This is a genomic window from Streptacidiphilus cavernicola (genome assembly GCF_042510955.1).
In the GTDB taxonomy this organism is placed as follows: domain Bacteria; phylum Actinomycetota; class Actinomycetes; order Streptomycetales; family Streptomycetaceae; genus Streptacidiphilus; species Streptacidiphilus cavernicola.
This window is the reverse complement of the sequence record NZ_JBHFAB010000017.1, coordinates 115,344-169,324: the sequence shown is the minus strand read 5'-3', so window position 1 is coordinate 169,324 and position 53,981 is coordinate 115,344. Positions and strand designations below refer to the sequence as shown.

The window sequence follows — 53,981 nt, the reverse complement described above, 5'->3', positions numbered from 1 at the left end:
ACCGGGAGTAGACCGGCCCCTGCCGACGACCGGGATCCCCCTGGGGAACCGACCGCCGTCAGGGTGGGGAATTACGCCGACAGCAACCGCCCGAAGTAGGGGAAAAGCGCCGTCGCTGACACCTCCAGGCCGCCGTCGTAGACCACCCGGCCGTGGTCGATCACCATCACCCGCGAGCACAGCCGCTCGATGTCGGTGAGGTCGTGCGTGGTCAGCAGCACCGTCGTGCCGGACTCCGCGTTCACCTCGGCCAGGAACTCCCGCACCCGGTTCTTGCTGACCACGTCCAGGCCGATGGTCGGCTCGTCCAGGTACAGCACCTCCGGGTCGTGCAGCAGCGCCGCGGCGATGTCGCCGCGCATCCGCTGGCCCAACGACAGCTGCCGCACCGGGACGTCCAACAGCGGCCCCAGCTCCAGCAGTTCGACGCAGCGGTCGAGGTTGCGGCGGAACCGCGCGTCCTCGATCCGGTAGATCCGCCGGGCCAGCTCGTAGGAGTCGCGCAGCGGCAGGTCCCACCACAGCGTGGTGCGCTGTCCACAGCACTATTGCAAAAGATGTGATCATTGTTACAATAAGTAACAGGAGATCACGCAGTGCAACAACAACCGAACATCATTGAGCGCGTCCACCGTGGCGACTTGACCGGCCTTCACATCGCCGGATTGGTTCGGCTCTCCTTCGAGACACACCCCGACCGTGAAACGTCCGGTTCTCCGATGACCGGCGGGGACATCAACAACCGGGATGAGCAGGAAGCATTCTGCCGCAAGTATGTCGAGTCACGAGGTGGCACGTACGTCGGCACCTACGACGAACCCGACACCTCTGCTTGGAAGAAGAAGCGCATCAAGCAGGAGGACGGGAGCTACATCTACCGCGTCATCCGGCCCGTTTTTGAAGGGATGCTCAGCGACCTCAAGAAGGGGTCTACTGAGTCCGAGCACTTCAACCCGGCCGACGGCTTCGGCAAGGTGACGACTATTGACGGCTCGGTTGTCTATGACATCGACCGCCTCACCCGCGACCACCGCCACCTAGAAGACGCAATCGAGGTGGTGCAGTACTACCACCGTCCCATTCTCGACATTCGAGGTTCGCTCGATCTCTTGACCGACAACGGTCGGTCTGCGGCGCGCTACGTGTTGAATGCCCGCGCCAGTTCATCCACCGACACCGCACGCCGCTTGAGGGACAGTCATCTATCACGCGCCATTAGGGGTATTCCGGTTGGTGGCAACCGTGCCTTTGGATGGGCGGAGGACAAGCGCACCATCGTTCCACGCGAAGCCTGGCAGATCAAAGCGGCGGCTAGGTTGCTGCTTTCCGGAATGAAGGCGACCACCATCATTCGCAAGTGGAACCAGGCTGGAAGGCTCACAACCAAGGGCAACCCGTGGCGGCGAAGGACGTTCGTTCTCATGATGACGTCGCCGCGCATGGTCGGATACCGCGTCTATGGGCCGATGGACCAGCCGCACCACATGCGCTACCTCACCGATGACGCAGGCAACCCGATTAAGGGTCAGTACGAGGCCATCTTGGACGAACCCACCTGGCACGCAGTCGTGGCGCTTCTCACTGGAGCGGACCAGCAGCCGGAAGACCACGCGGAAACCGGGAAGCTTAAGTACCTGGACATCGGGAAGCTGAAATACCTACTTTCCGGCATCATGCGGTGCGGCAATTGCGGGGGCAAACCCACCGGCGGGGCACAGCCGAACGGCCGCTACACCTACCAGTGCAAGTACAACGACGGCGGTTGTGGCAACTGCGGATCGGGCAACGCGATTGATGCAATCGTAACTGGCCTCATCCTCGCACGCCTGGAAGAACAGAAAATCGACGTTGAGCTACAACCGTGGCCAAACGCCGAGGAGCTTGCCGCTCTCACCACGACCAAGGCGAGTCTACTGGCTCAGTTCAAGGAGAACCCCGATATGGGGCCTCACATATGGCCGGAAGTACGGAAGAAAGAAACGGCTATCGCTGCACTCGTCAAAGAACGAGCAGCCTACGCTAGAAAAAACGCCAAGTTCAAGACAAAGAACATGGTGGAAATATGGCCAACCCTAGAAATAGAGCAACAACGGGCCATTGCTGCCGAGATGTTCGAGGCCGTCGTCATGACGCCAGCCACCAAAAACAGTAACCGGTTTAATCCTGAACGTCTACAGGTGATTCACCGGCAACGATAGCGGTGATATTTTCGATCTGAGTGGGTTGAAGCGCAGGGGCATCACGCAACTGCAATTCAACCCACTTTTGCGTGTGCTCATCGGGTTCAGTTGGTTGAGCCTGCGAGTTTGATTTCATGCTTACAACTCCAATTATCCTGCAATTATAAGTCAGCCAAGGAGTGGGATCAATCGCCATTTATAAAGTCAAGCATTGAAATATATGCAGAATGATGTATAAATGTCGGCTGCCATGAAGTGGAATGGCAACTGGAGCCCCTAGAAAAGGAGCAAAAGAAATGGCGATTGTTCAGCGTAGGATCTCTGACCTGAACGGGCAGGAGGGCACCGACGCGGAGTTCGCGTTGGTGATCGTGCGCCAGCACCCCACCCTCGACCAGCCGAAGGCGCTGGACGTGCTCGTGTCGGAGACGGAGCAGTTCAAGGGGCTCGACGACCTCGTGGTCCTCGAAGTGCAGCTGCCGAACGGCAGCAAGCACGACGTGGCCATGAGGCTGTCCGAGTTCAACAAGCTCAACCCCAACATGACCCAGGTTCTGAAGGACGCACGCGGTACTCGCGGTCGCGTTCCGGGAACCCGGATCGGGAACAACACCACCGGCGAGTGATCGCCACCCCCGCCCGCTACCAACGGTGCTGACAGCAATTCTTGTCACCCCACGGTAGAGAGCGCCCAGCCTACATTTATGTAGGCTGGGTTTTACTATTTCGCCGCATATCAGCCGATTTGCCACATGCTAGAGAATGAAAACTCATTCTTGTCCACGTACATATGTAAGGGCTGTCCGCGACGAAAGAAAATGGGGACTACGTCGCACAATACCCATTTTGCGTCCTACTTTTCTTGTTGCCTTAAATGATCTTAAAGATCATAATGCAGTCAAGCCCGCAAAACCGAAAGCCCACAAAGAGGCATGCAGACAATCGGGCGATGCAAAGACTTTAATGGAGGCAACCATGTATGACCAACGTAGTTGGATATGGCCGGGTAAGCACCGGTAATCAGAAAACAGAAGGAACGATCGACGTACAACGGCATGAGGTGCATGCCTACTGCGCCGAACATGAACTCCACCTTCTAAAGTTCTTCGGGGACGAGGGTGTAAGCGGTGGCCTAGAGGACCGAGCCGGCCTGAGCCAGCTGTTTGAGTTCTTGGAAGACGTAAGCGGTATCAAGGCCGTTGTCATCTACAAGCTCGATCGCATCGCTCGTGATCTCCTCATTCAAGAGCACTTACTCAAGAAGTTATCCCTCCTCGGCGTTGAAATCGTCAGCATCAAAGAGCCTGACCTCGCCGGAGATGAACCTGTCCGCAAGTTCACCCGGCAAATCATGGGAGGCGTTGCCGAGCTTGAGAAGGCGTACATCACGATGCGCCTGACGGATGGCCGCAAGAATAAGGCTCGCAAGGGTGGCTATGCCGGTGGTGGTGTCCCCTTCGGCTATATGACAACTCAGGATGGCGACTTAGCCGTACACCCGGAACGAGCCGAGGTCGTGCGGCTCATCTTCAAACTACGCCGACGCCGAGTACCAATGAGCTATAACGCCATCGCAGACTACTTGAACGAAAACCTGATCCCCACGGCACAAGCTGCGCGCTGGTATGCCCGTACCGTCAAGAACGTGTGCGAAAACGCAATCTATCGCGGCAAGCTAACGTACGGCGGAAACATCAGCCTACGTCCGGACCTTGCCTTAACAGGGAGCCGCCAGAGGACGGCCTTGTAACCAATATCTATTCCTTACACACTATGACGAGAAAAATAGCCATCACACTGCGGAAAGGTGGAAGCGGAAAGACGACAACAGCCGTGAATCTCGCAGCAGGTCTCCGCCAGCTCGGCCAACGGGTATTGCTGGTGGACTTAGACCCCCAAGCTAACGCGACGCTCGCGGTCGGCATCAATCCCCTTGCCCTGCCCTATAACATCAATCACCTGTTCACCTCTATTGACGTACGTCCCAGGGACGCAATTCATCACCTACCCACGGACCTTGACCTCTTGCCCTCGCACCCTGACCTAGGCGTAACAGAGACCAGTATGAAAGCGTCTCAGGTAGGCGTCCTCCGGGGAATGCTTCAGGCAATCGAAGACGACTACGACTTCATCATCCTCGATACCCCACCCTCAGAGTCCTTCCTAGCAATCAATGCCCTCGCCTACGCAGACGAGGTAATCATTCCCCTACAAGCCCACTACTTGGCAGTGCATGGCCTGGAGCAAGCCATGGAGCAAATAGAGAACGTACGGCAGGGGTTGAACCCTTCCCTTCGTATCAGCGGCATTCTCCCTACCATGGTGAACCAACGCACCAACATCGCCCGCATGATTCTCGATGACGTGCGAGAGAAATATCCTACCCTGGTCTACCCCTTCCAAATTGACTTCAGTATCAAGCATGCCGAAGCCAGCTTGGCGGGTCTGCCTGTTGTGCTATTCGAGCCGAACAGCACAGGGGCGCAAGCATATAGAAAATTAGCGGAGACAGTCTTACATGACAAGCAAGCAAGAACTTAGAGATTTAATGAGCGACCGAAGCCCGCTTGCCCGCGAGACGGTTACGCCCGTAAGCCCGTATGCAGTTGAACCCGCAAGCGGCTTAGCCAGCAATACGGCTAGCCCGGAGCCCGGCAAACCCACAAGCCCGCAAGTGGTCAAGTACACCACTCGGCTTGAGCCAGCCCTGATTAAGTGGGTAAAGCGCGAAGCTTTGGAACGCGAGATCAGTGACTATGAGATCGTGCAGCAGGCATTAGAAGAGTTCAGAGACCGGCAAGCCAGCAAACCCACAAACCCGCAAGCGGCTTAGCCAGCTCGCCGCGACGAAATAGACTCAGGCCGAGAAATCAAGCCGCATCATCCTAGGTGCGGCTTCTTGCTAGCATAATATTGCTAATTCTACTGACACACTTTATACTCACAAACAACTAGTGCTTGGACTTGTGCAAAATTCCATGCGCTAGCCATCGGTATTGAGGGTAGCAACGTGCTCCGGTTGGCAGACCGCATGAATAGCATTGACTTTCATGTTGGCATTGTTTACTATGGAATTAGCACAAGTTCAAGCAACACATTCGGTTCGACTTGAAAAAGGCCCTCACTGCGGGGGCCTTTTTCTTTTGTCTCTCAGCCTCATGCAGCGCCGCCCAAGCGGATTGATACCGAGCCCCCAATCACCATTAACCAGAAGGGAACTCAAAACATGGGAGCGACAGCATTAAGTGAAGTAATCAGCGCAAGGCAGTTCTATAGAAACAAAGCAAGCGAAGCTCGCATTAGTTCTATAGAAAAACCGCTGACGCAAGAAGCGGAAAGGGAAGCTCGCATCGTCAGAGACTTACCCGCAGAGATCAATGAACTCAACGTCGGCATGGACTGGCTGCGAGAGGCCAAGGCCAACCGGTACCGCAAGCTCATCAGGGAAGGGCACCTAAACGACCTCCTGGAGCTGGTGGCGCTCGCACCGAAGATGGCCCAGACCACCACCCCTGCAAACTGGTTCGCTGCATGGGCGGGTAAGAAGCACTGGGAACGCACCTTGAAGACCCTGACCAAGCTCCGCCGAGTGGCACAAGTAGCTGAGGAAGTCGCTACCAGGGTCAAGGCTCTACCGAAGGACATGGGGGCCGTACTCAAGGCAGTGTGGCGTCACGGAGAACGAGCCGTTCAGATGGCAGTCACGGCGTCGGAAACAGCGGTGACCAAGAAGCGGCCGGAAGGGTCGGCGTACAGGCTGTTTTGCTTCCTCGCCTTCAAGCAGGCAGACACCCCGGCCGGGGCATAGCCCCTGTGACGCACGGAGAGCCCCTGTACGCCTCGGCGTCGATGAACTGCGGGTCTAGCCGCATCTGACCCCGTTTTTGACCATATAGGGCCTGTACGGCGGTCGGTCGACCATGGACAGTCGTTCAAGCTGCTGGACCTCGGTTGTTGGATCACCACCACCCAACCCACGCCGGCCACGACCCCTAGGTCGGGCTCATTCAGTGCGCCCCGCGGCCGTTGCTTGAGTCGAGCCACCTGGCCGGGCGCCGCCGCACCGTAGAACCGCCGCTTCCTGGAAGAGGCCGGCGGGCAGCGTAGGTGGTTTGGTTCAGTGCGCCCGAAGGCGGAGGCGATGACCAGTCGGGCCAGAGGTGCCCGGACTGGTGGATGGTTCCTGTTGATAAGAAGTAGTAGAAACGCAGGGACAAGAGGCGGGCTCACAGGCTGGATGCCTGGAGCCCTACCTTCTTGTCCCTGCGCGCAGGTCGAGCGTGTGTCGGTGATCGACCACTACCCAACCTTGTTGTGTACCTACTTAGAAGCCGCCGCCAGCGAGGCCCTTGTCGTTCCAGCCGTTCCAGGCCGTGGAGTAGACCTGCTGCTCGATGTGGCCGTCGCCAGTCACGCCGAAGACGTTGAGGCTGCCGTCAGGCATGACCAACGCGTCGGGTGTTCCCACGAAACCGTTGCGCGCGGCACCTCGACCAATCCACCCGGACCACCCGTACGCCGAGCTGTATGCCTGCTGGTAGAGCGTCCCGCTGTTGTTAGCGAAGACGTTCAAGCTGCCGTCAGGCATGTTGATTGCAACGGGTGAACCACTCGCGGCCGTGTTTCCACGTCCTCGGTTGATCCAACCGCTCCACCCAGGGCCGGGGTTGTACGCCTGTTGCCAGATGTACCCGGAGGCGTCGGACGCGAACAGGTCCATGCTCCCGTTGGGGTGGACCAGAACGGCCGGAGTCCCGACGAAGCCACTGCTTGCAGAGCCTCGGTCGTTCCAACCGTTCCACGTGCCACCGGAGTAGACCTGCTGCTCGAAGCGGCCAGGGGTGGTGATCTCGAAGACGTTCAAGCTGCCGTCAGGCATCACCAGAGCAGTCGGTGAACTGCTGAAGCCACCGGTGCCACTGCCTCGACCAATCCACCCGGACCACCCATACGCCGAAGACCACGCCTGTTGGTACAGGGTGCCCCCGTCGTTGGTGAATAGGTTGAGACTGCCATCAGGCATGGCCAAGGCGTCGACACCACCGGTCAGGCTAGGGCCACCGCGTCCACGGTTGTTCCAACCGTTCCACGTGCCACCGGAGTACACCTGTTGCCAGATGACGCTGTTGCCGTCGCTAGCGAAGACGTTCAAGCTGCCGTCAGGCATCACCAGAGCGTCAGGCAAACCGACGAGTCCACCGCCAGCGATACCCCGGTCGATCCAACCGGACCACCCGTAGGTTGAGTTCCAAGCGTCCTGGTACAGGTGACCATCCGCCGCGATGCCGAACACGTTCAGGCTGCCGTCAGGCATGTTGATCGCGTCGGTCTGGTGGATGCTGGTACCGGAAGGACTTCCGCTACCACCGCTAGTGTTGGTGTTGTCCGGGCTGTGCACGACGCCAACGATGTCGCTGCCACTGCCACCGGAGAGCGTTTGATTGCTCAAGGTGTAGCTAGTGTTAGGCGGCCCAGCGTTCTGTTGCACGGCGGATACCGTAGATCCGCTGACCGAGCTAACGATTGCTACGTGCCCGTAGGTCGGGGAGTATTTATCTTTCGCGCCGTGGACGATCATGTCGCCCGGAACGATTGACGTAATACTCCCGTTGGCCTGGGCCGTCATGGTCCCAAGGTTACCGTTTTTGGCCTGGCTGTAGATATCTGCCGCTCCCGCAACGCCCGGAAAGGTACTGGAGTACCAACCCTTTGTCTTGTAGAGCCTCTGGGCCAACTCGACGCACTGCCAGCCGTCGCCGTATTGGGGCGGGTCGGCGTTCAGGTTGTACACCTCAGCAGGCGAGGCGCAGTCGTTTCCGGTGTTTTCGTCACTGCCGTTGTAGTGAACGTCGACACCGCCGCCGCCCAACCAGTCCGATCCGGAGATCGAGACCGCACCGCAAGCGGGAGTGGTTGCCGAAGCGGGCGTCGCCACGCTGACGGTCAACCCGGTTGTTCCGGTCAGCAGCAACATAGCTGCTGCCACGATCGGCAAGAGCCGACCGAGTCCTTCTCTGGTCAGTCTTCGGAGAAACACTTCATCTCCCCTTCGGGGGATTGTAGGTACTTAAGGAACAAAGTGCCCGCTCAAATATTGAGCGACTATGAAATACCTCCTTTGGATATCCGCACTTGCGCATACTTATAACAGAAATAGGGAATTACGCAAAGGAAATTGTTGCGCCGCGCTTAGAATTGAAGACGCTCTAGCTGTACTGAACCGACTCGAATACCTTGAGCAGGTCTTGATAGTCAGGCTGAGTTTTATATTCACTCAACGAGTAGCACGGCGTATTCTGAGCACCCGCACTCGGCCGCATACTGGCCGAAAGTGCGAACACCACTCCCTGTTGCTTTTGGCTCGGTACCACGGAGCTAACAGAGGAGTCTTTGCCTATGGGATAATTCTGGGTAACCAAATTCAGATCGCAAACCCCGCCATTTGGGTTCCCGGCACTCTCAGCCGTGAGATACAGCGAAGACGTGCTGCCCTTAACTGTTAGCGGCTGCGTCTCGTAAACTTGGGAAGGACCAATATTGGTGCCGCTATTCCAGTAGTAACCAAGCTCAAAAACGTAAGGCGAGCCAGTCCTTACCGGGCTGTCAATCTTGATACATTCGCCAACAGCCTGCGTCGCCGGATTAACACACGGGTCTGCCCTGGTGATCCAGCCAGACGGGTACCTGAAGCTCAGTCCCTCTTTGGCTGAGGTGTAAGTTCCCCACCCCGCGTAAACATCAGCCACAGGTTTCGGCTTAGTCGAGCTAGAACCATCACTCTTGCTAGTGGTGCTCGTCTTTGTTGCAGGCTTGGTCTTGTGGTTCTGGTGATACACATATGCTCCACCGCCACCAATGACGCCCAGCACGACGACAACAGCCAATACGGCAATGAGGCCAAAGCCCTTGGTGTTCGGTAGTAACTTCTGCATAGTGAATTGATCCTGCTTACTAAATAATGCCCTTACAATAAATCAGGGGTAATTAATTAGCAAGCTGCATCTGTTAAAAGCGAACCTTCTATGACTCACCGCGGCCGACTTGGGTGCCGCGAACTCACTGTCGGCTCAGTGCTGGCGTAGGTCGAGGCTTTCCAGGTGTCACACCTCAGTTGGTAGGTGTTTGGAGCCTGGATTCCGGGCATACCGTCATACCGACCACTTGAGCAGACGGTGGCATTCATGGGGACTGAAGAGCAGGTCAGACAGGGTTTCATCAACCTGAGAGCTGGTGTCGGCCTGACGGCCGCCAAGCTCGAAGCGGAGCCGCTCCTCATGGAGCTGCTACACGCGGAAGACGGCGACCAGGCCGTGAAGCTCCTCACCATCCTGTGCGAAGCGCTTGGGGGTGAAGACCACGGCATTGCCCTCCGCAGCGCACTGGCCATCGGGTATCCGCCAGGCAAGGGGCTCAAGTGGCGTCGCCAGCAACTGATCCAGCCGCACCCCGGCAGGTCGCCCGAACTCCCTGTCAGCCACAGCACGTTGCTCCGCAGGGAAGACGACGCGATCAAGCGCCTCACGGACGAGCTGGTGAAGGTTCCCAGCTACGGACCGACGGCCACCGGGGTTGCACCGGCCGTTCAGGTCACCGCCGCTGCTGACCACGACAGGCTCATAGACAGGCTGGACATGCGGGGAGTGGACTTGCCGCGCCTTCTGTTCCTGCTACTTGGCCTGCTCCTCGGGGTGTCCCTGGCCGTACTCATGACGGCTCGATAGGGACAGTCCTGGAGTATCACGCACGCCCTGTAGGTCGGGCTCTTTTAATGCGTCCCGCGGGCTCCCCTGAGACGTCGCCGTCTTCAGGGGGCGCCACGTGCGGTAGGAGCGGGGCTTCCAAATCGAGGCCGGCGGCGACCCTAGTTCCGGTCAATCTAAGACCTCAGCAAGTGGGACAGGAGTCGCACAATCAGTTGGAGAACCCACGTGCGGTAGATCTTGCCCACCTACCCGACGCCGGCGGAGGGGCCTAGAAGGGAACCTCTTAGCGCGTCGCAGGTGCGGATTGACAGCACCGTTTTTAGCCGCCGCAGGGAGGCCGTTCTAGCGCCATCGCCCGCGATACCTGCGGCGTGGTGTCCTGCACCACAGGAATTGATTCACGATCGTAGCGAGAAGACACATCGCTAAATCCGCTGCCACCCTGAGTGTCGTAAGTCCAACCAACCGCACGAAGCGTCGCGGCTTAAGAAACGCTGTCCGCGACACACCCATGTGCCTGATAGACACCGAGGCATCATCCAATTGGTTCATCCTTGATGGCTCACACGTGCAGCCTTCTCGGTAGAACCAGAGATGTGGTCAAGCGCCTCTCTCCAGTAGGTCATGGCCTCCTTGGCATAGAATCCATCGGAATACCAGTGACACCTAACGCATTTGTAGTACCCGATATTTAATTCCGTACGAGTGGAGTACTCCTTCGGCTTCCCCTTGGCAGTCACGCTTCGCACGACATTGGTGCTGGTATGAGTCACGATCCTTAAGTCCTCGCACTTGCAGGCTGTATTGATTTCTTTCACTTAACCCTCCTTGCCCAATACGGCAGGACATGCTATAACTAGCATCGGTTTTGGCTACCTTTAATAGTCGAAACCTAGAGAGTCCTGCCGTAATCAGGGCTCTTATTTTTACCCTCTAAGTATAGATCATTTACCCCTGTTATTCAATGCATTCCACCCCTGTTTGGTAGGTAGAAAAGACAACACCATCAAAGCCGCGTAAGCTGCTGGATCAACTCGCCGAGCATGAAGACTCTGGTCATCTCCTGTTGCTCTGCCGGGGCATGACGAATGTAGCCCTTCAGCTGGTTGGCGAGGGCTTGATTTCGCGCCACAAACACCACCCACGGGAAGTACTCTTCCGTGGACTGGCTAGCCACCTGCCAATAGCCCGCAAGCTTCTCCAGGATGACCGCCCGGCTCTCGCTACCGAGGTCGATCTCCAGGAAGTATTTACTCTCGCGCTGCTGGACAGGGAAGTCGACCGCTACAAACAGGTCGGCCCGAACCGGTGGAACGGGCAGTTCAACATCCCATCGCCTGATCCGTAGAACCCCCGCCCCCTCTGCCACCCGCAGGGCAACGAAGGTGTCGGCAATCATGAGTGCATGGGTGCTGGGGTGGGTGGCCGGACGAGCTTGGATCTCGAATAGCGCCCGGCCGAACCGTCCGAGTTGGTAAACCCACGCCCCCGCGCCCCCCTGGTCCCCGCTGGCCCGCCTACCGACCCGCGCCAGATATTTGAGTTGGGTCAATCTATTCAACACTACATCTGCAACTGAATGGCTGCGATCAAAGAAAACAAGATTGCGAAGATGAGGGGTTGAGAGTTGGGAAAATTGGCCAACTAGCCTGAGTACATTAATGTCGCGTTCTGATAGTTCCATCGGGTTCCCTCCAGTCACCTCCTTTTACGCCCTATACGGGTGGGCGTCTCCCCTGGTCAGACCCTGTATGGGCCTAGGTGTACCCCTAGGGCTAACCTACGGCTGCCCTAGGGTGTTCACCTACCCACCGGTGGAATCCCCGGTTACTCGTTCCATGGCCGTCCACCGAACTTTCTTTTGCCCTTTGGAACGATAGGTTCAGCCTTGGTGTGTCGAGCCTTGATCTCGGCTTCCACCTCCGCAACGGGACGACTGTAGCGTGCACGAGACAGCTCCCGAATCTGTTCTGCAAAGCCGGTCGGTTCTACCGGCGGCAGCGTGATTCCGGTAACCGGAGAACTAATTCCCTCAGCCGTAGCAAGCCGCATAATAACTTCAAAGCGCCGTTGGTTCATGAAGTCGTCAGGCGTAACACGTCGCCCAAACTGACGGGCAAAGTAGCCTGCTTCATCGGCCGACGTTTGGAACACGACGGTGGAGCGCGCATTATTGCGCGTCGCCTCTTGCAGTTCCTTGTTCAACTGACCGATGAACTGGTGAAGAACTGTCACTGCCAAACCTAGACTCCGGGCCTGCGCAAACCAATCCTGCGGTGCAATCGGCAGGCCGGTGAAGTCCTGGAACTCATCCAGGAACAACATGGTCGGGTTATTTGGGTCGGCGGCTCCTCGCTGCACCGCGCTCCAGGTGGCATTCAGCACCAAGGAAGCGACCAACCCCGCCGTGTCGGTGCCTTCCGTTGCGCGGCCGGTATTCACCAGCAGGATTTTGCGACGGCGGATGATGTCGTACAGGTCGACGGTGTTGCCACTCTGCCCGATGATGTTCCGAATGGAACGCCGGTTGTTGAGCTGCCAGATCCTATCTGCGATCGGCTTGAAGTAGTTGTCCCGGTGGGCCCTCGGCAGGTTGGTTATTTCCTGCCACCATGAGGCCAGTTCCTCGACGTGTGAGACGCCTCGGATCAGGCGATCGGAGAAATCCATCTGGTCGGCCCGTGGAAGTATCAGAGGGCCGATATCAGCAAACGTCATGGGTGCCGGTGCGTTCTTGCTCATGAGTAGCGTCAAGATGAGGTGGTAGAAGCCCTGACGTACGCGGATGCCTCGAACGTCCGCCGGGTACAGGTGGTCAAAGAGTCTTTGGATTTCTGCAGCAACCGCATAAGGGTTGCCCTGCAAGATGTTGAAGGCGGGCGGGTAATCGGTGTCGGTCACGTCCACGAGCACCACGTCGTTGATGCGCTTCTTCGGCACGACGTCCAACACCGTATTGAACAGGTCGCCTTTAGACTCAATCAGGATCACCCCGCGGCCGGCCTCCATGTTCTGGGCAATCAAGTTGGTGGCGAGCGCCGTCTTGCCCGAACCGGTTGGTCCGACGACATGCATGTGCTGAGCCATGTTGATTGGGTCGATGGCCAACATGCGGTTGGAGCCATCAAAGTTGGACTTGGCGACCACCAGACCCTTACGCGGGATTGAACCGGTAGCTGCAAGCTGTCGTGTCCGTCCCTGTGGAAGCCCGGCGACATGTGGGTCACCGATAGGCCACCCAGTCAGGCCGACCAACTCCGATGTCGAGTACCGCCCCGGAAACAGGGTGGGGCTGCTAGCCCGGTTCACCCGCTTGATGGCTCGCTTAGAAGACAGCAGCACACGCCGTCTCAGCCGGTTGTGCGCGCTGCCGGTGCTAGAGAAGCCCTTGCGGACGTTGGACAGCAGGGAATGGGCACGGGCAACCGTTGCGGCCTTGGCCGCCACTCGGATCACACCCAAGAAGTTGGGTTCGGCCAACTTGGCTCGGATGTCGGCAATCTCATCCCTGTTGGCATTGGGCGTACCAAACAGCAGGCGACCGGCAACGTTGAAGTCGGTCGACTGAATCTCACTCGCTGCGACTGGTGGACGGACTCGTACCGCAGGCGCAAGCACGTACTGGATAAGGAGCGCTTCACCACGGTTCAGCCCCTGGAGCGTGCCAAGCACGCTGTGCGTCAGGGCAGTGAGATCCGGGATGTTCAGCGTGCGGTGTGGGTTGGACTGACCAAGCTCCATGGCGGCCGTCCACTGAATCGGTTCGGCCTCGTCGTCGTCCGGCGTCACGTTGATGCCCGGCACCAAGGTGCGAAGCTGCGGCACGATGAACCCCGCGTGTTGCTTTGGTGCCTTCAGGCGGTGGGTAATGCCCATCTCCGTTGCCTGGTTCTCAAGCACAATGACGGTCGCGCCAAAGAGCTGCCGGTTGCCGATCGGCAGGGTTCCACCCAGAGAGCGGAACCAGTTGCCGACCTGTTCAGCTTCCAAATCAGCAGGGAAGTGAAGCTTGAAGGGCAGGTGCCCGCTGGCCGAAGTCTGCATATCTGCTATTCCCATGAAGCCCGCACCTACGAGTGGCACGGAAGCGGCGGATATAGCTAACAGATCAGGAGCGCTCACGCATGACATTTTCTCATATCTTGCGTGAGCGCCAACTGATTCTTTTACCACTTAGTGGTGCGGTGGTAGAGGTAGCCGAGTGCAAGCACGACGACCAGGCCGCCGATGAAGTAGGGAATCATCGGTGCTATCACCCACCACACGATCTTGACGGCGAACGCTGCCAGCAGCACCGTCAGTAGCGCTGCGCGGGCCCTCTTCATGAGCCACCTCCTGAGTTCTTCCGGTCACGTGCCACCGTGAGCAAGACCTGGATGGTGTCGTTCTTCCGCCGCCGCCGGTCCGACTCTGCTTGGAAGTAGTTGGGCAGTTGGAACCCCTCCGCCCTCCGCTCCCGTACCACTTCAGCTATCCGTCCCGCGATAGTGCCGAAGACTGCCAGGAACAGCAGTACGCCCAAGACGCTCAGAACGATCTCGACTACGGCCATGACTACCGGCCGAAGTCTCGGATGTCGTTCACGGTCTGACGGGCGAACTCCTGGACGATCGGGATGAGCAGGCTTGCCAGGAAGGCATCTCCGCCCGCGAGCGTCTGGGCGAGCTGCCCGACCTGCGTCACGTCCAACGACGCGTCTTCGGCGGCCCGCTTCCGCAGCATCGCCCGCACCTCGTTGTGGTTGTTCTCCGCTGCCAGGCGTGCGAGGTCGAGCGAGTGGTTCTGCTGTACGCGGCGCACGCTGCCCGGCACACGGTAGGTGTCCACGCGCCGGTGGCGACCCTGGCCGAAGTTTCCAAACTCCAGATCACTGCTCATAGAACGAGCCCTTCTACGGTTCACCGCGGACCGCCTTGATCCAGCGGTTCAACCGTGCGGCCGGCGGGCGGGGTAGGACCAGGGATTCAATGTGACAACGGGCTGCCAGTAGGTCGGTGCCTCATGTGACAGCCGGTGTCATACTTGCTGACCTGCCAACTACCGCGCCGGGGGGTGCAGTGAGCTTCGAGGAAACCATCATCAAGTCGTTGCAGGCGCTGCGGGTTGAAGAAGGCATCACCCCGGCCAAGCTCGGGTCTGACCCCCTGTTGATGCAGCTTCTACAGGCCCCTGACGGTGCAGATGGAGTCGAGAGACTCAAGGTGCTGTGCGACAAGATCCCCGGCGACATGCGGCGCATCGCCACGATGAACGCTCTCGCGCTGGACTACCCGGCACGCGGTGGCATCGAGGCACGACGTACGGCAGTGACCACGCACCCCCACGGTGGAACAGCCAAATTTCCCTTCAGCACCCGCACCCATAGAAGACGCGAGGATGAAGGGTTCGCTTTTCTTGCCTGGGCGCTGCTACAAGAGGGGTTGGAATTTGTTCCAGGGACAGTCGAACCGCCGGACGTACCGGATGAATACGAGAGTCTTTGGAAATTCTTCGCCAGATTGATTTCCGACATAGCGCACCCCGACATGGGGCGCACATTCTACTTTTTCGCTGGGGTGCTCATCATGGCGACATTTACCGTCATAGTCCAGCACCCGGCATTGGTCGCCTACCAGGCGTGTCTTAAGCAGATGCACTCAAAGTAGAACCCCCGATCCAGTAGGAACGGGGGTCTAGGACGTGCATCAGGGTCAGTGAGCGGCCTGGAACTTCTCAACCACGTCCGCAGGGACTCGGCCACGGGAAGCAACCTCAATGCCCTGAGATTCAGCCCAAGCGCGCACCGCTACCGGGTCCGGCCGGTTGGTGTCCCTCGCAACCGCAACGCGCTTGGCTTCGCGCCGCGCGCCGCCTTGCTTGCGTCCGGCACTGACGAAGGGCTCCAACGCTGCGCGAAGCTTGCCCGCGTTCTTGCTATTCAGGTCGATCTCGTAGGATCGGCCGTCCAGGGCAAAGGTGATGGTCTCATCGGCCTGCGACCCGTCCAGGTCGTCAGAGAGTTCAACGACTACCTTCTGCGCCATGAATGTGTGCCTCTCTAGGTTCCCCGTGCTGCTAAGTGCACGATGTCAGATTAAGCCTTCCGGTGCAAAGGAAGCTTCGGATATATAGACACCCCCGGCGCAAGTGGTCACGCCGGGGGTGCCATGCCGTCCGACAGGAGGGGAGCCTGTTTCAGTGGACGGCAGCTTACGGGTTGGACCGCCTTCATAATCGTTGGAGTCCGGCCAGTACCTTGCGGAGCAGATCAGGATCAGGCAGCGGGAGTTGAATAGTCGGCGTCTTTGCCGCACGCCTCGGGAGCGGTGGAACCGGGGCATCAAGGGCAAGTTCTGCCCAGACCACTTTGCCGCCGCCGCGCGGGTAGAAGTGTCCGACCTGGCGGGCAACAGCACGCACGATGAACAGGCCGCGTCCGCCCTCGGCACCGGCGGCGGCGCCGGCTGCGGGTTGAACCGGTGGTTCAAGCGAGGCATCCCAGACTTGGATGGAGACGCCATCCCTGTGCGCAGCGAGCCGCACATTGATGAGCGCTACCTTCTCCAGATCGCCCCATCCTGGATTCGGCATGGTGACACCAGTCGCCTTGACGGCGTTGGTCACCAGCTCTGAGGCGATCAGCTCCGCCGGGTCGATCTGGTCGGGAAGGTTCCAGCGCTTCAAGGTGTGTCGGACGAACATCCGGGAGCAACTTACGGCGGTGGGCAAGGCAGCGAGGTTGAGCGACGACGGCTGCATAGGTCGTTGGGTCATCTGCTGCCACTCACCCTGCGTTGGTCTCGGTAGCTTCAACCTGAGAGCTAGTGGGGTCACTGGTCCGTCTCTTGGCGGCCCGCTTGCGCATCAGCTCGGCACGCTCGTTGAGTACGTCTGCCAACACGGCGAACCGCTTTGCGAGGTGGTCCCGTTCCTTGTCCGTCAACTCATTCGCCATGAGTGCGGCGGTGAGCTTTGGCGCGTCATCCTTCAGCGTGGTGAGCGCGAAAATGATTGCCTGGTCGAGGTCGCTCAGCATGCGTCCGCCGTCTCGTGGATGGCGGCATCCGTCTCCAGCTCGGCGCGATCAACCATGAGCGTCTGGACTATCTGCGAGTCCGCGAGCTGTTCCAGCGAGGGCACCACCACGTGGTGTGCTTCAACGCGCCGCAGCTCGTGCAACAGCTCGTTGAAAGCCGTCTGCGAGCCGTTCTCGTACTCGTAGAAGATCGCCGCGAGGCAATACCCCTCGACCGCTGCGAAGGTCGATAGGGACTGCTCCAGTCGGGAGACCTCGTGGTCTTCCATGTCGTCGGTCACGCGCATGTAGCCGTAGATGAGGGGCTTCATCATGGTTCTCACGTCCAGCGGTGAATGACGGGGTCAACGGCGGGATTTGAACCAGCACCGCCAACCCCGTCGGCTCAGGGGTTGCTGGTGGGCGACGCGAAGAAGGTCGTCAACCGGTCGCGGATCACGCTTGCTACCTGCTCAGGTGGCCGCTCGTTACAGTCCACGCGCATGACGTCGAAGCCCGCCTGGATCAACCGCTCGGTGGCCTGACGGTAGAAATGCACTTCGGCGTGAGAGCTGCCGGGCGAGAGCTGGAAGCGGTTATGCGCGCCGCGCTCGACCAACCGTTCCGAGATGACTTCGGGATCGGCTTCCAGGATCACGGCTAGGTCCGGCCGATCTACCTCGGCGTTGAGCTGCCACAAGAACGCCGGGTCAATGCCGTCAAAGCGCTGCATCACGAGCCCCGAGGGGATGAAACGGTCAGTGATGACCGTCTGCCCCTCCTCGATGAAGGGCCGGATTTCGTTCTCCATGTGGTGATACCGATCTGCGGCGTACAAGCAGGCCAGCGCGTGACCGGTGACCGTCTCGGTCAGCTCACGGCAAAGCTTGCCGATCGGCCCCTTCGAGGGCTCGGCGGTGACGTGGACGTTCTCCCCACCGGCAACGAGCATCTGCGCCAAGTGGTGAACGATGGTCGTCTTGCCCGCACCGCTGGGGCCGTCGATGCTGACGAACAAGCCCCGGTCGTGACTAGAAAAGGGTCGCAGCTTCACTGTCGCCCCCGTCCGGTGGTTGGTTGCGGAGGACTTCGAGAGACAGTGGTGCTGCACCCGACCGGTTCGCCATGTAGAGAAAGAGGCGCGCGGCGACCAAGGCGTCATACGTCGCCCGGTGAGGCTTGAGAGCTTCGGGCATCCCCTCAGCCAGCTTGTACGCCTCGACCAAGGACCCGAGCTTGTAGCTCATCTGGTGCGGGATCAAGCGACGGGAGAGCTTGAGCGTGTCGAACACCTCGGGGCACTCCCACTCCCCCAACTTGCGCTGGAGGACGCCAACATCTACGTGCGCGTTGTGAGCGACTAGGGCGTCAGCATCCAGCGCCCGAAGTACGTCGTCCTTGACGTCATCGAAGCTGGGCAGGTCAGCAACCTGCTTGTTGCTGATGCCGTGGATCGACTCGGCAAAGGGCGTAATCGGGTAGGTCGGCCGAACCAACCAGGTCGTGAGTGACCCGATGACGCCACCATCAATGCGCACGGCGGCCAGCTCCACCAAGTCAGGCGGCTGTTGGCCGTTGCCCTCGACATCTACGACCACGTAGCTCAGGCTGGTCCAGTTCGTCATGACGTTGGTTCCTTCCATCCGATGTCCGCCCGGCCATGCTGCCGGTCGTGGTGCGGATGGCGAACGTCGTGCACTTGGAAGCCGAGCGCGTGTTGCAGGTAGTAGCGCGGTTGCTCCTCGGCCAGCCCCGAGACGATCGCCGCCCGCTCGGTGATGTCGACGACCACCAGGCCGCTCGCCTCGGGCAAGGTCCGGGCGACTTCCCGGATGCCGTCCGTCGTCGGTACCCGATGTGCCGACGCGCAGAGGTCGAGTTGTGCCAGGGGGCAGATGTCGCACAGTTCTCGGATGCCGTAGTGCCCGTTGTAGTCGGGCTCTCCATGGGCGTACGACACCGCGCACGAGGTCTTGCGGAACAAGGACTCCCCGCCGGCGAAGGTTGAAAGGACGCGCCTTTCCAGCGTCTCGGGCACAATCTTGCGCCGGGCAGTCTCGTCGTACGGCTCGGGCAGCTTGTTCGCCCGGTAGTAGTCGGCGATCTGGTCCCGGTAGAACAGCCCCGTGAAGACCGTGGCGTCGGCGTGCTGGCTCAGCTCGTATGCCCGGTCGAGGTGTTCGGGTGAGTCGTTCAGACCAGGAACCAAGGGACGCCAGTAAAGAACCGTCCGGTACTGACGCTCCCGCGGGGCGCTCATGAGCTTCAAGGACTCCGCCGCCACGTGCGACGGGTAGGGCTCGATGTCCTTGTTTTCGATCCCTGAGTAGGTGAACAGCAACGTCACCTTGACGGAGATCAGCCGGTTGAGCCGGTCGATGTCCTCCGGCTTCATCTGGTGCCTGGTGATGACGAGCACGTGATTGCGCAGACCTCGGGCGTCGAGGTCTTCCAGCACGGCGAAGGTGTGCGGCCGGACGGCAGGCAAGAACGGGTCGGTTGCTCGGTTGAACACCTGCACCGGAGTGACGTGCGGCTGGAAGTACCGGTGATTCACCAGCTCTGCGACGGCTTCGGCGTCGGTCATGAGCGCACGCGGCTGACGCGCATCCCACAGGCCGTAGGTGTGCCGGATGCAGTACGCGCAGTCCAGCGGGCAGCCCTGGACGTGGTTGAGGCTCAAGCCGCTTTTGCGGTACTCGACAACCTCACGAGCCCTGTCGGGTAACCGGCTGATCTGCTCCTTGTTGAGCAGTGGTACGAAGGTAGGCACCTGGGTTCCTCCCGAAGACGGAGGGCACGAAATCGCGCCCTCTTCGGGAGAGTAGGGGTCACCGTCAGTGGCCGTACAGAAAATTTCTCAGTATTTCTAGCAATGCCGTAAGGGGTGCGTGCTTCCCGAAATTACGCGCCAGCCTCGGACTCGTCAGGGAGAAGATCGTCAATGACCCGCGTGATGATCGAGCGGGCCGCCCGTCCGTAGCTGGCAACGGCAGCGAGCTGGTCAAAGATGCCGCCGTACAGCTCGATCTCCTGCGGCTGCGCAAGGTTCAACTCAGCTGAAAAGGTCTCGACCAACACGCGATCATTGTCGTGCAGCCAAAATCCGTGCGCGGGCGCGACCACGTACGCCGTCTCAAACCCGATGATGCCGAGCCGGACGTTTGGCAGAGCCGCCAAGGTAACCAGCCGATCAAGCTGACCAATCATCACTTCAGGCGGACAGAGGCGATAGCGCAGCGCGGCCTCTGTTAGGACGAAGTGAAATCTCTTGTCGGAGCGGTAGAGGATCTCTTGGCCCTTTATCCGGGTCGCCACTGCATCGTTGATGTCGTTGTTCACCTTGAAGACGGTGATGCTTTGAGCGAACCGTGACCGCGCATACTCGGGCGTCTGGAGGAGACCCGGAATGAATGTTGGCTCAAACGCCCGGAAGAGACGCGTCCGGGCATCCAGTTCAGCAATCTCCTGCTGATGCGACCTTAGCCCTGTCTTGAGCTGTCGCTGCCACTCGGAGTGTTGAGTCTCCAGCGTGTGCAGGGAAGCGAGCAGCGCTTCCACCTCGTCCGCGCGGCCGGTAGCTGCGGCCCAACCACGGATGTCGTCGTCGGTTGGCGTCTGCTTGCCGTTCTCCAGCTTCGAGACCTTGGACGGCGGCCACGACAAAGACTCCGCGAGCTGCCGACCATTCATGTTGGCCTGTTGGCGTAGCTCACGGAGTCGTTTGCCGAGTGCGTCACGAGCCTCGTGCACACTGGTGACGCCGGTCGTTCTATTCGCTGGCAAAGTCGTCCCGTCGGGTAGCGAGATGCCAGGCGGCATCACGCCAGTAGTTGTGCTGCACGACCACGGCGGGGTCTTCGATCAGTTCACCGCCTAGGAAGTTCTCGTCATCATCGAAGTGCATTCGCACCAGCTTGTATGAGTCAAACAACCAGTAGTCGTAGTCCGGCAGATCGGCAGCTTCATCCCTACGCAGGTACCGGATGTCCTCACCAGCTGCATTCGTGTGCTCCGAGCAGAACACACCGAAGCGGCTGTAGTCGGTGAGAGGCACCGTCACTACCCGCACACGCATGAAGCGACGGCCTTCGGCTGTCGTCTCCCGAATCATAGTCAGCCAGTTCTGGAACCAGTCCAGCTCCACCGGCTCGCCCGCGACGAACTGACGCAGCGCTTCCGCCTCGTTGGGAGACTTGTAGTGATCCAGGGTCTCCAGCCGGTACGCCGTGTGCTTGAAGGTGCGGAACAACTGACTGAACTCGGGACCGATGAGCAGGCTCAGCGCTCTCCCTCCTGCTCCAAGTAGCGGAGGGCGTACATCTTGATGACGTCCTCCGGGATCTCGATCAGGGTCTCGTGGTCAGGCACCGGGCCGATGTCGGCCAGCGCCTGGGGGTCGGTCACCTTCCACCCCTGCGCAAAGTAGGTGATGCGGTCGGTGCGGTCGGTGGCGAACAGGGTCGGCGAGTGGCCTTCCTGGGACTCCGGGTCCTTGCCGAGGAACCGTGCGCGCATGATGTGCCTCCGCTTGCTCGAAACTTGGCGAACCGTGCTCGGCAATGCTGCCCGCGCTTAGGACCAGGGGTCAAGGGTGTCTCTCAGCCACCGAGCTACCTGCCAACCGGCACGGCAACGATCATGCACCCGAGGCAAGAGCCACGAACGCCGAGGCATGGTCAGCCGACCGTGCGCCAGCGCGGCCGGAATGCGCTTCACGGCCTCGCGAAACAGCCTGCGAGCTGCGGTTTCGCCACCCTGGGAGCGGCTATCCACGGGGGATGGAAGCCAGTAAACTGGCTTTGCCCAGCACATCTTTTGAGGTACTGCTGCCCGAACACCACCCCGATTCGACGGGCCAGTCGCACCCGCTCCTTGGACGGGTCGGCCCCGGCCACCCGCAGCCGCCCGGCGCTGGGGACCAGGATGCCGGTCAGCATCTTCACCGTGGTCGACTTGCCCGCCCCGTTGGGCCCGATGTAGCCGACCATCTCCCCGGCTCCGACGCTGAAGTTCAGCCCGTCCACCGCCCTGACCTCGGTCCGCTCCCGCCGGAACCGGCCGACCTTGCGCCGTACGGTGAAGCTCCTGGCCACGTCCTCGACCTCGATGATGTCCATCTGCGCTGTCCTCTCCACAATGTGACGGTCAATGTGCTGATGCCTGGTCAACTTCCGGTGCTGCGGTACGAGCGGAGTCCGGCCCGCCAGGCCAGGCCCGCCGCCGTCGCACACAGCAGCGCGGCCAGCGGCGAGGCGAAGCGGAACCACCCGGGCAGGCCGAGGGTGTCGCGCAGGCCCAGCAGGTACAGCGCGGGCAGCCAGTTCACAAAGGCCAGCGGCACCCCGTAGACCGCGCCGCGGACCAGGTCGCGGGCGAACACCGTGGGCGGGTACTGCAGCATGGTCGCGCCGCCGTAGGTCACCGCGTTCTGCACCTCGGCGGCGTCGGTGGCGAAGAACTGGAACGCCGCCCCGGCGACGAAGACCGAGCCGAACACCACCACCCCGCAGACCAGCAGCGAGGCCATCACCAGCACCCGCCCGGCGGTCCAGTCCAGCCGCAGTTGCAGCAGCGACCAGGTCAGCACCAGTGCCGCCTGCACCACCCGGCCGGTCCTGCGCAGCGCGAAGCGGTCCGCGGAGAGCTGCGCCAGCGCGGCGGCCGGACGGACCAGCACCACGTCCACCGAGCCGTCGCGGACCCGCTGGCCGAGCTGGTCCAGGCTGCCGACCAGCAGGTCGGCCAGGCCCAGCGCCATCCCTGACGTCCCGTAGAGGAAGGCGACCTGGGGCAGGGTCCAGCCGCCGAGGGTCGGGGTGTGCAGGAAGACCACCGCGATCACCGCGAAGTCCAGCGCCGAGGTCACCGCGTTGCCCACGGTGGTCAGCCAGAACGAGGCCCGGTAGGCGAGCGAGGCCCGCAGCCACATCCCGGCGACCAGCCGGTACGCGCGCAGCGCCGCGACGCCCCGGGCCGCCGTCCGCCACCCGCCCCGCGCCACGGCCGCAGGCAGGCCGCCGCCGGTTCCGCCGTCGATTCCGCCGTCGATCGCACTGTCGGTGCTAGCCACCCTGGACCACCACCCTCCGGGTCACCGCGGCCTGCATCAGCCGCCCGGCGCCCAGCAGCGCCAGCGCCCACCCCGCCTGCAGCGCGAGCCCGGAGGCCAGCGCCGGGCCGGTCCTGCGCTGCAGGAAGACGTCCAGCGGCACCTGGATCATCGAGGCCCAGGGCAGGTGCTCGGCCACCGCCGCCAGCCCGCCGGGGAGCAGCGGCAGCGGCAGCAGGAAGCCGGAGAAGAACATCCCCAGCACCACGCTGATCTGCCGCACCCCGCGCGCGTCCAGCAGCCAGAAGCCGGTCAGCGAGGCGATGTAGCGCAGCGCGAAGCTGACCACCACCGCGAGCAGCACCGAGGCCAGGAAGCCGAGCCAGGTCAGCGCCGCCTCGGCGGGTCCGCCCGCGGGCATCCGCAGCCGGAAGAACAGGCCGCCGACCAGCATCGGCAGCACCCCGCGCGACAGCAGGTGGTAGCAGGCCCGGCCGAGGTCGTTGCCGAGCCACCAGCCCTGCAGGTCGACCGGGCGGTAGAGGTCCACGGCGATGTCGCCGGAGGTGATCCTGGCCTCCAGGTCGTCCTGCATCCCGCCGCCCATCGCGGCGATCGGCATCAGCAGGGCCTGGCCGAGCCAGACGTAGGTCAGCGCCGAGCTGAGGTCGTAGCCGCCGAGGTGCGGGCGGACCCGCCACAGGGCCTGGTAGGTGTAGGCGATGAAGAAGCCGAACACGGTGTTGGTGAACGCGCCCGCCCAGGTGGCGGCGCGGTAGGTGGAGTAGCGGCGGAAGCTGCCACGGGTGACGGCGAGGTAGAGCTGTGCCATCGGGGTACCACACTCCTCTCTGATAAGTCGACATGTCGACACGGCATGGCCCACTGCCACCAGGGCGCGCGGGAACGCCAAAGATGCCCCGTTCGCTGACACCAGGGGGTGTCCGCGAGGGGCTCGACTCCGTTTGAGGTTGTTGAACCCACCGAGGTTAGCGGCTGCCCGACCGCCCCGCCTAGGGGTTTAGTCCGGACAAGCGGAACATAATCGGGCAGACGGCATCGACACGAGGAGCGGTACGGGATGACCACGGAGCCCGAGGGACCCCAGGGCAGCGATCCCCGCCGGAACGGCTGGGACGACCCCGACGGCCCCGGTCACCCCATGGACCCGAACACGCTGGAGGCCGAGGACCGCGCCGAGGGCGGCGGCATGGGCGGCAGCCGCAGGGACCGCCGCCGGGCCAAGCGCAGCGCGCGCAAGCGGGCCCGCAAGGCCAAGCCGTGGTGGCGCAGGGCCATCCCCACCTGGCGGATGGCGCTGGCCGGGCTGATGGCCCTGATCGTGGCCGGTGTCGTCGCCTTCATCACCATGTACGCGCTGGTCCAGGTGCCGGACCCGAACGCCGCCGCCATCGCGCAGAGCAACGTCTACTACTACGCGGACGGCAAGACCGAGTTGGGCCGCACCGGGCAGACCAACCGGATCTCCGTCCCGATCGACCAGATCGCCGTCACCATGCAGCGCGCCGCGGTCTCGGCCGAGGACCGCACCTTCTACAGCAACCAGGGCGTCAGCATCAGCGGCACGGTCCGCGCGGCCTGGGACACCCTCACCGGCAAGGGCCTGCAGGGCGGCTCCACCATCACCCAGCAGTACGTCAAGAACTACTACCTGACCCAGGACCAGACCCTGACCAGGAAGGCCAAGGAGTTCTTCATCTCGCTCAAGGTCGACCAGACCGAGAGCAAGGACGAGATCATGGCCGGCTACCTCAACACCAGCTACTTCGGCCGCGGCGCCTACGGGGTGCAGGCCGCGGCCCAGAGCTACTACGGCGTCAGCGCGGCCGACCTGGACGTGCCGCAGTCCGCCTACCTGGCCGCGCTGCTGCAGGCGCCCAGCGCGTACGACGTCGGCACCGCCACCCCGGCCGGCAAGGCCGCGGCGGTCGCCCGCTGGAACTACGTGCTCGACGGGATGGTCAAGCTCGGCTGGGTCGCGCAGAGCGACCGCGCCGCCATGGCCTTCCCGAAGACGCTCCCCCCGGGGACCGGCAACGGCAACGTGGGACAGGCCGGCTACCTGATCGACATCGCCGCGCACTACCTCGACGACAACGGCATCGTGGACCCGGCGGCGCTCAACGCGGGCGGCTGGAAGATCACCACCACCTTCGTCAAGAAGGACCAGGACGCGCTGGCCGCGGCGGTCCAGAGCGAGCTCAAGGACAAGCTGCCGAAGACCACCACGGCCAAGGACGTGCGCGCCGCCGCGGGCTCGGTCGACCCGGCCACCGGCCGGCTGCTCGCCGCCTACGGCGGCCCCGACTACAGCGTCCAGCAGTTCAACGACGCGCTGCGGACCGACTACCAGGTCGGCTCCACCTTCAAGGCCTTCGACCTGGCGGCCGGACTGCAGAACCACGCCACCACCCAGGACGGCGTGCCGATCACCCCGTCCACGATCTACGACGGCACCAGCGAACGCCAGGTGCAGGGGCTCCCGGCCGGGATGTCCTTCAACCCGCAGAACGAGGACCAGGTCGACTACGGTCCGATCAGCCTGCGCTACGCCATGGAGAAGTCGGTCAACTCGGTGTACGCGCAGGAGGGCGCGGACGCGGGCCTGGACAACGTCCGCAAGGCCGCCATCGCGGCCGGGCTGCCGGCGGACACCCCGGGCATGGAGGCGGTGCCGGCGATCACCCTCGGCTCGGCCACCCCGAACGTGATCCAGATGGCCGGGGCCTACGCCACCCTGGCCAGCCACGGGCAGCAGATCACCCCCTGGGTGGTGCAGACGCTGTTCCACAACGGCAACGCGCAGACCCTGCCGGACCACAAGGCGGTGGCCGCCTTCAGCCGGTCCACCGCGGACACCGTCACCTCGGTGCTGGAGAGCGTGATCAGCCCCGGCGGCACCGGCTACCTGGCACTGGACCTGAACCGCCCGGCGGCGGGCAAGACCGGCACCAGCGACGGCAACAGGTCGGCCTGGTTCGTCGGCTACACCCCGCAACTGGTCACCGCGGTCGGCCTGTTCGGGGAGAACTCGACCACGCACCACCAGGAGTCGCTGGCCACCGCGGCCGGGATCGCCCGGGTGAACGGCGGCTCGTACCCGACCCAGATCTGGACCACCTACATGGACCAGGCGCTGGGCGGACAGCCGGTGCTGTCCTTCGACCTGCAGGTGCCGCAGGACACCTCGGGCCAGAGCACCGCCACCGCGAGCCCGAGTGCCACCGCCAGCGGATCCGCGAGCGCCACGGCCACGCCGTCCGGCAGCCCGTCAGGAACCGGGACGCCGACGGCCTCGCCGACCCAGACCCCCAGCACCGGCGGCCCGACCGCGCCGACCACCACCCCGGCCCCGCCGACCGTCCCGGCCACCCCGCCCCGCAGCGGGAGCCCCCGACCGGGGGCCGTGCCCTCGGCGTCGGGCCAGGTGGTGCCGTAGCTCCGACATATAGTTAGTAACTTTTCCTAACCAGATATTGACGCACCCTGCCTCCCGGCAACACGCTGCAACGACAGCACTGTTGAGCACACGTCAGAACCGGGAACCGGGAGGCACGCACCATGCGCAGACGACGTACACCGGCCACGATGGTCATCGCGAGCTGCATCGCCCTGATAGCCGCCGTCGCCGCGATCCTCACCACCGCGCCCAGCGCGGGGGCGTCCACCACGCAGAAGTCCTTCATCACCTTCTACGGCTGGTGGGACAACACCCCGCCGGGCGGCGACATCTCCTACCCGAAGCTGCACAGCACCGCGGGCGGCACCGGCACCTACGCCGACCCGATCACCTTCGCCAGCGACAGTTCGGAGATCGCCCCCGGCACGAAGATCTACGTGGCGCGGGTGAAGAAGTACTTCATCATGGAGGACGGCTGCGACGAGTGCACCGCCGACTGGAAGGGCAAGGGCCCCGACGGCGGCCCCAACCTGTGGCACTTCGACCTCTGGCTCGGCGGGCAGGGCGGCAACGCCATGAAGGCCATCCAGTGCGAGGACGCGCTCACCAATTACAACGCCGACAACACCCCGTCGCTGGAACCGGTCGTCATCGACCCGCCCAGCAACGAGACCTACGACCCCACCCCGATCTTCAACACCAGCACCGGCGGCTGCTACGGCGGGGCGACCCCGACCGTCACCGTCGGGCAGTACAAGAACACGTCCACCGCGAGCTGTATCGACGACCCGGGCAACAGCGCGAGCAACGGGGTCAAGCTGGTGATGGCCGCCTGCAACGGCTCCGCCGAGCAGCAGATCACCTTCGACGGCACGTTCTTCCAGCGCAACAACCTCTGCGCGGACATGTCCGGCAGCAACCTGCTGCTGAAGACCTGCACCGGCGGACCGACCCAGCAGTGGTCGGCCAACACCAACGGCACCATCTCCGACATCCAGACCGGCAAGAAGTGCTTCCGCGCCTCCGGCACGACGCTGAGCGCGGGCAGCTGCTCCGGGACGGCCGCGCAGTGGACCTTCCCGACCACCACCGGCCCGACCGCGGCCCCGCCGACGACCACTCCGCCCACGACCGCCCCGCCGACTACGGCCCCGCCCACCACGGCTCCGCCGACCGGTGGGAACGTGTCGTACGAGGCTGAGGCGGCGACCCTGGCCGGTGGCACCACCATCACCAGCTGCGCCCACTGCTCCGGCGGCAAGAAACTCAGCTACCTCGGCAACGGCGGCACCGCCACCTTCACCAACATCACCGAACCCGCAGCAGGCAGCTACACCATGACCATCTACTTCATGAGCGTCGGCCAAGCCCGCACCGCCACCGTCACCACCAACGGCGGCAACGCACAGACCGTCAGCTTCCCCGAAACACCCGACTACAACACCGTCGTCACCACAACCGTCACCGTCCAGCTCAAAGCCGGCAGCAACACCATCGAATTCTCCAACCCCACCGCCGGCGCCCCCAACCTCGACCGCATCGTCGTCTGACCACCCGTGAGGCGGGGCCCACCAGGCCTCGCCTCACCCCTCATTGGTCACTCCTCGCGCAGATGCCGCTCAAGGCTGGCGACCTTGGACGTCAGCCCGTCCGTGACGCCCTCGCGGATGTCCGCCTTCAGCACCAGGCTGACCCGGGTGGTCCGCGCCTTCACCGCCTCGACCGCCTGCTTGACCACCTCCATCACCTCGTCCCACTCCCCCTCGATGCTGGTGAACATCGCATCGGTGTGGTTCGGCAGCCCGCTCGCGCGAACCACCCGCACCGCGTCGGCCACAGCCTCCGCGACCTCCTCGCCGATCCCCAACGGAGTGACAGAAAAAGCGACGATCACCTGGAACCCCTCACATCTCCCGCGCAGCCCACAACCAGGCCACCGCCTTCCTCTCAACCCTAGCCAGCCACTCCCCACACAGCCCTGATACGACGCCCGGCACGCGGCACGCGGGCTCACACGAGGGCGGCGGCCAGCAGGGCGAAGGCGGCGATGAGGACGGCGACGCGGACGTAGTGGTAGCGGTCCCAGCGGTTCGTCTGCTCCTTCCAGTCGGCGGGGCGGTTCTCGGGGGTCCACGTCTTGCCCCGGTTGTTGATCGGGACGAGCAGCAGGATCGACATGATCACGCTGAGGATCAGCAGCGCGCCGGCGGTGACGACCAGCCCGGCACCGGGGTGGTGCCATCCGGCGATTGCCCAGACCGCGCTCAGGACGAGCGAGCCGATGTACCAGAACGGCATCACGGCGCCGAGCATCCGGCCCCCGTGGGCGCGGCCGAGTTGGCCGCTGTCCTCGGGGAGTGCGTTGAAGATCGGGTTGATGACGAAGGCGACGGAGAACTCCACTCCCACCATCACGCCGACGACCACGATGGTGAGCACCTCACATACGTTGAGCATGACGATTCCTCCTGGAATCTAGCAACGCTAGCCAATAAGGTAACGCTAAACCTACTGCCGCTTGCTTGTCTAGCAGTGCTAGAATCGAGCCATGTCGGTACAGGAACGCAAGGAACGCGAACGAGCGGGCCGCGAGCGCCTCATCGTGGCCACGGCTCGCGAGATCGCCGAGCAGGAGGGCTGGGACGCGGTCACCACGCGTCGGCTCGCCGACCGCATCGAGTACAGCCAGCCCGTGCTCTACAGCCACTTCCGCGGCAAGCGCGAGATCATCGGCGCCGTCGCCCTCCAGGGCGCCGCCGAGATGGCCGCGGCGGTGCGGGCCGCGGCCTCGGCCGCGGACGGCCCGCGCGCCCGGGTGACCGCCCTCGCCCGCGCCTACCTCGACTTCGCCGAACGCAACCCGGCGGTCTACGACGCCATGTTCCAGCTCGACGGCGGCCTGGCGTTCGCCCAGCAGGACACCCCGGAGCCGCTGAAGGACGCCTTCGCCGCCCTCCTGGAGAGCCTCGGCGAGGTAGCCGGGACCGGCGTCCACCCGGGGCTGTTCACCGAGGTGTTCTGGTCGGCCCTGCACGGGATCGTGACCCTGACCCGCGCCGGACGACTGCCCCCGGAGTACGCCGAGCTGCGGGTGGAACTCCTGGTGGACCGGCTCGCCGTGCTCTGACGACAGGCGTGCGGGCCCGTGGGGGCGCCGGGGGGCTTTCCGCGGCCGTTCAGAAGAGTCGCCAGTGGCCCTCGGAGACGATCTCGACGACCCCGTCGACGACCTTGACGGCGGTCTCGTCGTCGATGGCGTAGGCCGGGTTCGGCAGGGTGGCCGCCCAGCGTTCGGCGTCGGCCATGGTGTTCTCCGGCAGGGCCGGGTGGTCCAGGTGCGGGAAGAGGGAGAAGTCGACCAGGCCCAGGGTCTCGTCGTTACCGGTGGGCGACTTCCATTCGACGAAGTCCGCCCCGATCCGGGGCGTCATCACCATGCTGCCGGCGCTCAGCCCGACCCATACCTTCTCGTGCAGGGAGGGGAGCAGCTCCGCCAGGCCGGACTGGCGCATCCAGTGGCACAGGTACAGCGCGTCCCCGCCGTTGGCGAGCAGGACGTCGGCCTGCTGGACCCAGGGCAGCCAGCGCTCCGCGCCGATGCTGGGCAGGGCGGTGAGCTCCAGGACGCCCATGGATCTCCAGCCGAGCTCGCACATCGGGGTGGTGGACTGCCCGGTGATGAAGCGCCAGGCCCCGGCCGGGCTCCCCATCGGGTGTCCGTAACCGGCGGTGGGGATGCACAGGGCGTCGGCCTCTTCGACGGGCTTGCCCAACAGGTCCACCAGGGCCTGCCGAATGCTGGGGTTCTTCACCCCGGCGGAGGTGAGGAGCAGTTTCACGATGCCTCCAACGCGGGGTGATCCGTCCCTGCGCATAGGGTGCCGAAGCCCGCCCTGTCGGGGCGAGCGGCCGGGCGGCCGAAGTTCGGCCCGGGTTGTTCGCAGTCTGGCACGCCGGACTGACAACACCCCGCGCACCGGTCCGGGAAACTCCGCACCCGCGAACGGGCAACACCAGATCATTTGCTTTCCGGCAGACTGGACCGTCTGTCGGCGACGAGCCTGCGAAACAACTCCTGCTGCACCGGAACCAACATCGGCAGCCCGCTTCCGGCGGCCCCAGGGCCATCGCTGAAGCAGCTGCCCAGCAGCAGTTCCAGGGGCATTGACCGCAATGGGCCGGAGAGCGCCAGCCACGGCGTGGGCAGCGACCTGAGGAGATGTGGCACATGCGGTGGGAGAGTCACGGGCGGCGTCTGGTGTACGGCAGCGAATGGGTGAACGTCTGGATCGACGACGTCGACATCCCCGGCGTCGGCAGGGTCGACCACCACGTCCTGACCATGCCTCGAGCGTCCACCACGGCCGTGGTGACCGACGACCAGGAGCGGATCCTGCTCCTCTGGCGGCACCGCTTCATCACGGACACGTGGGGCTGGGAAGTGCCCGCGGGCTGGGCCGATGAGGGAGAGGAGCCGGCCCAGGCCATTCGGCGCGAGATCGAGGAGGAGACCGGATGGCAGCCCGGCCGCATCGAGCCCCTGATCGCCTACGACGCCCTGAGCGGCATCTCGACCATGCGCTTCAGCAGCTTCCACGCGACAGAGTGCACCCGCACCGGCCTGCCGACCGACCAAAGCGAGTCGGCCCCTACCGACTGGCCAAGCAGGGTTGGAGCGGCGGGAGACGGGTCCGGATACGGGTCAGAGGTAGAGGCCGGTCGAGCCCTCGATGTCGCCGACGCGTTCGGCGGCTACGGCGTGGACGTCGCGCTCGCGGAGGAGGATGTAGAGCTGGCCGCGGACCTCGACCTCGGCGCGGTCCTCGGGGTCGTAGAGGACGCGGTCGCCGGGCTCGATGGCGCGGACGTTCTGGCCCACGGCCACCACCTCGGCCCAGGCGCAGCGCTTGCTCAGCTCCGCTGTGGCCGGGATCAGGATGCCGCCGGTCGAGCGGCGGTCGCCCTCGGGGCCGTCGGTGCGGACCAGTACCCGGTCGTGCAGCATCCGGATCGGCAGCTTCTCGCCGAAGGAGCCGGGCTTGGTCACAGACGATTCACTCACCCCAGGACCGTACACCGGGACGGGGGCAGGACGGGTCGCGGGCCGGTGGGTGGGGAGGGCAGCCCGGTGCTCGCCCCGCCCCGCCTACCTCCGGCGGTTGCGGCGGCTGCGCAGCAGGACGACGCCGACCAGCACCGCCGCGGCGACCGCCGCCACCGGGATGATCCGCTCCTTGCGGGCGTTGCCCTTCTCGTCCACGAACTGTGCTCGGGCCTGCTCGACCCCGCGGCTCGCCGTGGTGAACGCCCGGCCCACCGTGCGGTCGACCGTCGCCGCGGCCTCGGCCTTCGCCTTGCCGACGATCGTGGACGGGTGCACCGCCACCGCCAGCTCGTCCAGGGTCGCCGCGAGCTGCTGCCGGGTACGGACGATGTCCGCCTCGATCTGCGCGGCGGTACGCCTGTCCGGGCCGTCGCCCTTGCCCCTCGTACCGACGACCTCGCCCACGAGCCCACCTTCCGTCGCTGCTTCTCCGCTGCCGCCGACCACTGCTGCTTACTCCCGGCTGCGCCTACCGGACAGTTTGTCAGGTCCCCCCGCGCCGCGCGCAACGGCACCCCGGCGGTTCCGGCCGCCCTCAGGAGTAGGTTCGAGTCCGGCACGACCGCCAACCAGACGCACAGGAGCCCACCCCATGACGGATGCGCAGACGAAGCTGCAGCCAGGAGACGCCGCCCCGGCGTTCACCCTCCCCGACGCGGACGGCAAGCCGGTCTCGCTCGCGGATCACCGGGGCCGCAAGGTCATCGTCTACTTCTACCCCGCCGCGCTGACCCCCGGCTGCACCAAGCAGGCCTGCGACTTCACCGACAACCTGGAGCTGCTCGCCGGGGCCGGCTACGACGTGGTCGGCATCTCCCCGGACAAGCCGGAGAAGCTCGGAAAGTTCCGCGAGAAGGAGCACCTGAAGGTCACCCTCCTGGCGGACCCCGAGAAGGAGGTACTGAAGGCCTACGGCGCCTTCGGCGAGAAGAGCCTGTACGGCAAGACCGTCGTCGGCGTGATCCGCTCCACCGTGGTCGTGGACGAGCAGGGCAAGGTCGAGCGGGCGCTCTACAACGTCAAGGCGACCGGGCACGTCGCCAAGCTGCTTCGCGACCTGGCGGTCTGAGCCCCCGGGACAGCGCCCCGGGACAGGGCGGACGACGCCGAAGGGGCGCACACCGTGACGGTGTGCGCCCCTCCTTCTCGGCTCCTGCCTACTGCATGGAGCTGTTCATCGCGTTGATCAGCGTGCCGGAGGAGTCGTCGCCCTCGAAGGAGAAGGCGAAGATGCCGCCCAGGCCCTTCGACGTGGCGTAGGCGCCGCGCGCGGTGATCGCCTGCGGGGTGTCACCGGTGTAGAAGTTGGTGCCGTCGTAGATCCAGGAGCTCTGCGTGGTCGCGTCCCAGTGCACGGTGGATCCCGTGGTCAGGCCCTTGGCCGCCAGCTCCTTCCAGTCGGCGATGCCCGCCTGCTGGGTGTAGGTCTGCGCCGGGCTGGCCCCGGTCGCCGACTGGTACAGGCCGTAGTTGCTGCCGGCCGGGACCCCGGTCCAGCCGCGGAAGTAGAACGGCACCCCGAGCACGATCTTGCTGGCCGGGAAGCCGCCGGTGATCCCGTAGGCCGCGTCGCCGGTGGTGTAGGCGGCGATGGTGTTGTCGATGGTGTACTTCTCGGTTCCGGGCGCGATCGCCGTGCTCGGGTCGGAAGCGGTGTTGTGCAGCGGGTCCTGGAAGTTGGTGGGACCGGTCGCGTCCCAGGCGCCGTGCATGTCGTAGGTCATGATGTCGCCGTAGTCCAGGGACTTGGCGATCTGCGCGGGCTGGATCAGCGCGATCTTGTCCTGGCCGCTCGGCAGGGCCGCGGTCAGCAGGTAGTGCTTGCCGATGCTGCTGCCGTACGCGTCCAGCTCGCTGCGGAACTCCGCGAGCAGGGCGCTGTAGTTGGCGGTGTCGGCGGCCGAGGTGTGGTTGCCGGTGTGGCCGCCGGTCGAGGCCGGGTACTCCCAGTCGATGTCGATGCCGTCGAAGAGGCCGGCGATCGAGTTGTTGCCGCCGGAGGCGTCGCCGCCGACGCTCGGCAGGTTGCCCTTGATGAACATGTTGATGCAGGAGGAGACGAACGCCTTGCGGGAGGCGTCGGTGGCGGCCGCGTCCGAGAAGTACTTGGAGTAGGTCCAGCCGCCGATGGAGAGGGTCAGGCGCAGGTTCGGGTACTTGGCCTTCAGCTCGCGCAGCTGGTTGAAGTTGCCCTTGACCGGCTGCGACCAGGAGTCCGACGTGCCGTCGACGCTGATGTCCGAGGTGTAGGACTTCTGGTAGTCCGCGAACGCGTCGCCCGCGCCGTCACCGGCGTTGGGGTCCGACTCGTTGGTCGAGTCGCTGGCCTTGATCGCCTCGAAGCAGGTGTGCGAGGACGGGTCGACGTTCTCGAAGGCGTAGGTCAGCACCTTCATGTTCGCCGCCGCGCCGGAGGTGCCCACGTTCTTCGGGTAGTACGCGTTGCCGTAGATCGACCACTGGTCGAAGTACGCCGACTTCATCGCGCCGGTCGCCGCGCCCGCCGTGGTCGCCGAGACCGCCGCGGACTGCGCCGAGGAGTGGCCGTCCTTGTCGTAGCTCTGGACGGTGAACGTGTAGGCGGTGTTCGGCAGCAGCGAGCTGACGGTCACCGAGGTGCCCATCGAGGTCGCGACCAGGTTGGAGCCCGAGTAGACGTAGTAGCCGGGGGTGTCGCCGGTCTGCGAGTTGTCCGTGGACGCAGCCCAGGACAGGGTCACCGCGGTGTTGGTGACCTTGGCGGTGACCCCGGTCGGGGTGCTGGTCAGGCCGTCGCCGGTGGGCCCGGTGCCGGTCCCGCTGGTGCCGGTCGCGGTGGCGGTGGCCGACGGCGAGGTGGACGCGGAGGCCGAGGCGCTGGCCGACGCCGACTGGCTCGGCGAAGCGCTGGCGCTGGCACTCGCGCTGGCTGAGGCCGACGCGGACGCCGACGCGCTGGCGGAGGTGCTCGCCGACGCCGACGGGCTGGTGGTGCTGCCGCCGCCGGGGCCGGTCAGGGTGATGTCGTCCGCGTTGTAGGAGCCCTGCCCGTACCAGCCGTGCACGTACACCTGCACCGAGGTGGTGCTCGCGCCGGTGGTGAACGAGGTCGACAGCTGCTGCCAACTGGTGGCACTGGGCGTCCAGTTGCTCGCCGTCACGCCGGTGCCGGTGGCGCCCAGGTAGACGTACGCGCCCTCGACGTAGCCGGACAGGCTGTACGTGGTGTTGGGCAGCACGGTCACGGTCTCCGCGCACTGCGCGGTGTCCGAGGCCGAGGTGGCGCCGAGCAGGGCGTGCGTGCCGCCGTGCACCGGGGAGCCGACCACGCTGTCCAGCGTCGAGCAGGTCCAGCCGCTGAGGCTGCCGCTCTCGAAGTCGCCGTTGGTCAGAAGGTTCGTGGACGCGGCGCTGGCCCCGGTGACGGTGGCGGCGAGCGCGGCGGACCCGGCTATCAGCACCGTCGCGGTGGCGAGCGCGGTTCCGCGCTTCATCCGCCGCCCGGTGCCGGGAGGGGTAGTCGGGACGCGTTCAGGCATGGATGTGCTCCTGGAGGGGGTAGGGGTGTGCGTGGTGCCGAGTACTGCTGGTGGACACCCGCGCCGGGTGTGTGAGCACGACATGCGGCCGAAGCCGTGGGGGTGCATGACGCGGCCCGACGCGGGTGGACAGTGGGGGTGGCTGTCGCCGACAGGGCTGCTCGCCGCCAGCGGCAAGCAGACTGCCTGCCGCCGGCGGTTTACCGAGTGCCGCCTGCCGTTGCTGCGTCAGCCGGTGAACTTGGTGATGATCTTCGTGAAGTCGTACGGGTTCTGGGTGACGCTGCTGCAGGCCCCGTCGGCCCAGTTGTGGACGACGCTCGGGTCGCAGGCGCGGTCCCGGTTGACGTCCCAGTAGGAGAAGGCCGCGGCGTGGTTCGCCTGGACGAAGCCCAGCAGGTCGGTGAAGGTGGACTGGGTGAACAGCTCGCTGCCCTGGTCGGTGTGACCGTTCATCAGCTGCACGCTCAGGTGCGCCCAGGCGGTGGGCGCGTCCCAGCCGTAGAGCTTCTGCAGCTGTGCGACCACGGCGCTGGCGACGCTCTCGGCGGCGGTGGTCTCGCTGCCGGAGGTCAGCCCGAAGTCGAAGTCCATGATGTTGACCCGGTCGATCCGCGCGCCGTTGTTGATGGCCTGCTGGATCTCGTCCCGCCCGGTGTCCGGCAGCCCGACCGTGGTCATCGGGATGGTCAGGGTCACCTTGAGGTTGGGGTTGGCCGACTCCAACTGCTTGATGGCGCCCCAGCGGACCGCCATGTTGGCGTCCAGGCTGCCGTTCTCCCAGTCCAGGTCGATCCGGTTGAGCTTGTACTTGTCGATCACCTTCTGGTACGCCGCGGCCAGGGCGGAGGAGCTGCCGCAGGTGCTGCCCAGTTCGGTGCCGTTGTAGCCGCCGAAGGAGACCGAGACGTCGCCGCCCGCCGCGCGGGCCGCGTTGACGTCGGCGAGGACGGCGGTGTCCGAGGAGACCGGGCTGGAGGCGTTGCCGTCCCAGGCCGGGGTGCAGCCGCCGGAGTCCAGCACGAAGGCGAAGAGGAACTCGTTCTCACCGGAGTTGGCAATGATGTCGGAGATCGCCTGCGGCGAGTTGTCCAGCGGCATCATGTAGACCGGGTGCCGGAAACCGGTGTCCGCGGGCGGCGGGGTGGCCGTCCCGGTGGGGCTGGCGCTGGCGGTCGGGCTGGCACTGGCGCTCGGGCTGGTGCTGGTCGTCGGGCTGGCACTGGCGCTCGGGCTGGAGGTCGCCCCGCCGCCGGCCGGGCCGACCAGTGACAGGTCGTCAGCACTGAACGCCGGCTGGCCGTACCACCCGTGCACGTACACCTGCACCGAGGTGGTGGTCGCCCCGGTGGTGAAGCTGGTGGACAGGGTCTGCCAGGTGGTGGCGCTGGGCGTCCAGTTGCTCGCGGTCACCCCGGTGCCGGTGGCGCCGAGGTAGACGTAGCTGCCCTCGACCTTGCCGGTCAGCGTGTAGGTCGAGTTCGGCTGGACCGACACGGTCTGCGCGCACTGCGCGAAGTCCGATCCGGCCGGGGTCCCGGAGAGCGCGTACGAGCCCGAGGAGACCGGGCTGGTGACCACCGTGTCCGCGGTGGAGCAGCTCCAGCCGCTCAGGCTCCCGGTCTCGAAGCCGGGGTTGGCCAGCAGCTGGGTGGTGTCCGCCTGGGCCGAGCCGCCGGTCGCGACCAGCGCGCCTGCGCCCACCAGGGCACCGCAACACGCCCCGACCAGCACTCTCTTCGCCCGCTTGGGTGTGGGCCTGCTCTGCATCGTCTGCCTCCGCAACAACAATCCGTCACTGAACCTGCGGGACCGCTACGGCGGCCGAGCCGGAGCCCCCACACGACTCCCCGGTAACCACCGTTTGTTGATGCATAAATTGGCCTGGACCAACCCCCGCCGTCAAGACCCCCTTTGTCGATTGGTCACTTAAGTTTCCTTAAGGTTTACAAGACACCCAGCTCAAAGCCACTCACCTCGGAACTGGCCTAGTCCTATTGGTCTCGACCATCTCGCCGAGAGAGCCCTCCCCGAGCACGCCGGACCAGCCGGGCCCGTGGCACCGCCACCCGGGACGGAGCTACAGTTGTGCACACCTGCGGCGGTGGTGAAATGGCAGCCACGCTGGCTTTAGGTGCCAGTGATTCCTATGAATCGTGAGGGTTCGAATCCCTTCCGCCGTACAGCGAGGCCCGCCCCGGACGTACCCGGGGCGGGCCTCTTCGTGCGCTGGGCGATGCGGCGGGCAAGCGCCGGGGCAGGCAGCCGACGGGGCGTCAGCCGACCCGGGGCAGCAGCTCGCGCACCGCGGGGACCAGGGCGCGGAAGGCCTGGCCGCGGTGGCTGATGGCGTTCTTCTCGTCCGCGGACAGCTCGGCACAGGTGACCTGGTAGCCGTCCGGCTGCAGGATCGGGTCGTAACCGAAGCCGCCGCTGCCGACCGGCTCATAGCGGAGGGTGCCCAGCAGGCGGCCGGTGACCACCCGTTCGGTTCCGTCCGGGAGGGCGAGGGCCGCCGCGCAGGCGAAGTGCGCGCCGCGGTTGGGCGGGGCGATGTCGCCGATCTGCGCCAGCAGCAGCTCCAGGTTCGCCTTGTCGTCACCGTGCGTGCCGGCCCAGCGGGCCGAGAAGATGCCCGGCGCGCCCCCGAGCACGTCCACGCAGAGGCCGGAGTCGTCCGCCACCGCCGGGAGCCCGGTGGCCTGCGCCAGCGCGTGGGCCTTCAGCAGCGCGTTCTCGGCGAAGGTCACCCCGGTCTCGGCGACGTCCGGAATCTCCGGGTACGCGTCGGCGCCGACCAGCTCCACCCCGAGTCCGGCCGCACCGAGGATCGCGTGCAGCTCGACCACTTTGCCCGCGTTCCGGGTGGCCAGGACCAGCCGCTGCGCCTGCGGTTGCGCCGTCATACCGCTCATCCCTCCAGGACCTTGCGCTGGATCTCGTCCAGCTCCGCACAGGCCAGCTGGCCGAGGTCGAGCAGCTGGTTCAGCAGGTCTCGGTCGAACGGCGCGCCCTCCGCCGTTCCCTGGACCTCGACGAACCTGCCGTCGCCGGTGCAGACGATGTTCATGTCGGTCTCGGCGCGGACGTCCTCCTCGTAGCAGAGGTCGGTCATCGGCATCCCGCCGACGATCCCCACGCTCACCGCGCTGACCGCGCCGACGATCGGGTCGGCCTTGGCCCGGGTGATCTTCTTCTCCTGGGCCCAGCGCACCGCGTCCACCAGGGCGACGTACGCGCCGGTGATCGCCGCGGTGCGGGTGCCGCCGTCCGCCTGGAGCACGTCGCAGTCGATCGCGATGGTGTTCTCGGACAGCGCCCGGGTGTCCACCACTCCGCGCAGCGAACGGCCGATCAGCCGACTGATCTCGTGCGTCCGGCCGCCGATCTTGCCGCGGACCGACTCGCGGTCGTTCCGGGTGTTGGTGGCGCGCGGCAGCATCGAGTACTCGCCGGTCACCCAGCCCTCGCCGCTGCCCCGGCGCCAACGCGGCACGCCCTCCGTGACGCTCGCGGTGCAGAGCACCTTGGTGTCGCCGAACGAGACCAGGACCGACCCCTCGGCGTGCTTGCTCCAGCCCCGCTCGATGGTGATGGGGCGGAGCTGGTCGAGGCTGCGGCCGTCGTTGCGTGTCATGCTTCCGACCCTATCCGCCGAACGGGTCCGCCCGCACGCGGCAGCCGCCCCGCCGCGGCCCCGCGCTCGACCCGCGCGCCGACCCTCGCGCTCGCCTCCTGCGCACGCCCCCGCCGCGGCCCGGCGAACGCGCCGACGGCCCGCGCCCCGTGCGGCCGTGCGGCCGTCCGGACGGCGCGAGCCGTCGGTGCTGCCCCTCGCGAGGGCGGTTCAGGGTGACGGAGCGTTACATCATGTCCTCGATGTCGGCGGCGATCGGGTCGGCGTCCGTGCCGATCACGACCTGGATCGCGGTGCCCATCTTCACCACGCCGTGGGCGCCCGCGGCCTTCAGCGCGGCCTCGTCGATGAGGGAGGGGTCCTTGACCTCGGTGCGCAGCCGGGTGATGCAGCCCTCGACCTCTTCGATGTTGTCGATGCCACCGAGCCCCGCGACGATCTTCTCAGCCTTCGTGGCCATGAGTCTTTCTCCTGTTCTCGGCCCTACTCGCCGTATGCGTCGGCCTACGGGGCAAGCTCCGGCACGGAACGCCCTTTTGGTCCGCATTCACACCGTAACTCACGGTTGGCCCAACTTCGCGCGCGAAGATCACCGCTGACGACCAGGATGACCACAGGGACTCACGTCCCGTTTCGGGCGAGCTCGCGCACAAATGGTCTACACCACTTTCGGGGTCGGACCAAACCGGCGTCGGGGGCGACCCCGGTCTGCCCGGACATGCGCACCCGATGTGGTGCGCGTGCGAAGTCTGCGAGCCCGACGAGGAGAGTGCATGAGCTCGGCGAATGCCGTCGCCCCCCAGGCGCCATGGTGGCAGGGCCTGGTCGGCGGACTACAGAAGATGGGACGCAGCCTCCAGCTCCCGATCGCGGTCCTCCCGGCCGCGGGCATCCTGAACCGCCTCGGCCAGGACGACATCCACACCAGCTGGGGCTTCCCGGAGAACCTGGTCAAGGTCTTCGGCGGCGCGGGCGGCGCGCTGCTGGACGGATCGCTCGGCCTGCCGCTGCTGTTCGCGGTAGGTGTGGCGATCGGCATGGCGAAGAAGTCCGACGGGTCGACCGCCCTGGCCGCGGTGGCCGGCTTCCTGGTCTACTACAACGTCCTCAAGGCCTTCGCCAAGTGCACCGCCCCGGCCGTGCTGAACAGCGGGGTCTGTGCGACCGGCCCCAAGGCGGGCCCGTTCAGCGCCATCGCCGCGCCGACCATCCAGAACCCCGGGGTCTTCGGCGGGATCATCATCGGGCTGATGTCGGCCTACTTCTGGCAGCGGCTGCACCGGGTGAAGCTGGTGGACTGGCTCGGCTTCTTCAACGGCCGCCGGCTGGTGCCGATCGTCATGGCCGGCGTCGCGCTGGTCTTCGCCGTGCTCTGCCTGTGGATCTGGCCGCCGATCGGACGCGGCCTGGACAGCTTCGCCAGCGGCATCACCGGCATGGGCGCCTACGGCTCCGGCATCTTCGGTGTGGCCAACCGCGCGCTGCTGGTGGTCGGCCTGCACCAGTTCCTGAACGTCTTCTTCTGGTTCCAGTTCGGCGACTACACCAAGCCGGACGGCACGGTCGTGCACGGCGACATCAACCGCTTCCTCGCGGGCGACCCGACGGCCGGTCAGTTCACCTCGGGCTTCTTCCCGATCATGATGTTCGCGCTGCCGGCCGCCGCGCTCGCCATCGCGCACTGCGCCAAGCCCCACCGCCGCAAGGAGGTGATGGGCCTGATGGTCTCGGTCGGCCTGACCTCCTTCGTCACCGGGGTGACCGAGCCGATCGAGTATTCGTTCCTCTACATCGCGCCGGTGCTCTATGTCATCCACGCGGTGCTCACCGGTGTCTCCATGGCGGTGACCTGGGGCCTGGGCGTCCATGACGGCTTCAGCTTCTCGGCCGGCCTGATCGACTACGGCATCAACTGGAGTCTGGCCACCAAACCCTGGCTGATCATTCCGATCGGCCTGGTCTTCGCGGTGATCTACTACACGGTCTTCCGCTTCGTGATCACCAAGTTCAACCTCAAGACCCCCGGGCGCGAGGACGACGACGAGCTGGAGATCGAGAACGTGAAGTAGCCGCCGCGGTACGCGGACCAGAAGAAGCTCAGAAGCTGTACACGTCGCCCGGTCGAGCCAGCTCGACCGGGCGGCCGTATGCCGCGGCGGCGTCCGCGCGGTTGCGTTCGGCGTCCGTCCACGGCGGGATGTGGGTGAGCACCAGCCGCCCCGCGCCCGCTCTGGCCGCGTGCTCGCCCGCTTCCCGGCCGTTGAGGTGCAGGTCCGGGATGTCCTCCTTGCCGTCGGTGAACGCGGCCTCGCTGAGCAGCAGGTCGGTGCCGGCCGCCAGGGTGACCAGTTCCTGGCAGGGGCCGGTGTCGCCGGTGTAGACGAAGGACCGGCCGCCCTGCTCCACCCGGAAGGCGTAGGCCTCGACCGGGTGGGCGACCCGGACCGCGGTGACCGTGAACGGTCCGACCTCGAAGCTGCTGTCGTGCAGCGTCCGGAAGTCGAAGACCTGCTTCATCCCCGGGTGCTCGTCCATGTCGTAGGCGCGGGCCAGCCGCTCGGCCGTGCCGTGCGGGCCGTAGACCGGGAGCGGGTCGGGGCAGCCCTCGACCCGGTAGTTCCTGGCGACGTAGTAGGCGCACATGTCGACGCAGTGGTCCGCGTGCAGATGGCTGAGCAGGATGGCGTCGACGTCGTAGAGGCCGATGTAGCGCTGCAGCGCGCCGAGCGCGCCGTTGCCGAGGTCGATCACCAGCCGGAATCCTTCGGCCTCGACCAGGTAGCAGGAGCAGGGCGAGTCGGCTGAAGGGAAGCTCCCCGAGCTCCCCACCACAGTCAGTTCCATCCCGCGTCCTCCGCCGGTTCGTGCCGCTGGTACTGCGTCCGGCAGAGCGGTGCACTGCCTGTTGGAAGTCGAGGGTAAGGCGGTACAAAGACTTCGCAGCTGTCCGCGGGGCCGGTTGTGGTCGAAGTCACCGGTAAGTGTCACCGCACCCGTGATGTCCGCCACCCGAACGGGTGAGACGGTCAACCACACGTTCGGCGAACGCGGTTTTCAACGGGTCGACCCGGGGTCCGGCAGGGGTCGGATCGAGGTCTGACCGGGGTCGGGCGCGGGTCGGACGGAGATCGGACGGAGCCCGCGCGGGTCCGGCGCAGGTCCCGGGGAAGCCCTGTCCGCGGGGCCGGTCGCCGCCTATCGTGGGAGGGACGTAAACCACCTGAAAGCAGGACGGGTTGACGATCACTCAGTGAGCCCGGCCGTTGGCACCGTCGGAACCGTCGCAGCGCGCCGTCCCCGGGCACCCCGGGCGGCGCCTCCGTAGGAAGGCCGGTCCATGAGTTCTGCGTCCGCACCCCGCGACTCCCGTGACTCCCACGACTTCGGTGACTCCTCCTCCGAACCGAGCCGGCGCCGCAGCCGCGCGGTCCGCCCCCGCGTGGTCTTCGATCCCGGGCTGCCACCCCCGGCCCGGCAGCTGGTACGGGCCCGCGAGGCGCACGGCGCCCCCAGCCGCCGCGGGATGGAGGAGGGCTGGCTCGGCTCGCTGACCGGTTCGGTGCTCGGCAGCCTGGTGATCGTCTTCGGCTGCACCGTGGTCGCGCAGAGCGTGTTCGGGCACTGGTTCCTCGGCGTGGCCGCCTCCGTGGCCGGGCTGGTCTGCGGCTGCTTCCTGGCCTCGTTCACCGCCGGGTACCTCTGGGACCGCCGCCCCCGGCTCGGCGAGGCCCGGCGGCAGCGGACCCTGGCCGCGGCCGAGGGGCACTACGTCCTGCCCGGACGGCTGCGGCCCGAGGCCCGGCCGATGGTCGCCAGGGCCCAGGCCGCGGCCGACACCGTGCTGCGCTCCCGGGCCCACCGGCAGGACCTGCTGGACCGGCAGCGCAACGCGGTGTCACTGCCCGAGCAGGTCTGGACTGTCGCCGAGAACCTGCGGCGCTACAGCGCGCTCGCCGAGCGGCTCCCGGTCGACCCACCGCGCGGGAGCCGCGCGGCCGAGGTCGTCGTCCGGCACCGGGCGATGCTGACCACCGCGCTGCGCGGGATCGAGGAGCAGGTCGCGCTGCTGGAGCGGTACGCCGCCAAGGTGGTCCGGCTGGACGCGCTGTACACGGAGATGGCGGTGCTGGAACGGCTGGAGGCGGACGGCGAGGAGCTGCGCGAGCTGCTGGCCCGGGTCGAGGCGGACAACCTGGTCGCCCCGGAGCTGGAGCGGATGGCGGACGAGGCGCGGGTGACCCTGGACGCGTATGCCACGGCGCTGGTCGAGGCCAGGGACGCGGCCCTGGGCGCACTGCCGGAAGGCGGTGGTTTTCCGGCAGGCGCGACGGAAAGCGGGCTGCCGGAAGCGGAGTGACGGGGTGTGCGGAGCAGCCGTGGCGGCTGCTCCGCACACCCCGTCGGGTCCGGCGGCGGCGCCGGTTCAGCGGTCCCGGTTGTGCGGGCGGCGGGCGGTCCAGGCCCGGATCGTGGACGCGTACCAGCGGGGCTGGCCGAGGATGGTGACGACGTCCGGCTCGGGCAGCACGCCGTGCCGGCGATAGGACTTCACCGTGGCCGCCTTGACGCCGATATGGGCTGCGATCTCGGTATAGGACCAGAGTTCCGTGTCGCGTGGACTCATCGTGGCTCCTCCTCCGGCTTTGGGTCAGGTCAACCTTTTCCGGCCCAACGAGGAAGGTGCGCGCTGATCGACCGCTGTCGTCGTTCTGTGACAGTTTCGGATCAGGGAACGGATAAATGATCAGCCCCCACCCGTGTCACACAGGTGGGGGCCGGTATGTCGCGAACGATCCGATCCGGTCTGATCCGATCTGGGATCCGGTCCGGGGCTCAGGCCCAGAGCTGGCCCTGGAGCGCCTCGACCGCCTCCTCCGTCGTCGCCGCCGTGTAGATCCCGGTGGAGAGGTACTTCCAGCCGCCGTCGGCGACCACGAAGGCGATGTCCGCCCGCTCGCCCGCCGCCGCGGCCTTGCGGCCGATCCCGCGGGCGGCGTGCAGCACCGCGCCGGTGGAGACGCCGGCGAAGATGCCCTCCTGCTGCAGCAGGTCCCGGGTGCCGCGGACGGCGTCGGCCGAGCCGACCGAGAAGCGGGTGGTCAGCACCGAGGCGTCGTACAGCTCGGGGACGAAGCCCTCGTCCAGGTTGCGCAGCCCGTAGACCAGGTCGTCGTAGCGGGGCTCGGCGGCGACGATGGTCACCCCGGGGGCCTTCTCGCGCAGGTAGCGGCCGACGCCCATCAGCGTCCCGGTGGTGCCGAGCCCGGCCACGAAGTGGGTGATGCCGGGCAGGTCGGCCAGGATCTCCGGGCCGGTCCCGGCGTAGTGCGCGCCCGCGTTGCCGGGATTGCCGTACTGGTAGAGCATCACCCAGTCCGGGTGCTCGGCGGCGAGCTCCTTGGCGACCCGGACGGCGGTGTTGGAGCCCCCCGCGGCCGGGGAGGGGATGACCTCGGCGCCCCACATCCGCAGCAGTTCGCGGCGTTCCTCGCTGGTGTTCTCCGGCATCACGCAAACCATGCGGTAGCCCTTGAGCTTGGCCGCCATCGCCAGCGAGATGCCGGTGTTGCCGCTGGTGGGTTCGAGCACGGTGCAGCCGGGGGTGAGCCGGCCCTCCGCCTCGGCCAGCTCGATCATGTGCAGCGCCGGACGGTCCTTGATCGAACCGGTCGGGTTGCGGTCCTCCAGCTTGGCCCAGAGGCGTACGACACCCTCCTCGTTGCCGGGGATGCCTGCGGACAGCCGCGGCAGGCCGACGAGGGGGGTGTTGCCGACGGCGTCGAGGGGGGTGTCGTACCGCATCAGACCGAACCGCCGGCCACCGCGGGGAGGATGGTGACGTTGTCGTTCTCGCCGAGCGCGGTGTTGATGCCGTCGAGGAAGCGGACGTCCTCGTCGTTGAGGTAGACGTTGACGAAGCGGCGCAGCTCGCCCGCGTCGACCAGCCGGGCGCGGATGCCGGGGTGCCGGGCGTCGAGGTCGTCGAAGAGGGCGTTCAGGGTGTCGCCGCTGCCTTCGACGGCCTTGGCGCCGTCGGTGTAGGTGCGGAGGATGGTGGGGATGCGGACCTCGATGGCCATGGCTGCGCTCCTGGGGAGTGGTGGGAGAGGGCGTGGGCGGCCGGGGGCCCGTTCCGAGCAGGTGGTACCGGGTCCGGCAGGGCAGGCGGCGGGAATGCGCGGGGCTCAGCTGGCGCGACAGATCGCGCTGGCGAGGCGGCACAGGTCGACGTGCAGCCGCGCCACGAGGCGGATGCCTGGGGCGGGAGTGCTCACATCGAGGGAACGCATGCGCTCATCGTATAGATTCCCGACCCCGGAAGGGGATGGGGGTCTCACTCTGCGGATGGCCCGGTACCGGATGCTGGGACCGCGGACCCGGCCCTTCCCCGCGGCCGTGCCGCCGCCCCCGGCCGGCGCGGTCTCAGGCGTAGCTGTCGACCACCTCGACGTCTTCCTCTGTGATCTCGCCGTCCACGATGCGGAACGAGCGGAACTGGAACGGACCTGCCTCGGCCCCGCTCTCCGCGGTCGAGACCAGCACGTAGTGCGCCCCCGGCTCGGAGGCGTAGGAGACGTCGGTACGGGATGGGTAGGCCTCGGTCGCGGTGTGCGAGTGGTAGACCACCACCGGCTCCTCGTCCCGGTCGTCCATCTCCCGGTAGAGCTTCAGCAGGTCGCCCGAGTCGAACTCGTAGAAGGTGGGCGACCTGGCGGCGTTCAGCATCGGGACGAAGCGCTCGGGACGGCCGGTCCCGGCGGGCCCGGCGACGACGCCGCAGGCCTCGTCCGGGTGGTCGGCGCGGGCGTGGTCGACGATCGCGTCGTGCAGGGCGCGGGTGATGGTCAGCATGGCGCCAGGATAGTCAGCGGCCCAGCGGCCGAGCGGGCCGGTCAGCGGGTGATCGCCTCGATCAGCGTCTCCTGCAGCCCGCCGAGCCACAGGTAGGCCATCATCAGCGGCTTGCGCGGGTCCTCCTCCGGCAGCCGGTAGAGGCCCTCGGCCTCCTCCGGGTCGTCGCTGACCTCCAACCGGGTGCCGAGGGTCAGCCGCAGGTCGTTCAGTGCGCCCAGCCAGCGCGCGCAGCCGTCCTTGTCGAGCTTCAGCTCGGTCCTGCCCTTGCGGTCGCTGCCCGCGCCGTCGATGCTGCGGACCAGCGCCAGGGCGTCGTCCCGCTTGCGGGTGCGCAGGTCGTTCTCGGTGAAGCGGCGGAACTCGGCCGAGAACTCCGCCGCGTCCTCGCCCTCGCCGTAGGCGTCCGGGAACAGCCGGGCCAGGGCCGGGTCGTCCGGGGCCTTGGTCGGGCCCTCTGCGAACAGCCGGGCCAGCGGGTCCTCGTCCTCGGCCGGCTCGTCCTCGGGGCCGAGGAGTTCCAGCATCTGGACGGCGAGGCTGCGCAGGATGGACGCCTCGACCGGGTCGAGGGTGAGTGCGGCGCCACCGTGGCGGGCGGGTTTGAACAGTCCGGCCATGAGGGGGTCCGTGGCGCCTTTCGACGAGTCAGCAGGAGGCGGGGGCAGGGGAAGCGGGCTTGAGCCTACGTCACTTGTCGTGCTGCAGGGTGGCCCACAGGCCGTAGCCGTGCATGGCCTGGACGTCCCGCTCCATCTCCTCGCGGGTGCCGGCCGAGACCGACGCGCGGCCCTTGTGGTGCACGTCCAGCATCAGCTTCTTGGCCTTGTCCTTGGAGTAGCCGAAGTAGGACTGGAAGACGTACTCGACGTAGCTCATCAGGTTGACCGGGTCGTTGTGGACGATGGTCACCCAGGGGGTGTCCGGGGACGTCTCCTCGAACGGCGACGTCTCCCCCTCGGTGCGCTCGATCTCGACCGGCGCGACGCTCACGGTGTGGCTCCTGTTCGGGGTTCGCCCGCGCGGCTCTGTGCGTGGCCGTCGCGACCCTTCCATGCTGCCATCCGTGTGATGCCGAAGCGATCCGGGGCCGAGAAATCGTCAAAGTGACGAGATAGGCGGTAGCATCATCCTCATGGACGCTGTTCCCACCCCCGCGGACGCCGCCGCCGACGCGGCCTCCACCGCGCTGCTCACCGACCGCTACGAGCTGACCATGCTCCAGGCCGCGCTGCGCAGCGGAGCCGCCCGCCGCCGCTCCGTCTTCGAGGTCTTCACCCGCCGCCTGCCCGAGGGCCGCCGGTACGGCGTGGTGGCCGGCACCGGCCGGGTGCTGGACGCGGTCGAGGCCTTCCGCTTCACCGCGCCGCAGCTCGACTGGCTCTCCGACCAGCAGATCGTCGACGACAGCACGCTGGCCTGGCTGGCCGACTACCGCTTCGGCGGCGACATCCGCGGCTACGGCGAGGGCGAGTGCTACTTCCCCGGATCGCCGGTGATGGTGGTCGAGGGCAGCTTCGCCGAGGCGGTGATCCTGGAGACGGTGATCCTGTCGATCCTCAACTACGACTCGGCGATCGCCGCCGCGGCCTCGCGGATGTCCGCCGCGGCCGGCGGCCGTCCGCTGATCGAGATGGGCGCGCGCCGGGCGCACGAGCAGGCGGCCGTCTCCGCCTCGCGCGCCGCGTACGTGGCCGGCTTCGCCGCCACCTCGGACCTGCAGGCCGGGTTCCGCTACGGCATCCCCACCGCCGGGACCAGCGCGCACGCCTTCACCCTGCTGCACGACAGCGAGCGGGACGCCTTCACCGCGCAGATCGAGTCGATGGGCCGCGGCACCACCCTGCTGATCGACACCTACGACCTGGGCGAGGCCGTCCGCACCGCGATCGAGGTGGCCGGGACCGAGCTGGGCGCGGTCCGGATCGACTCCGGCGACCTGCTGATGCTGGCCCACCGGGTCCGCCGCCAGCTGGACGAGCTGGGCGCGGAGAAGACCCGGATCACCGTCACCAGCGACCTGGACGAGTACGCCATCGCCGCGCTCGGCACCGCCCCGGTGGACGGCTACGGGGTCGGCACCTCGCTGGTCACCGGCAGCGGGCAGCCCACCTGCGCGATGGTCTACAAGCTGGTCGCCCGGAGCACCTCGGACGACCCCGACTCGCCGCTGATCCCGGTGGAGAAACGTTCCGCCGGAGCGAAGTCCAGCCGCGGCGGACGCAAGTGGAGCGCGCGCCGCCTGGACGCCGACGGGGTGGCCGAGGCCGAGGTGGTCGGCACCGGAACGGTCCCGCCCGAGCTGGCCGACCGACAGCTGCAGATCCCGCTGGTCCTGGCCGGACGGACGGTCGGCCGCGAGCCGCTGGCCGACGCCCGCGCCAGGCACCTCCGCTCGCGCGAGCAACTGCCGATGTCCGCCACCCAGTTGTCCAAGGGCGACCCGGTCATCCCGACCGAGTACCCGACCGGCTGACCCGGCCGCCGGGGAACCGGAACCGGACCGGCCGCGCCTTCCCCGCGTCTTCCCCTCGCGGGATCGGACCGCGCTCCCTAGTCTCTATTCCCACAGCCCCGCAGCACAGCCCCCTCCGAGGAGAGTCATGCACCGCGCACTGATCGTCGTCGACGTGCAGAACGACTTCTGCGAGGGCGGCAGCCTGGCCGTGGCCGGCGGGGCGGAGGTCGCCGCGTCGATCACCGACCTGGTCGCCGAGAGCACCCCCGGCTACGCGCACGTGGTGGCGACCAGGGACTGCCACATCGACCCGGGCAGCCACTTCTCGGCCACCCCCGACTACGCCACCAGCTGGCCGGTGCACTGCGTCGCGGGCACCGAGGGCGTCGGCTTCCACCCCAACTTCGCCCCGACCGTCACCTCCGGCGCGATCGAGGCGGTGTTCGACAAGGGCGCCTACTCCGCCGCCTACAGCGGCTTCGAGGGCGCCGACGAGAACGGCGTCTCGCTGGCGGAGTGGCTGCGCGAGCGCGGGGTGACCGAGGTGGACGTGGTCGGCATCGCCACCGACCACTGCGTCCGGGCCACCGCGCTGGACGCCGCCGCGGCCGGGTTCGACACCCGGGTGCTGCTGGACCTCACCGCGGGCGTGGGCAAGGAGTCGACCGAGGCGGCGCTGAAGCAGCTGCACGACGCGGGCGTGGCGCTGGCTGGAACCCCGGTGGTGCTCGGGCGCTGAGACGCTCGACCGGAACTGGTCTGCGCCTGTGCCAACTCGGTTAACAGCCGGGGCTGTTGGGGCAGAGTTCAAGGCAGGGGGCGCGCGGGGCGCAGAAGGCGCGCTTCTGGCATGTGCCAGGGAAACCTTCCCCCCTGCTGATGAGCCCGTGCGCCCCCCGTGCCCCGCCGACCAAGGTTAGGCTGGGGTCACTGGTCCTCGGGCCGGGTACATGGCAGATGCAGCACGGAAGCAACAGGCCCCCTGGGCGGCGTCGATCCCCCGGCTCCGCCAGCCCCCGAAGCCAAGGACGGAACAGCCATGCCACGTCTGACCCCCGCCCAGATCTGCTATGGCACCCTCGCGGTCGTCTGCGCCACGGTAGCCCTGCTCGCCCTGTCCGGCGCCCACGGCCTGCTGGCCATATCGCTGCTGGTGATCCTCGGGCTGACACTGGGCACGATCGCCGCCGCGCTGGCGATCACCGCACCAGCCCGCCGCGACGCTCCCCGCCGGAGCCGGCTGGTCGCCGCCAACCACCCCGCGCAGGGCGCCCCGACCGTCGAGTCGATCCCGGTCCGCGAGCGCGCCCGCCGGTAGGTCCGCCGGCAGCAGTCGACGGCGAGACGCGGAGGGGGCGCGACCCGGTCGGGTCGCGCCCCCTCCGCGTTGCCGTCAGGTGGCCCTGACCACCACGGTCCTGGCCGCCTTGTCGTGCAGGCACTGCCGGTAGGGCCGGTCCCAGGTGCACCACAGGATGTCCACCAGCGAGAACAGTGCGGGCAGGCAGAAGCCGCTGAGGATGGCGGGCACCCAGAACACCCCCGCCCGCATCCAGGAGGCCGCCCCGGTCGGCGCCGAACCGTCGGCCAGCATCGCGACCCGGATCCGCATCACCTTCTTGCCGACGGTCTGGCCGCCCGCGCGGTTCAGCATCAGCGCCTCGTAGACCAGCCCGATCAGACCGGCGAACAGCACTGTCACGGTGACGATGTAGTAGTTGTCGATGTTGCTGCCCAGCACCACGATCGAGGCGATCGCACCGCCGACGACCAGCAGGATCACCCAGTCGATCACCCGGGCCACGAAGCGCTCGCCGAGGCCGCCCAGCGGGGGCATGTCGGCGGCGCCTGGGCCTGCGGCTGTTCCTGCGGCTGTCCCCGCGCCTGCGCCGTAGGGAGGCAGGCCGCCGTACGGGGGTGGCGGGGTGCCGTAGGGGTCCTGGTTCACCGGCGGGGCGGTGGGGTACTGGGGTGGGTTGTCGTACGGCGATCCGCCGCCGCTGCCGCCTGCGGCGGGCTTCTCGAACGAGGGCGGGGTCGGCTCGCCGGGCGGCTCGGGTGTCGTCGTCATGGAGCGAGTAGATCATCTGACTGGGCGTCAGTGGGTGGACCGACGCTCTGTCAGCGGCCGAACGGGTGAGGCGGGGTGAGGATTCGGTCAGCGCTTGGGGGCAGGCGGCAGCGACCGGGCGGAGACGACGAAGGTGCGGCCGATCTTGTCGTGCCAGCACTGGCGCCAGGGGCGGTCCACCATGCACCACATCAGGTCCAGCACGCCCACCGCGAGGAGCAGCAGGAGCTGGTACGACAGCCAGCGGGCCAGCGCGCCGCCAAGGCCCGGCCGCTGCTTGGACCTGCGGTCCAGCACGCGCAGACCGAACGCCGCTTTGCCGAGGGTGCGCCCCCAGAGTGCAGTCGGCAGCGCCTCGTAGAACAGGCCCACCGCGAGCAGGATCAGCACCAGCAGTCCGAGGTCGGTCAGGGTCTGCGGGTCGATCAGCCAGACCCTGGTGCGCTCGGGCAGGAGGGTGGCGGCGTCGATCTTGGCCTGGAGGTGGGTCGCCGCGCGCTGGATCACCGGAGTGCCGAGGACGGCGACGATGCCGCCGACCATCAGCAGGTCGAACACCCGGGCAACGAGCCGCCGCCCGAGCAGCGCGGGCCGCGGGGAGTGGCTTCGCACGACGCGGCGGGGGGCGGGGGTTGCCGTGGGCGTGGAGGCCGCTGCCGCGGGGGTTGCCGTAGGCGTGGAGGTTGCCGCTGCGGGCCGGGGCGTTCGGGCCCGGGTCGGCCCGGACGGGGAGGTGTGGGCGGGGGCCGACGGGGAGGCCTGGGCGGGGGCCGGTACGGCGGAGGCGGGGGCGGGTGAGGCGGGGGCGGGTGAGGTGGGTCCCTGCCGGGGCTCGGCGGGGGCACGGAACGGATCGGCAGGGGCCTGAAACGGGCTGGTAGGGGTGCGGAGCGACTCGGCGGGGGTGCGGAACGGGTCAGCAGGGGTGCGGAGCGACTCGGCGGGGGCCGGGGGCTGGCTCGACGCTGGCGGGCGCTGCTGCCAGGCGGGCTGGCCGGGCTGGTCGAGTTGGTGGGGCTGGGACCGGGGCGGCTGGTGCTCGGTGGGGGGCGACGGCTGGAGTTGGAGCCACTGCTCGACCTGGGCCGGGGCCTGGGCTCGGGACGCGTCAATCCCAGCCGGGGCCTGGGCCCGGGACCGCGCGGCCTGGGCCTGGACCATGGACGGTTCGACCCCGGCCGGGGCTTGGGCCCGGGACGGGTCAACTCCGACCGGGGCTTGGGCCTGGGGCGACTCGACCCCGGCCGGGGTCTGGGCCCGGGACGGGTCAACTCCGGCCGGGGCTTGGGCCTGGGCCTGGGCTCGGGGCGACTCGACCCCGGTCGGGGTCTGGCCTCGGGACGGCGCGGGCTGGACTGGGGGCTGGCCGGTGCGGGGTTTGAGGGCCTGCTGGCTGTCGTCGTAGGCGTCGGGCCTGCCCCAGGAGACCAGGCGTGGGGCGAGTCCCGTTTCCAGCAGGCCCCGCTGCTGCGCCGCGTCCGCGACCCACCGGCTGCCGCTGCCGCCCTCCGGCGGCCCCTCGCCACCGGTCTCCACCGCTGCCGCGGCCAGCAGCGCCGCGCGGTAGCGCTCGACCCGGGGCTCGGGCAGGACACCGGAGCCGCTGTCGGACCCGGCGTCAGATCCGTTGCCGGGCATGGCCTCCCGCGTCATCGAGTCACCCGCGGGCTCGAACCTCGGTTCGGGGAGCGGGCCGGTCTCGTCCAGGAAGATCGGGCCGGTCTGCTCCGGCTCCGCCTCGATCGGCGGCAGCAGCCGCTGCGGCACCGGCGGAGGCACGAACCGCATCGACGGGGCGCCGCCCCGTACCGCGGCGGCCCGCGGCGGCTCCAGCCGCTCGCCCGCGGCAGGCGCCGGGCGGCTCGTCCCGGGGGTCCAGCCCATGCCGTCCCAGTAGCGGACGTAGCCGGGGATCGAGGGGTCGGGGTAGTAGCCGGCCACCGGGGCGCCGGCCCCGGGGTCCGCGGCGGGCGGGACAGCCGTCATCGATTCAAGACCTGCTTCGTCTGCGTGGCCGGGCGGAAAACGTGCACGCCGTGTCGTCGAAACGTCATCGGACGTCGTCGGACAGTGACAAAGCGTAGTACGACAGTCACCCTTCGCGGGCGACTTGCCCCGCAAACTGCCCGAAGTCCCACGGAACTCGTGCGGAAGTGCTGTAAGAGTCCGCCCCCGGCCCGCTCTCTCTTCACACAGCGGCACACACCACCGGCCGGCACACCGCCGCCGGCAGCGGAGCAGGAAGGGCCCGACCCATGAACCCCGAAGACCCCACCCCCGAGGACAGCGGCAATGAGATCCAGCAGGAGCTGCGGGTCAGCCTGATCCTCTCCCCCGAGCACAGCGTCCCGGTCCCGGCCCGGTTCAGCTACCGGGTCGAGGACCCGTACGCCGTGCACATCACCTTCCACCTGGGCCAGGACACCCCGGTGACCTGGGTGTTCGCCCGGGAGCTGCTGGTGGAGGGGGTGTTCAGGGCCTGTGGTCAGGGCGATGTGCGGATCTGGCCGACCCGGGTCGGCGGACGGAACGTCATCTGCCTGGCCCTCAGCTCACCCGCCGGGGACGCCCTGTTGGAGGCCCCGGCCGGCACCGTCGCCGCCTGGCTGGAGCGCTCACTCCGCCGGGTCCCGCCGGGCCGCGAGGACGCCGGCCTGGACGTGGACGGGGAGTTGGCCACGCTCCTGGCCGGACAATGAGGCCCGTTGCAGCGGCCAGCTCCGGGCGCGCTCTGCCCGGCGCCGCCGTCCGCGGTAGCGGCGCAGCCGCTCGGCGGCGAGGCCCAGGAAGGCCAGCCCGACCAGCGGGTAGATCCCCGCGAACGGCTGCAGCGGCAGCGCGATGTGCAGGTTGGTGAGGTCGTGGTGCGGCACCAGCCACATCGCGTACGAGCAGAAGGCGGTGCCGGTCGCCAGGAACACCGCCCGCCAAGGCCGCCGCAGGCCCCACCGCCGCGGGCCCCGTCGCGCGGGGACGCCGGCCGAGCGCGCGCCGGTCCGCTCCCGCGCGGCCTCCGCGGCGAGCAGGAGCAGCAGCGGGACGCACCAGACCCAGTGGTGGGTCCAGCTGATCGGCGAGACCAGCAGGCCGGTCACCGCGACGCACAGCACCGACCAGGCGCGGGCCCGTGGGAACCCGGCCGGGTCCCGGTGCAGGGCGACCGCGACGGCCAGCCCGGCGACCGCGGTCAGGCCGGTGGCCAGCAGCGCGACCGGCCCGGGGGACGGGGTGTGCAGCAGGCGTTCGATCAGCCCGCGCAGCGACTGGTTGTCGACGATGTAGACCTTGCCGACCCGGCTGGTGTCGAACACGTAGTCGGTCCAGAAGGCCCGGGACGCGTCGGGCATCGCCACCGCGCCCAGCAGCATGGTCGCCACGCAGGTGGCCCCCGCCGTGACCGCCGCCCGGCTCCGGCCGCTGAGCAGCAGGTAGACGGCGAACAGACCCGGCGTCAGTTTGATCGCGGTGGCGAGGCCGATGCCGACGCCCTTGCCGCGGCTGCCGTCCGGGCGGTTGAGGTCGTAGAGCACCAGGCAGTCCAGCAGCAGGTTGATCTGGCCGTAGCGCAGCGTGGTGAACACCGGTTCGAGCCAGACGCCGAGGCCGACCGCCAGCAGCACCAGGGCCGGGCGCAGCCCCCGCCGCGGCCAGCCGACCAGCTCGGCCCCGAGCGCGGCCAGCCCGCCGAGCAGCAGCAGGTTGCCGCTGGACACCAGCACCCGCAGCGGCCCGACCGGCAGCAGCGCGGTCGGGGTGAACAGCATCGCGGCGAACGGCGGGTAGGTGGCGGTGAGGTGCCACTGGGTCACCGTGATGCCGTAGAGGTCGCCGTGGTGGGCGACCGCGGCGCCCTCGGCCCGGTAGACCACCATGTCCACCATCGACACCCCGACCAGGTGCCGGACCAGCCCGTACAGCAGCAGAGAGCCGACGCACACGGCCAGCGCCAGCAGGGTGGGCCGGCGCGGGGCCTCCCGCAGCAGCAGCCGCA

57 protein-coding genes, 1 tRNA gene and 3 pseudogenes (1 of these 61 only partly in view) are annotated in these 53,981 nt (G+C 66.6%); 20 read left to right on the top strand and 41 right to left on the bottom strand.

Annotated elements, in window-relative coordinates; all coding sequences use genetic code 11:
- Positions 1–125: 125 nt before the first annotated feature.
- A pseudogene (locus tag ACEZDE_RS22540) lies at positions 126–539 on the bottom strand (AAA family ATPase); the annotation flags it as partial.
- Between the two features lie 57 nt (positions 540–596).
- Between ACEZDE_RS22540 and ACEZDE_RS22535 the strand changes: the two are divergent.
- The 6 genes from ACEZDE_RS22535 (at position 597) to ACEZDE_RS22510 (ending at position 5,988) form a co-directional block, all read left to right on the top strand.
- The gene (locus ACEZDE_RS22535; RefSeq protein ID WP_380538625.1) at positions 597–2,198 is read left to right on the top strand and encodes a recombinase family protein; all 1,602 of its coding nucleotides are present in this window, start codon (positions 597–599) and stop codon (positions 2,196–2,198) included.
- Positions 2,199–2,476: 278 nt separating this feature from the next.
- Positions 2,477–2,806, top strand: coding sequence for a hypothetical protein (locus tag ACEZDE_RS22530; protein WP_380538623.1), 330 nt, complete (start codon positions 2,477–2,479; stop codon positions 2,804–2,806).
- A gap of 353 nt (positions 2,807–3,159) precedes the next feature.
- Positions 3,160–3,930, top strand: coding sequence for a recombinase family protein (locus ACEZDE_RS22525; protein ID WP_380538621.1), 771 nt, complete (start codon positions 3,160–3,162; stop codon positions 3,928–3,930).
- Positions 3,931–3,953: 23 nt separating this feature from the next.
- Complete coding sequence (locus ACEZDE_RS22520; protein WP_380538619.1) at positions 3,954–4,721, top strand: ParA family protein; 768 nt, start codon at positions 3,954–3,956, stop codon at positions 4,719–4,721.
- Positions 4,699–5,013 (top strand): hypothetical protein, encoded by a 315-nt coding sequence (locus ACEZDE_RS22515; protein WP_380538617.1) that lies wholly within the window; start codon positions 4,699–4,701, stop codon positions 5,011–5,013. The genes ACEZDE_RS22520 and ACEZDE_RS22515 overlap by 23 nt, the downstream gene beginning before the upstream one ends.
- Positions 5,014–5,406: 393 nt before the next feature.
- Entirely contained in the window at positions 5,407–5,988 is a 582-nt protein-coding gene (locus ACEZDE_RS22510) for a hypothetical protein (protein WP_380538615.1), read from the top strand.
- Between the two features lie 516 nt (positions 5,989–6,504).
- On the opposite strand, the gene ACEZDE_RS22505 is transcribed toward ACEZDE_RS22510, so the two are convergent.
- Together ACEZDE_RS22505 and ACEZDE_RS22500 are read right to left on the bottom strand one after the other, a co-directional pair.
- Positions 6,505–8,166: a CHAP domain-containing protein gene (locus ACEZDE_RS22505; protein WP_380538648.1), complete on the bottom strand. Its 1,662-nt coding sequence runs from the start codon at positions 8,164–8,166 to the stop codon at positions 6,505–6,507.
- Between the two features lie 220 nt (positions 8,167–8,386).
- Positions 8,387–9,112, bottom strand: coding sequence for a hypothetical protein (locus ACEZDE_RS22500; RefSeq protein ID WP_380538613.1), 726 nt, complete (start codon positions 9,110–9,112; stop codon positions 8,387–8,389).
- Positions 9,113–9,361: 249 nt separating this feature from the next.
- On the opposite strand from ACEZDE_RS22500, the gene ACEZDE_RS22495 reads away from it, so the two are divergent.
- A complete protein-coding gene (locus tag ACEZDE_RS22495) occupies positions 9,362–9,901 on the top strand; it encodes a hypothetical protein (RefSeq protein ID WP_380538611.1) in 540 nt (179 codons plus the stop codon).
- A gap of 988 nt (positions 9,902–10,889) precedes the next feature.
- Here the strand turns inward: ACEZDE_RS22495 and ACEZDE_RS22490 are convergent.
- The 4 genes from ACEZDE_RS22490 to ACEZDE_RS22475 all read right to left on the bottom strand — a co-directional run bounded on the left by ACEZDE_RS22490 (position 10,890) and on the right by ACEZDE_RS22475 (position 14,761).
- Positions 10,890–11,567, bottom strand: coding sequence for a replication-relaxation family protein (locus ACEZDE_RS22490; protein ID WP_380538609.1), 678 nt, complete (start codon positions 11,565–11,567; stop codon positions 10,890–10,892).
- Between the two features lie 143 nt (positions 11,568–11,710).
- Complete coding sequence (locus tag ACEZDE_RS22485) at positions 11,711–14,005, bottom strand: type IV secretory system conjugative DNA transfer family protein (protein WP_380538607.1); 2,295 nt, start codon at positions 14,003–14,005, stop codon at positions 11,711–11,713.
- Between the two features lie 44 nt (positions 14,006–14,049).
- Positions 14,050–14,208, bottom strand: coding sequence for a hypothetical protein (locus ACEZDE_RS22480; RefSeq protein ID WP_380538605.1), 159 nt, complete (start codon positions 14,206–14,208; stop codon positions 14,050–14,052).
- Positions 14,209–14,437: 229 nt separating this feature from the next.
- Complete coding sequence (locus ACEZDE_RS22475; RefSeq protein WP_380538603.1) at positions 14,438–14,761, bottom strand: hypothetical protein; 324 nt, start codon at positions 14,759–14,761, stop codon at positions 14,438–14,440.
- Between the two features lie 179 nt (positions 14,762–14,940).
- Here ACEZDE_RS22475 and ACEZDE_RS22470 point away from each other — a divergent pair, with 179 nt between their 5' ends.
- A complete protein-coding gene (locus ACEZDE_RS22470) occupies positions 14,941–15,528 on the top strand; it encodes a hypothetical protein (RefSeq protein WP_380538601.1) in 588 nt (195 codons plus the stop codon).
- A 45-nt stretch (positions 15,529–15,573) separates the two neighbouring features.
- Here ACEZDE_RS22470 and ACEZDE_RS22465 read toward each other — a convergent pair whose 3' ends face one another.
- The 13 genes and pseudogenes from ACEZDE_RS22465 to ACEZDE_RS22405 form a co-directional block, all read right to left on the bottom strand.
- On the bottom strand, positions 15,574–15,906 hold the full coding sequence (locus ACEZDE_RS22465; RefSeq protein ID WP_380538599.1) for a histone-like nucleoid-structuring protein Lsr2: 333 nt from the start codon (positions 15,904–15,906) through the stop codon (positions 15,574–15,576).
- Between the two features lie 184 nt (positions 15,907–16,090).
- Positions 16,091–16,621, bottom strand: a complete 531-nt coding sequence (locus ACEZDE_RS22460) for an ATP-binding protein (RefSeq protein ID WP_380538646.1) — start codon at positions 16,619–16,621, stop codon at positions 16,091–16,093.
- A gap of 25 nt (positions 16,622–16,646) precedes the next feature.
- Positions 16,647–16,898: a hypothetical protein gene (locus tag ACEZDE_RS22455; RefSeq protein WP_380538597.1), complete on the bottom strand. Its 252-nt coding sequence runs from the start codon at positions 16,896–16,898 to the stop codon at positions 16,647–16,649.
- Positions 16,892–17,212 carry a recombinase family protein gene (locus ACEZDE_RS22450; RefSeq protein ID WP_380538595.1) on the bottom strand — a complete coding sequence of 107 codons (321 nt, stop codon included), beginning with the start codon at positions 17,210–17,212 and terminating at the stop codon, positions 16,892–16,894. The genes ACEZDE_RS22455 and ACEZDE_RS22450 overlap by 7 nt, the downstream gene beginning before the upstream one ends.
- Before the next feature lie 71 nt (positions 17,213–17,283).
- A complete protein-coding gene (gene tmk / locus ACEZDE_RS22445; RefSeq protein WP_380538593.1) occupies positions 17,284–17,895 on the bottom strand; it encodes a dTMP kinase in 612 nt (203 codons plus the stop codon).
- Between the two features lie 13 nt (positions 17,896–17,908).
- On the bottom strand, positions 17,909–18,502 hold the full coding sequence (locus ACEZDE_RS22440; RefSeq protein ID WP_380538591.1) for a 3'-5' exonuclease: 594 nt from the start codon (positions 18,500–18,502) through the stop codon (positions 17,909–17,911).
- On the bottom strand, positions 18,499–19,650 hold the full coding sequence (locus ACEZDE_RS22435) for a radical SAM protein (protein WP_380538589.1): 1,152 nt from the start codon (positions 19,648–19,650) through the stop codon (positions 18,499–18,501). Before ACEZDE_RS22435 ends, ACEZDE_RS22440 begins: the two co-directional genes overlap by 4 nt.
- A 131-nt stretch (positions 19,651–19,781) precedes the next feature.
- Positions 19,782–20,699 carry a helix-turn-helix domain-containing protein gene (locus ACEZDE_RS22430; RefSeq protein ID WP_380538587.1) on the bottom strand — a complete coding sequence of 306 codons (918 nt, stop codon included), beginning with the start codon at positions 20,697–20,699 and terminating at the stop codon, positions 19,782–19,784.
- Positions 20,650–21,129, bottom strand: coding sequence for a DUF6879 family protein (locus ACEZDE_RS22425; RefSeq protein ID WP_380538585.1), 480 nt, complete (start codon positions 21,127–21,129; stop codon positions 20,650–20,652). The genes ACEZDE_RS22430 and ACEZDE_RS22425 overlap by 50 nt, the downstream gene beginning before the upstream one ends.
- A 29-nt stretch (positions 21,130–21,158) precedes the next feature.
- Positions 21,159–21,395 (bottom strand): hypothetical protein, encoded by a 237-nt coding sequence (locus ACEZDE_RS22420; protein WP_380538583.1) that lies wholly within the window; start codon positions 21,393–21,395, stop codon positions 21,159–21,161.
- A 308-nt stretch (positions 21,396–21,703) separates the two neighbouring features.
- Positions 21,704–21,997 (bottom strand): annotated as a pseudogene (locus ACEZDE_RS22415) (ATP-binding cassette domain-containing protein); the annotation flags it as partial.
- A gap of 47 nt (positions 21,998–22,044) precedes the next feature.
- Entirely contained in the window at positions 22,045–22,809 is a 765-nt protein-coding gene (locus ACEZDE_RS22410; RefSeq protein WP_380538644.1) for an ABC transporter permease, read from the bottom strand.
- A gap of 133 nt (positions 22,810–22,942) precedes the next feature.
- Entirely contained in the window at positions 22,943–23,761 is an 819-nt protein-coding gene (locus ACEZDE_RS22405) for an ABC transporter permease (RefSeq protein WP_380538581.1), read from the bottom strand.
- A 249-nt stretch (positions 23,762–24,010) separates the two neighbouring features.
- On the opposite strand from ACEZDE_RS22405, the gene ACEZDE_RS22400 reads away from it, so the two are divergent.
- A complete protein-coding gene (locus tag ACEZDE_RS22400) occupies positions 24,011–26,389 on the top strand; it encodes a transglycosylase domain-containing protein (protein ID WP_380538579.1) in 2,379 nt (792 codons plus the stop codon).
- 122 nt (positions 26,390–26,511) lie between these two features.
- Positions 26,512–27,900 (top strand): ricin-type beta-trefoil lectin domain protein, encoded by a 1,389-nt coding sequence (locus tag ACEZDE_RS22395; RefSeq protein WP_380538577.1) that lies wholly within the window; start codon positions 26,512–26,514, stop codon positions 27,898–27,900.
- 47 nt (positions 27,901–27,947) lie between these two features.
- On the opposite strand, the gene ACEZDE_RS22390 is transcribed toward ACEZDE_RS22395, so the two are convergent.
- Both ACEZDE_RS22390 and ACEZDE_RS22385 read right to left on the bottom strand, forming a co-directional pair.
- The gene (locus ACEZDE_RS22390; RefSeq protein ID WP_380538575.1) at positions 27,948–28,244 is read right to left on the bottom strand and encodes an MTH1187 family thiamine-binding protein; all 297 of its coding nucleotides are present in this window, start codon (positions 28,242–28,244) and stop codon (positions 27,948–27,950) included.
- A 116-nt stretch (positions 28,245–28,360) separates the two neighbouring features.
- The gene (locus ACEZDE_RS22385; protein WP_380538572.1) at positions 28,361–28,807 is read right to left on the bottom strand and encodes an anthrone oxygenase family protein; all 447 of its coding nucleotides are present in this window, start codon (positions 28,805–28,807) and stop codon (positions 28,361–28,363) included.
- A 91-nt stretch (positions 28,808–28,898) separates the two neighbouring features.
- On the opposite strand from ACEZDE_RS22385, the gene ACEZDE_RS22380 reads away from it, so the two are divergent.
- On the top strand, positions 28,899–29,477 hold the full coding sequence (locus ACEZDE_RS22380) for a TetR/AcrR family transcriptional regulator (protein WP_380538570.1): 579 nt from the start codon (positions 28,899–28,901) through the stop codon (positions 29,475–29,477).
- A 49-nt stretch (positions 29,478–29,526) separates the two neighbouring features.
- Here the strand turns inward: ACEZDE_RS22380 and ACEZDE_RS22375 are convergent, their stop codons facing one another.
- Positions 29,527–30,189 carry a Type 1 glutamine amidotransferase-like domain-containing protein gene (locus tag ACEZDE_RS22375; protein ID WP_380538568.1) on the bottom strand — a complete coding sequence of 221 codons (663 nt, stop codon included), beginning with the start codon at positions 30,187–30,189 and terminating at the stop codon, positions 29,527–29,529.
- Between the two features lie 380 nt (positions 30,190–30,569).
- Here ACEZDE_RS22375 and ACEZDE_RS22370 point away from each other — a divergent pair.
- Positions 30,570–30,833, top strand: a pseudogene (locus ACEZDE_RS22370) (NUDIX hydrolase); the annotation flags it as partial.
- A 219-nt stretch (positions 30,834–31,052) separates the two neighbouring features.
- Here ACEZDE_RS22370 and ACEZDE_RS22365 read toward each other — a convergent pair.
- Together ACEZDE_RS22365 and ACEZDE_RS22360 are read right to left on the bottom strand one after the other, a co-directional pair.
- Positions 31,053–31,355: a GroES family chaperonin gene (locus ACEZDE_RS22365; protein WP_380538642.1), complete on the bottom strand. Its 303-nt coding sequence runs from the start codon at positions 31,353–31,355 to the stop codon at positions 31,053–31,055.
- A gap of 141 nt (positions 31,356–31,496) precedes the next feature.
- The gene (locus ACEZDE_RS22360) at positions 31,497–31,859 is read right to left on the bottom strand and encodes a DUF3618 domain-containing protein (protein WP_380538566.1); all 363 of its coding nucleotides are present in this window, start codon (positions 31,857–31,859) and stop codon (positions 31,497–31,499) included.
- A 187-nt stretch (positions 31,860–32,046) separates the two neighbouring features.
- Here ACEZDE_RS22360 and bcp point away from each other — a divergent pair, with 187 nt between their 5' ends.
- On the top strand, positions 32,047–32,523 hold the full coding sequence (gene bcp, locus ACEZDE_RS22355) for a thioredoxin-dependent thiol peroxidase (RefSeq protein ID WP_380538564.1): 477 nt from the start codon (positions 32,047–32,049) through the stop codon (positions 32,521–32,523).
- Positions 32,524–32,611: 88 nt separating this feature from the next.
- Here bcp and ACEZDE_RS22350 read toward each other — a convergent pair whose 3' ends face one another.
- Positions 32,612–34,972: a glycosyl hydrolase family 18 protein gene (locus ACEZDE_RS22350; protein WP_380538562.1), complete on the bottom strand. Its 2,361-nt coding sequence runs from the start codon at positions 34,970–34,972 to the stop codon at positions 32,612–32,614.
- A gap of 228 nt (positions 34,973–35,200) precedes the next feature.
- Entirely contained in the window at positions 35,201–36,676 is a 1,476-nt protein-coding gene (locus tag ACEZDE_RS22345) for a carbohydrate binding domain-containing protein (RefSeq protein ID WP_380538560.1), read from the bottom strand.
- Positions 36,677–37,070: 394 nt separating this feature from the next.
- On the opposite strand from ACEZDE_RS22345, the gene ACEZDE_RS22340 reads away from it, so the two are divergent.
- Positions 37,071–37,155 (top strand) — tRNA-Leu (locus ACEZDE_RS22340).
- Between the two features lie 93 nt (positions 37,156–37,248).
- On the opposite strand, the gene rdgB is transcribed toward ACEZDE_RS22340, so the two are convergent.
- The 3 genes from rdgB to ACEZDE_RS22325 form a co-directional block, all read right to left on the bottom strand.
- The gene (gene rdgB / locus ACEZDE_RS22335) at positions 37,249–37,878 is read right to left on the bottom strand and encodes an RdgB/HAM1 family non-canonical purine NTP pyrophosphatase (protein ID WP_380538558.1); all 630 of its coding nucleotides are present in this window, start codon (positions 37,876–37,878) and stop codon (positions 37,249–37,251) included.
- Positions 37,879–37,883: 5 nt separating this feature from the next.
- A complete protein-coding gene (gene rph / locus ACEZDE_RS22330; RefSeq protein WP_380538556.1) occupies positions 37,884–38,609 on the bottom strand; it encodes a ribonuclease PH in 726 nt (241 codons plus the stop codon).
- Positions 38,610–38,835: 226 nt separating this feature from the next.
- Complete coding sequence (locus ACEZDE_RS22325) at positions 38,836–39,069, bottom strand: glucose PTS transporter subunit EIIB (protein ID WP_101381635.1); 234 nt, start codon at positions 39,067–39,069, stop codon at positions 38,836–38,838.
- 313 nt (positions 39,070–39,382) lie between these two features.
- On the opposite strand from ACEZDE_RS22325, the gene ACEZDE_RS22320 reads away from it, so the two are divergent.
- Positions 39,383–40,678, top strand: a complete 1,296-nt coding sequence (locus ACEZDE_RS22320; RefSeq protein WP_380538553.1) for a PTS transporter subunit EIIC — start codon at positions 39,383–39,385, stop codon at positions 40,676–40,678.
- Between the two features lie 28 nt (positions 40,679–40,706).
- On the opposite strand, the gene ACEZDE_RS22315 is transcribed toward ACEZDE_RS22320, so the two are convergent.
- Positions 40,707–41,453 carry an MBL fold metallo-hydrolase gene (locus ACEZDE_RS22315; protein WP_380538551.1) on the bottom strand — a complete coding sequence of 249 codons (747 nt, stop codon included), beginning with the start codon at positions 41,451–41,453 and terminating at the stop codon, positions 40,707–40,709.
- Between the two features lie 493 nt (positions 41,454–41,946).
- Between ACEZDE_RS22315 and ACEZDE_RS22310 the strand changes: the two genes are divergently transcribed.
- A complete protein-coding gene (locus tag ACEZDE_RS22310; protein WP_380538549.1) occupies positions 41,947–42,966 on the top strand; it encodes a hypothetical protein in 1,020 nt (339 codons plus the stop codon).
- A gap of 66 nt (positions 42,967–43,032) precedes the next feature.
- On the opposite strand, the gene ACEZDE_RS22305 is transcribed toward ACEZDE_RS22310, so the two are convergent.
- From ACEZDE_RS22305 to clpS, 7 genes are all read right to left on the bottom strand, one after another.
- Positions 43,033–43,233: a helix-turn-helix transcriptional regulator gene (locus ACEZDE_RS22305; protein WP_380538547.1), complete on the bottom strand. Its 201-nt coding sequence runs from the start codon at positions 43,231–43,233 to the stop codon at positions 43,033–43,035.
- Positions 43,234–43,442: 209 nt separating this feature from the next.
- A complete protein-coding gene (locus ACEZDE_RS22300; protein WP_380538545.1) occupies positions 43,443–44,411 on the bottom strand; it encodes a PLP-dependent cysteine synthase family protein in 969 nt (322 codons plus the stop codon).
- Positions 44,411–44,689 carry a MoaD/ThiS family protein gene (locus tag ACEZDE_RS22295; RefSeq protein ID WP_380538543.1) on the bottom strand — a complete coding sequence of 93 codons (279 nt, stop codon included), beginning with the start codon at positions 44,687–44,689 and terminating at the stop codon, positions 44,411–44,413. The genes ACEZDE_RS22300 and ACEZDE_RS22295 overlap by 1 nt, the downstream gene beginning before the upstream one ends.
- Before the next feature lie 105 nt (positions 44,690–44,794).
- Positions 44,795–44,899 (bottom strand): putative leader peptide, encoded by a 105-nt coding sequence (locus tag ACEZDE_RS22290; protein WP_380538541.1) that lies wholly within the window; start codon positions 44,897–44,899, stop codon positions 44,795–44,797.
- 133 nt (positions 44,900–45,032) lie between these two features.
- Positions 45,033–45,461, bottom strand: a complete 429-nt coding sequence (locus ACEZDE_RS22285) for a Mov34/MPN/PAD-1 family protein (RefSeq protein WP_380538539.1) — start codon at positions 45,459–45,461, stop codon at positions 45,033–45,035.
- Between the two features lie 41 nt (positions 45,462–45,502).
- Positions 45,503–46,081 (bottom strand): DUF2017 domain-containing protein, encoded by a 579-nt coding sequence (locus ACEZDE_RS22280; RefSeq protein WP_380538537.1) that lies wholly within the window; start codon positions 46,079–46,081, stop codon positions 45,503–45,505.
- 70 nt (positions 46,082–46,151) lie between these two features.
- Positions 46,152–46,454, bottom strand: a complete 303-nt coding sequence (gene clpS / locus ACEZDE_RS22275) for an ATP-dependent Clp protease adapter ClpS (protein ID WP_380538535.1) — start codon at positions 46,452–46,454, stop codon at positions 46,152–46,154.
- Between the two features lie 142 nt (positions 46,455–46,596).
- Here clpS and ACEZDE_RS22270 point away from each other — a divergent pair, with 142 nt between their 5' ends.
- The 3 genes from ACEZDE_RS22270 (at position 46,597) to ACEZDE_RS22260 (ending at position 49,237) form a co-directional block, all read left to right on the top strand.
- Positions 46,597–47,937 carry a nicotinate phosphoribosyltransferase gene (locus ACEZDE_RS22270; RefSeq protein ID WP_380538533.1) on the top strand — a complete coding sequence of 447 codons (1,341 nt, stop codon included), beginning with the start codon at positions 46,597–46,599 and terminating at the stop codon, positions 47,935–47,937.
- A 127-nt stretch (positions 47,938–48,064) separates the two neighbouring features.
- Complete coding sequence (locus tag ACEZDE_RS22265) at positions 48,065–48,658, top strand: isochorismatase family protein (RefSeq protein ID WP_380538531.1); 594 nt, start codon at positions 48,065–48,067, stop codon at positions 48,656–48,658.
- A gap of 300 nt (positions 48,659–48,958) precedes the next feature.
- Positions 48,959–49,237 (top strand): hypothetical protein, encoded by a 279-nt coding sequence (locus ACEZDE_RS22260; protein ID WP_380538529.1) that lies wholly within the window; start codon positions 48,959–48,961, stop codon positions 49,235–49,237.
- Positions 49,238–49,312: 75 nt separating this feature from the next.
- On the opposite strand, the gene ACEZDE_RS22255 is transcribed toward ACEZDE_RS22260, so the two are convergent.
- Complete coding sequence (locus tag ACEZDE_RS22255) at positions 49,313–49,990, bottom strand: RDD family protein (protein WP_380538527.1); 678 nt, start codon at positions 49,988–49,990, stop codon at positions 49,313–49,315.
- An 87-nt stretch (positions 49,991–50,077) separates the two neighbouring features.
- Positions 50,078–51,976: an RDD family protein gene (locus ACEZDE_RS22250; protein WP_380538525.1), complete on the bottom strand. Its 1,899-nt coding sequence runs from the start codon at positions 51,974–51,976 to the stop codon at positions 50,078–50,080.
- 269 nt (positions 51,977–52,245) lie between these two features.
- On the opposite strand from ACEZDE_RS22250, the gene ACEZDE_RS22245 reads away from it, so the two are divergent.
- Positions 52,246–52,689 carry an SsgA family sporulation/cell division regulator gene (locus tag ACEZDE_RS22245; protein WP_380538523.1) on the top strand — a complete coding sequence of 148 codons (444 nt, stop codon included), beginning with the start codon at positions 52,246–52,248 and terminating at the stop codon, positions 52,687–52,689.
- Here the strand turns inward: ACEZDE_RS22245 and ACEZDE_RS22240 are convergent.
- On the bottom strand, positions 52,606–53,981 hold the 3' portion of the coding sequence (locus ACEZDE_RS22240; protein WP_380538521.1) for a glycosyltransferase 87 family protein. It continues 94 nt past the right edge of the window; only the last 1,376 of its 1,470 coding nucleotides appear in the window; its start codon lies beyond the right edge, outside the window; it ends in the stop codon at positions 52,606–52,608. The genes ACEZDE_RS22245 and ACEZDE_RS22240 overlap by 84 nt on opposite strands.

What these genes read in the sequence shown, in the direction of transcription:
- ACEZDE_RS22325 (WP_101381635.1), bottom strand. Translation starts at nt 39,069, where the DNA reads ATGGCCACGAAGGCTGAGAAGATCGTCGCGGGGCTCGGTGGCATCGAC.
- ACEZDE_RS22515 (WP_380538617.1), top strand. Translation starts at nt 4,699, where the DNA reads ATGACAAGCAAGCAAGAACTTAGAGATTTAATGAGCGACCGAAGCCCG.
- ACEZDE_RS22245 (WP_380538523.1), top strand. Translation starts at nt 52,246, where the DNA reads ATGAACCCCGAAGACCCCACCCCCGAGGACAGCGGCAATGAGATCCAG.
- ACEZDE_RS22480 (WP_380538605.1), bottom strand. Translation starts at nt 14,208, where the DNA reads ATGAAGAGGGCCCGCGCAGCGCTACTGACGGTGCTGCTGGCAGCGTTC.
- ACEZDE_RS22520 (WP_380538619.1), top strand. Translation starts at nt 3,954, where the DNA reads ATGACGAGAAAAATAGCCATCACACTGCGGAAAGGTGGAAGCGGAAAG.
- ACEZDE_RS22290 (WP_380538541.1), bottom strand. Translation starts at nt 44,899, where the DNA reads ATGCGTTCCCTCGATGTGAGCACTCCCGCCCCAGGCATCCGCCTCGTG.
- ACEZDE_RS22250 (WP_380538525.1), bottom strand. Translation starts at nt 51,976, where the DNA reads ATGACGGCTGTCCCGCCCGCCGCGGACCCCGGGGCCGGCGCCCCGGTG.
- ACEZDE_RS22420 (WP_380538583.1), bottom strand. Translation starts at nt 21,395, where the DNA reads ATGCGCGCACGGTTCCTCGGCAAGGACCCGGAGTCCCAGGAAGGCCAC.
- ACEZDE_RS22440 (WP_380538591.1), bottom strand. Translation starts at nt 18,502, where the DNA reads ATGACGAACTGGACCAGCCTGAGCTACGTGGTCGTAGATGTCGAGGGC.
- ACEZDE_RS22405 (WP_380538581.1), bottom strand. Translation starts at nt 23,761, where the DNA reads ATGGCACAGCTCTACCTCGCCGTCACCCGTGGCAGCTTCCGCCGCTAC.
- rph (WP_380538556.1), bottom strand. Translation starts at nt 38,609, where the DNA reads ATGACACGCAACGACGGCCGCAGCCTCGACCAGCTCCGCCCCATCACC.
- ACEZDE_RS22280 (WP_380538537.1), bottom strand. Translation starts at nt 46,081, where the DNA reads ATGGCCGGACTGTTCAAACCCGCCCGCCACGGTGGCGCCGCACTCACC.
- ACEZDE_RS22455 (WP_380538597.1), bottom strand. Translation starts at nt 16,898, where the DNA reads ATGCTGAGCGACCTCGACCAGGCAATCATTTTCGCGCTCACCACGCTG.
- ACEZDE_RS22310 (WP_380538549.1), top strand. Translation starts at nt 41,947, where the DNA reads ATGAGTTCTGCGTCCGCACCCCGCGACTCCCGTGACTCCCACGACTTC.
- ACEZDE_RS22255 (WP_380538527.1), bottom strand. Translation starts at nt 49,990, where the DNA reads ATGACGACGACACCCGAGCCGCCCGGCGAGCCGACCCCGCCCTCGTTC.
- ACEZDE_RS22450 (WP_380538595.1), bottom strand. Translation starts at nt 17,212, where the DNA reads ATGATGAAGCCCCTCATCTACGGCTACATGCGCGTGACCGACGACATG.
- ACEZDE_RS22365 (WP_380538642.1), bottom strand. Translation starts at nt 31,355, where the DNA reads ATGCTGCACGACCGGGTACTGGTCCGCACCGACGGCCCCGAGGGCGAC.
- ACEZDE_RS22525 (WP_380538621.1), top strand. Translation starts at nt 3,160, where the DNA reads ATGACCAACGTAGTTGGATATGGCCGGGTAAGCACCGGTAATCAGAAA.
- ACEZDE_RS22315 (WP_380538551.1), bottom strand. Translation starts at nt 41,453, where the DNA reads ATGGAACTGACTGTGGTGGGGAGCTCGGGGAGCTTCCCTTCAGCCGAC.
- ACEZDE_RS22465 (WP_380538599.1), bottom strand. Translation starts at nt 15,906, where the DNA reads ATGGCGCAGAAGGTAGTCGTTGAACTCTCTGACGACCTGGACGGGTCG.
- ACEZDE_RS22395 (WP_380538577.1), top strand. Translation starts at nt 26,512, where the DNA reads ATGCGCAGACGACGTACACCGGCCACGATGGTCATCGCGAGCTGCATC.
- ACEZDE_RS22475 (WP_380538603.1), bottom strand. Translation starts at nt 14,761, where the DNA reads ATGAGCAGTGATCTGGAGTTTGGAAACTTCGGCCAGGGTCGCCACCGG.
- ACEZDE_RS22270 (WP_380538533.1), top strand. Translation starts at nt 46,597, where the DNA reads ATGGACGCTGTTCCCACCCCCGCGGACGCCGCCGCCGACGCGGCCTCC.
- ACEZDE_RS22410 (WP_380538644.1), bottom strand. Translation starts at nt 22,809, where the DNA reads ATGTGGCTGCGGGCCTCGCTCGCCTACCGGGCCTCGTTCTGGCTGACC.
- ACEZDE_RS22350 (WP_380538562.1), bottom strand. Translation starts at nt 34,972, where the DNA reads ATGCCTGAACGCGTCCCGACTACCCCTCCCGGCACCGGGCGGCGGATG.
- ACEZDE_RS22510 (WP_380538615.1), top strand. Translation starts at nt 5,407, where the DNA reads ATGGGAGCGACAGCATTAAGTGAAGTAATCAGCGCAAGGCAGTTCTAT.
- ACEZDE_RS22320 (WP_380538553.1), top strand. Translation starts at nt 39,383, where the DNA reads ATGAGCTCGGCGAATGCCGTCGCCCCCCAGGCGCCATGGTGGCAGGGC.
- ACEZDE_RS22385 (WP_380538572.1), bottom strand. Translation starts at nt 28,807, where the DNA reads ATGCTCAACGTATGTGAGGTGCTCACCATCGTGGTCGTCGGCGTGATG.
- ACEZDE_RS22305 (WP_380538547.1), bottom strand. Translation starts at nt 43,233, where the DNA reads ATGAGTCCACGCGACACGGAACTCTGGTCCTATACCGAGATCGCAGCC.
- ACEZDE_RS22285 (WP_380538539.1), bottom strand. Translation starts at nt 45,461, where the DNA reads ATGCTGACCATCACCCGCGCCCTGCACGACGCGATCGTCGACCACGCC.
- rdgB (WP_380538558.1), bottom strand. Translation starts at nt 37,878, where the DNA reads ATGACGGCGCAACCGCAGGCGCAGCGGCTGGTCCTGGCCACCCGGAAC.
- ACEZDE_RS22490 (WP_380538609.1), bottom strand. Translation starts at nt 11,567, where the DNA reads ATGGAACTATCAGAACGCGACATTAATGTACTCAGGCTAGTTGGCCAA.
- ACEZDE_RS22260 (WP_380538529.1), top strand. Translation starts at nt 48,959, where the DNA reads ATGCCACGTCTGACCCCCGCCCAGATCTGCTATGGCACCCTCGCGGTC.
- ACEZDE_RS22430 (WP_380538587.1), bottom strand. Translation starts at nt 20,699, where the DNA reads ATGCCGCCTGGCATCTCGCTACCCGACGGGACGACTTTGCCAGCGAAT.
- ACEZDE_RS22380 (WP_380538570.1), top strand. Translation starts at nt 28,899, where the DNA reads ATGTCGGTACAGGAACGCAAGGAACGCGAACGAGCGGGCCGCGAGCGC.
- ACEZDE_RS22530 (WP_380538623.1), top strand. Translation starts at nt 2,477, where the DNA reads ATGGCGATTGTTCAGCGTAGGATCTCTGACCTGAACGGGCAGGAGGGC.
- ACEZDE_RS22300 (WP_380538545.1), bottom strand. Translation starts at nt 44,411, where the DNA reads ATGCGGTACGACACCCCCCTCGACGCCGTCGGCAACACCCCCCTCGTC.
- ACEZDE_RS22495 (WP_380538611.1), top strand. Translation starts at nt 9,362, where the DNA reads ATGGGGACTGAAGAGCAGGTCAGACAGGGTTTCATCAACCTGAGAGCT.
- bcp (WP_380538564.1), top strand. Translation starts at nt 32,047, where the DNA reads ATGACGGATGCGCAGACGAAGCTGCAGCCAGGAGACGCCGCCCCGGCG.
- ACEZDE_RS22265 (WP_380538531.1), top strand. Translation starts at nt 48,065, where the DNA reads ATGCACCGCGCACTGATCGTCGTCGACGTGCAGAACGACTTCTGCGAG.
- ACEZDE_RS22460 (WP_380538646.1), bottom strand. Translation starts at nt 16,621, where the DNA reads ATGCAGCCGTCGTCGCTCAACCTCGCTGCCTTGCCCACCGCCGTAAGT.
- ACEZDE_RS22295 (WP_380538543.1), bottom strand. Translation starts at nt 44,689, where the DNA reads ATGGCCATCGAGGTCCGCATCCCCACCATCCTCCGCACCTACACCGAC.
- ACEZDE_RS22500 (WP_380538613.1), bottom strand. Translation starts at nt 9,112, where the DNA reads ATGCAGAAGTTACTACCGAACACCAAGGGCTTTGGCCTCATTGCCGTA.
- ACEZDE_RS22400 (WP_380538579.1), top strand. Translation starts at nt 24,011, where the DNA reads ATGACCACGGAGCCCGAGGGACCCCAGGGCAGCGATCCCCGCCGGAAC.